This window comes from Streptomyces sp. NPDC033174 (assembly GCF_055577795.1).
In genome coordinates, this window is record NZ_JBVIPQ010000006.1 from 272,419 (window position 1) to 315,731 (window position 43,313).

The window sequence follows — 43,313 nt, forward strand, 5'->3', positions numbered from 1 at the left end:
CGCCCCCATCGCCGAGCACGTCCGCACGACGACCCCGCTGCGCCGCGTCGGCAGGCCCGAAGACGTCGCCGAGGCCGTGCTGAGCCTGGTCGGAGCGATGTACACCACCGGCCAGGTCCTGCTCGCCGACGGCGGCGCCCATCTGATCTGACCCCATCGCTCGCCCAGCCACGCCCCGCTCCACCCCATCCGCTCCCGCCCAAGGAAGTGCACCGTGCGGCTCGCCGCGAATCTCGTCCATCAAGGCGCCGGCGAACTGGCGCGCAGCGCCGAGGCGTTCGGCTACGCGGCGGTCCTCGCACCGGAGGGCTACCGCTCGGACGCCGCCAGCGTCCTCGGCCTCGCCGCCGGTGTCACCGAGCGGATCACCCTGATCTCGGGCGTCATGCAGATCCCGGGCCGTCCCCCGGCGATGACCGCGCTGACCGCCGCGACGCTCGACTCGCTCAGCGGCGGCCGGTTCTCGCTCGGGCTCGGGGTGTCCAACCCCGATGTCTCGGTCGGCTGGTACGGCGTGCCGTTCGACCGTCCCCTGGCCAGGACGCGGGAGTACGTGGAGGTGGTGCGGCGCGCGCTCGACGGCGAGCCCGTCCAGTACGAGGGCAGCCACTTCCAGGTCGGGGGGCCCGCCCCACTCCATCTGCTCACCGAACGGCCGCGCCGTGCGCTGCCGGTGCTGCTCGCCGCCGTCGGCCCGAAGAACCTGCGGCTGGCGGGCGAGATCGCAGACGGCTGGCTCGGGGTCTTCACCTCCCCCGAGGACGTCACCGAGGCGCTCGCCGCGATCGCTCCGGGGCGCGCCGCCGCCGGCCGGGAGCTGCGCGGTTTCGAGGTGCTGCCGAGTCTGCCGACCGCCGTCGCCGACACCGCGGAGGAGGCCGCCGACGCGCTGCGCGGCCAGTACGTCTACCTCATGGGCATCGGTGAACCCGACCGCAACTTCTACTGCGCGATGGCCCGGCGCATGGGCTACGAGCAGGAGGTCGCGCTCTTCCTCGAACGGCTCGGTTCCGGCGACCGGGCGGGGGCCGGCGCGGCCCTGCCGCTCGGCTTCATCGACCGGACGGCCCTGATCGGCCCGGTCGACCGGATCGCCGACCGGATGCGGGCCTACGACGACGCCGGGGTCACCACGCTCGGCGTGATGGTCTCCGCCGCCGCCACGTCGACGGACGGGCGGGTGCGGATCCTGCGGGCGGCGGCCGAAGCCCTGGAGCGGTCCGGCACGGCCCACTGACGACCGCTCCCCCGTCTTCCCGGCGACCCCGTTCTCCCGACCACGCACCGAGCCCCGCAGGAGCCCGAATTGACCGTCCTCTTCCATGACGACTTCGCCGAGGGACTGCGCAGCAGCGGCCCCGGCGCCCCCTGGGCCGTGCGGCCCGCCGGATCGATGCCCGCCGGGGACGGCGTGCCCCGGTCGACGCCCGGCGGTCTCGTGGTGGAGCCCGGCGGCACCGACCCGGCCAGTGGCCTGCCCGCCTTCGTCCAGCTCCCCGCCGGGGAACCGGTCGACCATCTGCGCTGGGCCGCGTTCGCACCGGCCGTCCCCGCCCCCTCCGATGCGCCCCGTGGGCCCGTCGGCGGCCTGCTGACCGTCTCCGCGACGCTGTCGGCCGAGCTGTTCCACACGGACCGCGGCGACGCCCGGTCCGACGCCGAGGCGGACACCGACACGGAATTCAGCCGTGGTTCGGCGGCGCTCATCGCCCTGGACCGCACGGCGGGGCTGATCCTGGACTTCGCGCTCACCAGCACGCGGGTGTGGGCGCTGTACGGACGGGTCCCGGGGCCGGACGGCGCGCGCGGCGGTTTCTCGTACGGCATTCCGGTCGCCGAGCGGAGCCCCGAGCTGTTCCACGACTGCGCTCTCGTCGTGGACACGGACGAGGGCCGGGCCCGCTGGGTGCTCGACGGCGAGGAGGTGTTCGCCGTGGACCGGCTCGGGCTCGCCCTGGCCGACTCCGTACGCCCGGACTGGCTGATTCCCGGCCCCCTCGATGTCGTACGGCCCCAGGCGCTGGCGCCGGGCCTCGCCCTGCTCGCGGACCGGCTCTTCGGACAGGGCGTCCGGCTCACCGTCCGTGAGCTGTCCGTGGTGTCCGCCACCGCGGGGACGCCCGGAGAGGGAAGCTGATGCCGATCACCGATCTCGCGGAATTCCACGCGTGGTTCGCGGACCGGCGCGCGGCCCATCGCTACTCGATCACTCCGGCGCGGCTGGACGCCCTCGACGGCTGGCGCATCGTCCCGGAGACCGGCGACGTCCGGCACAGCACCGGACGCTTCTTCTCGGTGGAGGGGCTCGAGGTCGACCGGGAGGCGCCCGTACCGGAGTCCTGGAGCCAGCCGATCATCCGCCAGCCGGAGACCGGCATCCTCGGGCTCCTCGTCAAGCGGTTCGGCGGTGTACCGCATCTGTTGCTCCAGGCGAAGATGGAGCCCGGCAACATCAACACGATCCAGCTGTCGCCGACGGTCCAGGCCACGTTCAGCAACTACACCCGGGTGCACCGGGGCGGCTCGGTCCCGTACGTCGAGCACTTTCTCGCGCCTCGCCGCGGCCGGGTCCGCCATGACGCGCTCCAGAGCGAGCAGGGGTCGTGGTTCCTCGGCAAACGGAACCGGAACATCATCGTCGAGACCCCGGACGAGATCCCCTTCCACGAGGACTTCTGCTGGATCCCGCAGGATCTGCTCCCGCGGCTGCTGCGCGTCGAGAACCTGATCAACATGGACACACGGACGGTACTGGCCGGTCTGCCGTCCGACCCGCGGCCTCCCCACGGGCGCGCGGAGCGGCCGCTGCACGACACCACCCGGCTGCTGCACTGGTTCACCGAGGCCAAGGTGCGCCACCGGCTGCACCGCCGCCCCATCCCGATGAACGAGGTGAAGGGGTGGCACCTCGATCCGGCGGAGATCGCGCACGAGGACGGCCGGTACTTCCGGATCATCGGGGTCGACGTCGAGGCCGACAACCGTGAGGTCACCTCCTGGTCGCAGCCGATGCTCGCGCCGCGCGGCCGGGGCGTCATCGCCTTCCTCGGCAAGGACATCGGCGGAGTGCGCCATCTCCTGGTGCGGGCGCGCTCCGAGGCCGGCACCCTCGACGCCGTCGAGCTCGGTCCCACCGTCCAGTGCGGGCCGGGGAACCTCCCGCAGGACGGCCCGCGCCCGGCGTTCCTGGACGCCGTCCTGTCCGCACCGCCCGAGCGGGTGCTGTTCGACACCGTGCACTCAGAGGAGGGCGGCCGTTTCTACCACGCGGAGAACCGCTATCTGCTGGTGGACGCGACCGGTACGGCGCCCGACGTCGGGGACGTGCCGGAGGACTTCGTGTGGATGAGCGTGCGGCAGCTGACCCGGGCCGCCCGGCTCGGCGGCGTCGTCAATGTCGAGGCCCGCACCCTGCTCGCCTGCGTACGTTCCCTGGGCGAGGAGGGCGGCGCATGACCGCCACCCCGGCCGCCGGGCCCGTACGCGTGGGGGTCGTCGGCTGCGCGGACATCGCCGTGCGCCGGATGCTGCCCGCGATCGCCGCCGCCCCGGACGCCCGGCTGACGGCGGTCGCCAGCCGCACCCCGGCCAAAGCCCGTACCGTGGCGGCGTCGTTCGGCGGCGAGCCGGTCGTGGGATACGAGCGCCTCCTCGACCGGGACGACGTCGACGCGGTGTACGTGCCGCTGCCCGTCGCCCTGCACGCCGAGTGGACCGAACGCGCCCTCCTCGCCGGCAAGCACGTCCTCGCCGAGAAGCCCCTGACCGGCGGCTACGAGGAAACGCGCCGTCTGCTGGCGCTCGCCCGGTCGCGCGGCCTGGTCCTCGCCGAGAACTACATGTTCGTCAACCACACCGCGTACGGGACCGTACGGGACCTCGTCGCACGCGGCACGATCGGCGAACCCCGGGCACTGACGGCCTCGTTCACCGTCCCGCCCCGCCCGACCGACGACATCCGCTACCGCGCCGACCTGGGCGGCGGCGCCCTGCTCGACATCGGCGTCTATCCGGTGCGGCTCGCCCAACTGCTCCTCGGGCCGGGGCTCGACGTGCTCGGCGCCACGCTCCGGCACGACCGGGCGCGCGGTGTGGATCTGGGTGGTGCCGCCCTGCTGCACCGCCCGGACGACGGCGTCACGGCCCAGCTCGCCTTCGGCATGGAACACGCGTACACGGCCCGCTGGGAGCTGCTCGGCAGTGAGGGAAGTCTGGCACTCGACCGCGCCTACTCACCGCCCGCCGATCACGAGCCGGTCCTGTCCGTCGGGCGGGGCGGCGCCAGGGAAGAACTGCGCCTGCCCGCCTACGACCAGGCGGCGGCCGGGGTCACCGCGTTCGTCCGCGCGGTGCGCGCGACGGGGGTGGCGCAGCCGGGGCCGAGGGCGGGCGAAGAGGAGTCCCGCAGACAGGCCTGGCTGACCGAGGAGATCCGCCGTGCCGCCCGGGTCACGGAGATCTGAACAGTCACCCGGGACAGGTGCGTCGGCCGGGCGGCCGCGAGCCACCGGCCCTCACCTCGCACACCCCCTACTTCTCCCCTACCCACATGTCACCAGCCAAGGAGCTGACCAGGATGCCGAGCCAGACACCGGCCGACGCCGGCCCCGCACCCACCGCCCCCCTCTCCCCCTCCACCTCCTCCTCCCCGGACTCCGGCCTCGTCGCCTCGGCCGCCGATGTCGCCAAGGTCGCCGCCGAACGGGCCGATGCGGCCGAGCGCGAGCGCCGGCTCTCCCCCGAGGGGGTACGGGCGATCCTCGACGCCGGGTTCGCCCGGCACTTCGTACCCCGCCGCTGGGGCGGCGACGCCGGAACGTTCGAGGAGGTCACCCGCGCCGTCGCCGTCGTGGGTGAGGGCTGTACCTCGACCGCGTGGGCGGCCTCGCTGACCGCCGCTCTGGGACGGATGGCCGCGTACCTGCCGGCGGAGGGACAGGCAAGGATCTGGGAGGACGGTCCGGACACCCTCATCGTCGGGGCGCTGATGCCGCTCGGCCGCGCCCGCCGGGAGGAGGGGGGCTGGCGGATCAGCGGCACCTGGCCGTACGTCAGCGTCGTCGACTTCGCCGACTGGGCGCTGGTCTGCGCGATGACGACGGACACCCTGCCTCAGGCGCGCTACTTCGCGCTGCCCCGGGGGAGTTACCGCACCGAGGACACATGGGCGTCGGTCGGGATGCGGGGCACGGGCAGCAACACGCTCGACGTGGCCGATGTCTTCGTTCCCGAGGAGCTGTCGTTCACTCGCGACGCCCTGGCCACCGGCACCCCCGACGCCGCCCAGTCGTCCGGCGGCGGGGAGGACACCGCCGCCTGCCACCGCGTACCGCTGAAGGCCGTGAACGGCCTCTGTTTCGCGGCTCCCGTGCTGGGCGCCGCGCGCGGCGCGCTCGCCGCGTGGAGCGAGGGCATCGCGCCCCGCTTCACCTCCGCCTCCAGCGGGCTGTCCGCCTCGGCGGCGTCCGCCTTCAGCCGGGCCGCGGCCGAGGCGGACACGGCGGCGCTGCTCCTCGACCGGGCCGCGCGGGTCGCCGACCACGGCCAGGTCGGCGCGCTCGACATCGCCCGCAGCGGCAGGGACTGCGCGGTGGCCGCGGAACTCGCCACCTCGGCCGTGGACCGGCTGTTCGCCTCGGCGGGCACCCGAGCCCACCAGGACTCCTCGCCGCTGCAACGGCACTGGCGGGACGCCCACTCGGCGGCCAGCCATGTGGTGCTGGGCTTCGAGAGCGCGGCGGAGGCGTACGCGCGCGAGGTGTTCCCGGTGGGCTGTTGACGCCCGGAGGGACGCGGTACGGGGCGGGCCCCGGCGGCTGGGACCGCCGGGGCCCGCCCCGTGCCGCGTCCGCGCCTACGCCCCGGAAGCGGCTCGCGAGGCGGCTCCGGTCACCGCGCCCGAACTCCCCTCGGGCAGCGTCACCGGCTCGCCTTCCGACGCCGTATCCGACGCCGGCACCAGCCCAGCCGCCGCCTCCGACCCCGGCCCCGGCGTGCCGCACCCCGCGCTCGTCCCACCGCACGGCTCGGCCTCCACCGGGGCGCCGGCCCTCGGGCCGGCGGGGCGGGCCGGGTCGCGCGGGGCCCCGCGCAGCAGACGGCGGGGGCCCGGGCCCTCCTCGCCCAGGACGTCGAAGGGGTTGGTCAGCGGGCAGTCGCTCACCGACAGACAGCCGCAGCCGATGCAATCCGTCAGACCGTCCCGCAGGGCCGCCAGCTGCTCGATGCGGGCGTCCAGGTCGGCGCGCCAGCGCTCCGAGAGCCGGGCCCAGTCGGCACGGTTGGGTGTGCGTCCCTCGGGGAGTTCGGAGAGTGCCTCGCGGACCGCGCCGAGCGGGATGCCCATGCGCTGCGCGACGCGGATCACCGCGACGCGGCGCAGCGTGTCGCGCGAGTAGCGGCGCTGGTTCCCCGGCGTGCGGCGGCTCTGGATCAGCCCCTTGGACTCGTAGAAGTGGAGCGCGGTGACGGCGACTCCACTGCGGGCCGAGAGCTGGCCGACGGTGAGTTCGGTGACGGAGTGCGCGGGGCGGGCGGTCGTCATGTCAGCTGGCCCGGACCAGCGAACCGTAGAACTGCTCCACCGTGGGAACACCGGTGGCCACGCGCTCGCCGTCGACGAAGACGGTCGGCACGCCGCTGACGCCCCGGCGCATGGCCATCTCCTCGTCGGCGCGCACCTCGCGCGCGTAGGCGTCACTGTGCAGCACGGCCTCGGCCGCCACCGGGTCCACGCCGGCGTCCTCGGCGACACGGACGAGTACGGCGGGGTCGGCCACGTTCTCCTGTTCACCGAGGTACGCGCGGAACAGCCGCTCCTTCATCGCGCCCGCCGAGCCGCTCTCGGCGGCGAGGTGGACGAGGCGTTGGGCGTCGAAGGAGTTGACCGGCCGGACGCCGGTGAGCCGGATGTCCAGACCTTCGGCGCGGCCGAGTCCCTCGATCTTCTCGAAGAGTTCGACGGTGGCATCCGCTTCGAGACCCAGCCGCTCCCGCATCATCTCGCCGAGCGTCGCTCCCGGGGTGCGGGGCTGCTCCGGCCTGAGTTCGAAGCTGCGCCAGACGATGTCCACCGAGTCGCGGCTCCCCAGGCGGTCGAGCGCCTTCTCGAGGCGCGCCTTGCCGATGTAGCACCAGGGGCACATGATGTCGGACCAGATCTCGATCTTCACATTCTCTCCGATCATGGATTCGTGTCGTGGATCCGCGTCGTGGTTCGTGGATCTTGTCCGTCCAGCATGAAACCTCGACCGAAGTAGAGGTCAAGGTGGAAATCAAGGCAGAAGTCACCACGACAAAGGCGCCGGCCTGCCCCCGGGGGGAGGGGCAGACCGGCGCGGAATGACGCTGGTTACTTGACGAGCGTCTTGGTCAGCGCGATCGGCTGGTCGGGCCAGCAGGCGAGCGTGCCCTCGGTCGGCCAGTTGACCGGCGTGAAGTTCCAGGTGAAGCCCGGGTCGTCGTGCGAGGTGCCGCCGAAGGCGGTCTCCAGGGTGGTCCGGGTGTACGGCGCCTTCAGCTTGAAGGTGACCTTGGGGAGGTCGAAGGGCGTGTTGGAGGCGTACGGACCCGCGGCGCGCAGCACGGCCTTGGTGCCCTCGACCTGGAGGGTCGGGGCGCCCGCCTCGTCGCCGCCGTCGACCTGGTAGGAGACGACCGTGGCGCCGGCCGGCAGCTTGAACTGCAGCGCGACGTTCTTGACCTCCTTGTTGTAGGCCGGGTTCGGGGTGATCGGCGCCGGGTCGAGCGTGACGTCGAAGGTCGCGCCGGGGCGGACCGTCGCGGGGGCGACGGCGTCCACGTAGGCGCTGTAGGCGAGGCCGGTCGTGGTGCCGACACGGCAGTCGAAGTAGGTCTTCACAGGCGCGGCGTGGGCGCCGGAGGCGCCGGCCATCAGACCGGTGAAGGCCAGCGGCAGGGCGAGGACGGCGGCACGAGTGCGCAGTGCGGGCATGTTCTGTTCCCTTGGTTCGGTGACGCGTGGATCGCGTCGGCGTCGTGATGGAGATGCGTGGATATGGATCAGCAGGGTGTGCTGCGGCGCCGCGTCCCGGTCAGGGAGCGCGCCAGAAGTCGGGGTGGTCGCGGTACCAGTCCACGACCGGCCCCAGCCCGCTCTCGAGCGACCAACGGGGCTCGTAGCCCAGCTCCTCGCGGATCTTGGAGTCGTCGATCGCGTAGCGGAGGTCATGTCCCTTGCGGTCCTCGACATGGCGCACCATGTCCCAGTCCGCGTCCAGGAGTTCGAGCAGTCGTGCGGTCATCTCCCGGTTGCTCAGACCGGTGCCGCCGCCGACGTTGTAGATCTCACCGGCCCGGCCCTTGGTGAGGACCAGGTGCAGGGCCCGGCAGTGGTCGTCGACGTGCAGCCACTCACGGACGTTGCGCCCGTCGCCGTACAGCGGCACCCGCTGCCCGGTCAGCAGCCTGGTGACGAAGTGCGGGATGAGCTTCTCGGGGTGCTGGTGAGGTCCGTAGTTGTTGGAGCAGCGGGTGATACGGACGTCGAGGCCGTAGGTGCGCTGGTAGGCCCTGGCGAGCAGGTCGCTGGACGCCTTCGAGGCGGCGTACGGGGAGTTGGGGAGCAGAGGGCTCTGCTCGGTCCATGTGCCGGCGTCGATGGAGCCGTACACCTCGTCCGTGGACACGTGCACGAACGTCCCCACACCGGCGTGCAGCGCGGCGTCGAGCAGCTGCTGGGTGCCCGCCACATTGGTGCGGATGAACTCGTCCGGTCCGGTGAGCGAGCGGTCCACGTGCGACTCGGCCGCGAAGTGGACGATCGCGTCATGGCCGGGCACGACCCGGTCCAGCAGGGCCCGGTCACAGATGTCCCCGTGGACGAACCGCAGCCGGGGGTGGTCCGCCGGGAGGTTCTCGCGCCGTCCGGCGTAGGTGAGCCGGTCGACGACGGTGACGGTGACGCCCTCGGACTCCGGGTAGCTGCCCTTGAGGACTTCGCGTACGTAGTGCGAGCCGATGAAACCGGCGCCGCCGGTGACGAGGATCCTCATGCGGCCACCTCGGCCTGGGTGTGGTCGCCGATGATCAGCCGCCGGTCGGCCGCCTCGCCGGTGCGGACCGCCGCGGACCTGCCGATGAGCGAGCCGGACAGCCCACGGACGCCGTGGATCGACACCCCGTCCAGGACGATCGAGTCGCGTATCCCGGCGTCCTCCAGCAGGCAGTCGCGGCCCAGCGCGGTGTACGGGCCGAGGGTGCTGTCGCGCACCACGCTGCCCGCCCCGATCACCAGCGGTCCGGTGAGCTGTGAGCGGACGACGACCGCGCCGGGTTCGATGACGACCGGCCCTTCGACGGTGCTCGCCGCGTCCACCTCGCCGGAGGTGCCGGGTGCCAGGTCACCGAGCAGCACCCGGTTGCACTCCAGCAGGTCGTCCGGGCTGCCCGTGTCCTTCCAGTAGCCGGTGTACTCGTCGGCGACGACGTCGTCGCCGCGCTCGACGAGGTACTGGATCGCGTCGGTGATCTCCAATTCGCCGCGGACGCTCGGCACAATGGCCCGGACCGCCTCGTGCACGGCCGAGGTGAAGAAGTAGACACCGATGACCGCGAGATCGCTCCGCGGCTGCTGCGGCTTCTCCACCAGCCGCAGGACCCTGCCCGTGTCGTCGACCTCGGCGACGCCGTACGCACGCGGGTCGGCCACCTTGGTCAGCAGCAGCTGGGCCGCCGGCCGGGTCTCGCGGAAGCGGCGGGCGGCCTCGGTGATGCCCTGGGCCAGCACGTTGTCGCCCAGGTACATCACGAAGTCGTCGTCGCCGAGGAACTCGTGGGCGATGGCGACGCAGTGGGCGAGCCCGAGCGGGGCCTCCTGGCGCAGATAGGTGACGTCGAGGCCGAGGGCCGAACCGTCGCCCACGACGGCCTGGATCTCGGCCGCGCGGTCGCCGACGATGATGCCCACGTCCCGGACGCCGGCGTCCCGGATGTTCTCCAGGCAGTGGATGAGGATCGGTTTGTTGGCGACGGGCACCAACTGTTTGGGCATGGAGTAGGTGAAGGGACGCAACCTGGTCCCCGTCCCTCCAGACAGAATCAGCGCCTTCATGGCAACCCTTCACTCGCCTTCGCCCGGGGGTTCTCCGTTACGGCTCGATTCTGGGAGCGGGCGCTCGAGAGCCGGTCCAATCCGACTGGACCCCCGCCGAGGCCGTATCGCGGCCGGAAAAAGGCGAGTTGGGCCCGGAAACGCCGGCAGGGGGCCGGCTCGGGGCCGGCCCCCTGTCGCGGCGGGGAGCCTCGGGGACGCGTCGTTGGGGAGTGAGTACGAGAGTCGGGTACGGGCGGGACGACGGGCAGGGACGGGGGAGGGATCCCCGCCCGTCAGTCCTTGGCCGTCGCGCTCGTCGTCTCGGGCTGCTTGGCCGCTCCCCCGGGACCCCCGGCGGGCGCCGCGCCGGGCCTCTTCTCCCGGGGGATGACGGCCAGTACGAGCGCGAGCAGCAGCAGCACACCGCTGACCACGAACACGGTCTGCATCGCCTCGGCCATGCCCTCGAGGAACGGCTTGGCCAGGCGCGGGTCGGCGTGCTCGAGGAAGGAGCTGTTGTCCAGCGGGACCGATCCGTCGCGGCCGTCGAGCAGCACCCTGTTGGCAGCCTGGCTCGCCACCGCGGGGTCGGCGGCGGCCGCCGCGAAGGCGGGGTCGGAGGCGGCGGCCCGGTACGCGGCGGCCACCTTCTCGCCCACCGCGCCGAAGAACATCGACAGGAAGACCGCGATGCCCGCCGTGCCGCCGATCTGCCGGAAGAAGGTGAACGACCCCATGCCCGCGCCCATGTACTGCGGCTCGACACCCTTCTGGATGGCGATCAGCATGACCTGCCAGCACAGTCCGATACCGACGCCCATCACACCGGCGGCGATGCCGGTCTGCCACAGCGGGGTACTGGCCGCGAGCGTCCCGAACCAGAAGGTCCCGATCACCATCAGCAGGACGCCGCCGACGAGGATCGCCTTGTAGCGGCCGGTCTTGGTCACGAAGGGGCCGCACAGCCGGCCCGCGGCGACGATGCCGAGCGTCTGCGGCAGCATCATCAGACCCGCCTGGGTGGGCGAGAGGCCCTTGACCATCTGCAAGTACAGCGGCAGGACGGACAGCGCTCCGAAGACGGCCGCGCCGACCAGGACGTTGACGCCGTTGTAGACGGAGAACAGCGGGTTGCGGAACATCGGGGTGGGCAGCAGAGCGGCGCCGCCGGCCCGCCTCTGCGCCAGCAGGAACAGCACGAGGCCCACCGCGCCCAGGGCGAAGAGCCCGAGCGTTCCGCTGTCCGCCCAGCCCCACTTGGGGCCCTGCTCCACCGCGAAGAGCGCCGGCAGCAGGCAGGCCAGGAGCGCCAGCAGGCCGAGGATGTCGAACTTCTGCGGCGTCCGGCTGGGCTGGATGCGGACGAGTGTTCCGATCAGCAGGGCAGCGGCGAGACCGATCGGCACGTTGATGTAGAAGGCCCAGCGCCAGCCCGAGGCGCCCGCGAAGCTGTCGAGCCCGGCGAAGAAACCGCCGGCGACGGGCCCGATGACGGCCGAGACGCCGAAGACGGCACCGAACCAGGCCTGGTAGCGGCTGCGTTCGGTGAGCGGCACCAGGTCGGTGAGGATCGCGAAGGCGAGGCTCATCAGACCACCGGCGCCGAGGCCCTGGATGCCCCGGAACACCGCGAGCGACGTCATCGACTGCGCGAGACCGCAGAGCACCGAGCCGAGGACGAAGACCGCCACGGCCGTGCAGTAGACGGGTCGCCGCCCGTAGATGTCGGAGAGCTTGCCGTACAGCGCGGTGGTGACCACCGACGTGATCATGTACGAGGTGTTGGCCCAGGCCTGTTCCGAGAGGCCGTTGAGGTCGTCCGCGATGGTGCGCAACGCCGCGGAGATGATGGTCTGGTCGAGTGCGGCCATGAAGAGGCCGAGCAGCAGACCCGTCATGATCAACCGGATTCTGCGCCGGTCGTCCGCGGAGAGGCCGGACCCGGGCGCGGACGCGTCCGGCTTGGCTGTGTCAGTCATCGGAGTTCTTCCCTTAAGTACGGCGGTGGAGGCTGTGCCATGACAGGTCCAGGCCACTGGGTCGGTTCAAGGATGAAACCTCGAGTGCGATAGAGGTCAAGCGGGATTGTGGGCGCCCCGCCTAGGGCTCGACTCGCGCTCGACTCGGACTCGCCCGCCGCACCCGCACCCGCACCGCACGTGGACCGCCGCCGCGCCCGCCTCCTCCAGTACCTCTCCAGGACGGCTCGACCCCGCCGCCCTAACGTCCGCGCCCATGAGATTCCTTTTCGTATCCGGAGGAAGCGCGGGAGCGGTCTTCCCGATCACCCCGCTCGCCCTGGCGGCGCGCAACGCCGGCCACGAAGTGATCGTGGGGGCGACCGAGAACGTCATGCCGCTGGTCGCGGCGACCGGACTGCCCGGCGCGCCGATCACCCCGCGGACCATGTTCGACTTCATGCAGCGGGACCGGCAGGGCAATCCGCTGGAGATCCCCAAAGACCCCCACGAGCGGAATCTGTTCAACGGGCGGGGCATGGCCCGGCTCGCCGTCGGCAGCATGGAGGGCCTGGTCCCGCTGGTGGAGCGGTGGCGGCCGGACGTCCTGGTGGCCGGCGCGCTGTCCTACGCGGCCCCGCTGGTGGCGCACCGGTTCGGCATCCCGTGGGTCCGGCAGGCCCTCAACATGGGCGAGCCCGCCATCATCGACCTCTCCGCCGCGGCCGAACTCGCCCCGGAACTGGCCGAGCTGGGCCTGGACGCCCTGCCGGCGCCCGACATGTTCGTGGAGATCTGCCCGCCCGGCGCCCGGCGCCCGGACGCGGGTCCGGCGCAGTTCATGCGGTACATCCCGTTCAACACCCAGCGCGCGCTGGAGCCCTGGATGTACACCAGGGGCGACCGGCCGCGCGTCCTGGTGTCGGCGGGCAGCCGGATCACCGCCGACTACGAGTTCGACGCGCTCAAGGCGCTGGTGCGGAAGGTCGCCGGGCTGGACGTCGAGCTGCTGGTCGCGGCTCCGCAGGAGATGGCCGACGCCCTGGGCGAGCTGCCCGACAACGTGCGCGCCGGCTGGCTGCCGCTGGACGTCGTCCTGCGCACCTGCGATCTGCTGGTCCACCGGGCCGGCGGCAACACCATGCTGCACGCCATCGTGTGCGGGGTCCCGCAGTTGGTCATCCCGGCCATGCCCAAGCAGGTCGGCATGTCGGAGCGGCTGGCGGAGTACGGCGCGGCCATCATGCTCACGCAGAACGTCGACGACTCCCCCGAGAACGTCGTCAAGGCCTGCCAGGAGCTGCTGGAGAACGCGTCCTACCGGACCCGTACCGAGGAGCTGAGCCGGGAGATCGCCGCCCTGCCGAGCCCCCACGATGTGACCTTGGCCATTGAGGAGTTGGTACGGGCCAAGTCCTGACAGGGGACATGAATCCCTCATGCTCAAGTCATGAACAAATCACTGGTCACGGGCCGTCTCGCGTCCTGAGAATCCAGACAAGGCACTGGGTCGAAGAGCCTTGCCCCCCACTCATGGATCGCTCATGGATCACTTCAGGGAAGGAACCGACATGCAGCACGTCCGCACGGCGGACCCGTACACCGCGCTCGCCGAACTGGGCCTGGTGTCTCCCGAGGGCGGTGCCGCGACCGCCGCCCCGGCGGCCACCCTCACGATCGAGGACCTGGACGCGGCGCCCGCCGACGCCACGGCCCTGTTCACCGTCTGCATCCTGGCGCCGGAGCCCAGCGAGCTCTGCGCGGCGTGACCGAGCAGGGGGGCCGGACGCCTGCGCACTCCCCCGGTGACGAAGGCCCCCGCATCGGCTTCAAGAGCCATCTGCGCGGCGTCGTCGTCCCGGGCGAGGCCGTCTATCTGGTCTCCGCCCGGGGGGTGTCCGCCGTACGCGGCGCACCCGCCGAGGCGCTGGCTCCCCTCCTCGACGGCACCCGCACCCTCCCCGCCGTACTGCGGGAGGCCGCCGAGGCACCGGGCTGCGACCCGGACCTGCTCTGGCAGGCGCTGCGCGACCTGTCCGGCGCCCAGCTGATCAGGACGTACGACTCCGGGCCCGAGGGCGCCGACGCCGTCGCCGACCCGGCCGCCGACGCCTTCTGGGACCTGGCCGCTGTGCCCGGCGGCCGGATCGGCGACGGGGGCCCCGCCGCCGTCCACCTCACCGTGCTCGACGACGGCCCCGTCACGCACGAAGAGGCGCGCGCCGCCTGCGCCGCCTCTGGTCTGCACGTCGTGGAGGACGAGGCGGACAGCACGTTCTCGCTGGTCCTCTGCGCGGACTACCTCGATCCCCGGCTGGCCGGGATCGACGCCCGGCAGCGTGCCGCGAAACGCCCGTGGCTGCCGGCGAAGCCCGGCGGCCCCGACATCTGGACCGGGCCCGTCTTCCGGCCCGGTGAGGGACCCTGCTGGTCCTGTCTCGCCGACCGGCTGCGCCACCACCGAGGCGGCGAGGCCCCCCTGCGGCGGGCCCTGGGGCTCGACGGCCCACTGCCGCGCCCCGAGACGTCGCTCCCGGCCGGCCGGGCGATCGGGTTGAGCGCCGCCGTCCTGGAGACCGCCAAGTGGCTGGCCGGGGTGCGCCACCGGTCCCAGGACTCCGTCCACGTCCTGGACACCCTCACGCTGTCCGGAGCGCACCACCCGGTGACCCGCCGGCCCCAGTGCGCCGCCTGCGGCGACCCGGGGCTCGTCGCCGAGCTGGTCCGCTCCCCCTTCGTGCCGGTCTCCCGTCCCAAGGCTGCGGACGCGGGCAACGGCCACCGCGCCCTGACGCCCGCCCAGATGCTCCAGAAGTACGCCCACGTGGTGGGCGGCGTCACCGGTGTCGTCCGCGAGCTGCGGCGTGATCCGCGCAGCCCCGCCTTCACCGAGAGCTATCTCTCCGGCCACAACCTCGCCGTCCGCTCGCACACGCTGGCCGGGCACAGCGCCGGGCTGCGCGCGCTCAGCGGCGGCAAGGGCCTCACCCCGGACGAGGCCAGGGTGAGTGCCGTCTGCGAGGCCGTGGAGCGGTACAGCGGCTCCCGTCACGGCGACGAGCCGGTGGTCCGGGACACCTTCCGGGCGCTCGGCGCCTCCGCCGTGCACCCCGACGCCTGCCGGCTGTACGACCCGCGCCAACTCCGCGACCGGGCCCGCTGGAACGCGTCCGGCTCGCCCTTCCAGTACGTCGGCCGCCCCTTCGACGAGGACCGGGTCGTCGACTGGACTCCGCTCTGGTCGATGACCGAGGGCGTCCACCGGCTCCTGCCGACCTCCCTGCTCTACTACGACGCCGATCCCTCCGCCCCGCTGCGCGCGGACTCCAACGGCAACGCCGCGGGCTCCAGCAAGGAGGACGCGTTCGTCCAGGGCTTCCTGGAGCTGGTGGAGCGCGACGCCGTCGCCCTGTGGTGGTACAACCGCACCCGCGCGCCCGGCATCGACCTCGACTCCTTCGCCGAGGAGTGGATCGAACGCCTCCGCACCGGCTACCGCTCCGTCGGGCGGGAGATCTGGGCGCTGGACCTGACCTCCGACTTCGGCATCCCGGTCGTCGCGGCGCTGTCCCGCCGGACCGACAAACCCGCCGAGGACATCGTCTTCGGCTTCGGCGCCCACCTGGACCCCCGGATCGCCCTGCGCCGCGCGCTCACCGAGATGGGGCAACTGCTCCCGGCGGTCGCCGAGGTCCGGTCCGACGGCTCGGGCTACGCCATCGACGACCCCGAGCCACGGGCCTGGTGGGCCGGGGCCACCCTCGCCGACAATCCGTATCTCCAACCCGACCCGGCCCTTCCTCCGAGCTCGCCCGGCACCTGGTCCTACACACCCCGCCCCGACCTCGCGGACGACGTCGCCGACCTCACGGCCCTCGCGCGCGGGCGCGGTCTCGAGGTGCTCGTACTGGATCAGACCCGGCCCGACATCGGGCTACCGGTGGTGAAGGTCGTCATGCCGGGCATGCGCCACTTCTGGCCGCGGTTCGCCCCCGGCAGGCTCTACGACGTGCCCGTCGAGCTGGGCCGGCTCCCCGGGCCCACGCCGTATGAACAGCTCAATCCCGTACCGCTGTTCATCTGACCCGGGACCGCGCCGACCGTCCCTCGCGGCACCGCGCCGGTAAGGGACGCTCGGCATGAGTGCCGCTGACGTCGGCACCCCTCGCTGAGGTATCGTCCCGGTATGCTCGATCAGTCTCCGCAGAGAGGCCATCACGCCCGATGAACGCAGGTGATCGGTCCGGCGACGAGTCGGATTCACCGGCCCCGCCCGTCGTCCGCGAAGACTCGGACGTACCGGCCCCGCGACTGGCACGCATCGTCCTGCTGGCCGCCCTGGCCGGCTACTCCCTGATCACCGTTCTCAACATCATCAACGAGGACCTGCCTCCGGCCGGTCTCGTCGTGGCGCTCGCCGGCCTGGCCGGTGTCCTCGCCCTCCAGGTCGCCCACTCGGCACCCGGCGCCCGTCATACCCCTGCCCTCCGGCGCGCGTTGACCCTGTCGCTCCAGGCCGCTCTCACCTACGGCCCGCTGGCGCTGTTCCACACGGCGTGGGGAGCGATGGGCGGATTCCTCGCCGGCTCGGTCCTCCTGCTGCTGCCCGGCCGGGTCGCCTGGCCGCTGTACGGGATGATCGGCCTGTCCATGTTCTCGTACAGCCTCCTCGGGGACCGCTCGCTGCTCGACAGCGCCTACCTCGCGGAGTCGACGCTCGTCACCGGTCTCGTCGTGTTCGGTCTGAGCAGCCTCACCGGGCTGGTGAACCGGCTGCACGCCAACCGCGCCGAGCTGGCCCGGCTGGCCGTCGCGGGCGAGCGGCTGCGCTTCTCCCGCGATCTGCACGACCTGCTGGGCTACAACCTCTCCGCGATCACGCTAAGGACCGAACTGATCCGGCGGCTCGCCCCCGACCTGCCCGAGCGGGCACGGGAGGAGGTGGAGTCCGTGCTGTGCCTGTCGCGGCAGTCGCTCGCCGACGTCCGCAAAGTCGCCACCGGCTACCGGGACATGTCGCTGCGCCAGGAGGCGGAGGTCACCCGCTCCATGCTGGAGGCGGCCGAGATAAAGGTCGAGACGCACATAGCGGTCGGGCCGCTGGCACCCGAGGTCGACACGGTGCTCGCCACCGTGCTCCGTGAGGGTGTCACCAACGCCCTGCGGCACAGTCATGTGCGGCAGTGCCACATCCGTGCCACCGAGAAGGACGGGATGGTCACGCTCTCGCTCGGCAACGACGGGGTGACCACGGGGGACGACGCGCCGGGCCCGTACGGCGACGGCGCGAGCGGCAGCGGACTGCACAACCTCGCCCATCGGCTCACCCGCATCGGCGGGAGCCTCACCACGGAGCTGGGCGACGACGGCTGGTTCCGGACAACCGCACGCGTCCCGGCCGGTCCTTGACCCGGACCTGACCCGATTCGGACCACCACCGATCCGGCCACGCGGTCTACGTCACGGCCGGGAACCGCCGGTTCGTGAAAGGATCAATCCGGGTTTGTTGTGATTCCGGGGGGAGCCTGAGAAGTGATACGCATACTGCTGGCCGAGGACATGCACATGGTCCGCGGAGCCCTGGTGGCCCTGCTGACCATGGAGGACGACCTCGAAGTCGTCGCCCAGGTCGAGCGCGGGGACGAAATCGTGCCGGCGGCGCTGGAACACCGCCCCGATGTCGCCATCCTCGACATAGGGCTTCCCGGGCTCGACGGGTTGAGCGCCGCGGAGCGCCTCGCCGACGAACTCCCCAGCTGCCGCACCCTGATCCTCACCAGCCTCAGCCGCCCCGGTGTCCTGCGCCGGGCGCTGGCCTCGAAGGTCGCGGGCTATCTGCCCAAGGACGCCCCGCCGCAGGAACTGGCCGAGGCGGTACGCCGGATCGCGGCCGGCCACCGGGCCATCGACTCGCAGCTGGCGCTGGCTGCCTGGGACAGCCTCGAAAGCCCGCTCACCGAGCGCGAACACGAGGTGCTGCGGCTGACCGCCGAGGGCAACGAGGCGCCGGAGATCGCCGCCCGGCTGCATCTGTCGGTGGGGACCGTGCGCAACTACGTGACCTCGGTGGTCACCAAACTGAACGCCCGCAACCGGGTGGACGCGGTGCGCATCGCCCAGGAGTCCGGCTGGCTGCTGTGAGGGCGGGCAGCCCCACCCGCCCGCCACTCCCCCCACGCCCTCCTTGTCGAGGCCGCCGGCTCACGCGCTCCGGCCGAGGGGCCGCAACCCCCTGGGTTCCGCGTCCAGTTCACCCGCCAGTACCGCCTGGTGCAGCCGCTGCAGACGCTGGGAAGGCTCCACGCCCAGCTCGTCGATGAGCGTTCTGCGCAGCTGCTGGAAGACGTCCAGCGCCCGCCACGCACCGCCCGAGCGGTACAGAGCGGTCATCAGCTGAGCCGTCAGGTTCTCGTTCATCGGATGCTGGGCGACCAGCATCCGCAGCTCGGCGAGGAGCGAGGAGTGCCTGCCCAGGAGCAGATCCGCTTCGATGCGCTGCTCCAGCGCGCGCATCCGCTGCTCGTCCATGCCGAGGATCTCCATCCCCAGTACGCGCCCCACCGGCACGTCCACCAGCGCGGGCCCGCGCCACAGGGCCAGCGCCCGGCCCAGTACGGCGGACGCCGCCCGCGCGTCACCGGCCTCCAGGGCCGCGGACCCCCGCGTGGCGAGGTGCTGGAACTCGCGCAGGTCGCTGGTGTCCGGCCGCAGGGCGAACTGGTAGCCGCCGAAGGAGGTGGTGAGGACGTCCTTCGCGGTTCCCCGCCGGCCCCCGCGCAGCCCGGCGGACATCATCCTGCGCAGATGCAGGATGTACGTCTGCAGCGTCGTCGCCGCGCTCTTCGGTATCGCGTCCCCCCAAATCTCTTCCATGAGCGTGGGAACCGTCACCACGCGCCCCGCGCGGATCGCGAGCAGGGCGAGCAGCTGACGCGGTTTCCCGGCGCTGGGAACTATCGACTCCCCGTGCAACCGGACTTCCAGCGGGCCCAGAATCCCAATGTCCACGACACATCCCCCAGAGACGTCTGACTGACCGTATCGATCTGACCGGTGTGGCCATATCCGACGATCGCATCCCGTCCCTCTGGCACCCAGTGTCACGGTCATGGATTGGGGTGTGAGGATCTCACTCGAGTGGAATTCAAGCCGCCCTCCAGGCCGGTCCGACCCTTCAGCCGGCGGCGGAACGCAGCCCGGCGGGTGAGTCACCGCAGGTCAGACGCATCTGGGCGGCCGCGTGGTGCGCACCGATCCGGGAGGCGTCCCCCCAGTCCCGGCCACGGTCCAGGAGGCGGACGGTGAAGGTGTCCGAGCGGGTGGGGTAGCTGCCCACCGGGACCAGGGTGCCGCGGTGGATTGTCTGCCGAAGGCCGAAAATCGCGTATGGCGAGCCGTCCGACAGGACCTGATAGACCGTGGGATCACCGGCCGCGTCCCGGGCCCGCGGGGGATGCGGAACGTAGATCGCCAGCGCGCACGAGGTGTAGCCGTCGCCGATGCGCCAGGACCAGATGGCAGCGTTGTCACGGTCCGCCGTGGGACTGCCCGACATCGGGATCGCGGAGAAGCGGCCGTCGCATCCGGCGCCCTCGAACCCACCGGACGCGACCGTGTACCAGCCCGCGTCACCGTTCGAGAAGCGCCCCTCTTCCCGGTAGTGGCCGCCCGAGCAGCCCGGGCCCGCCCACACGTCGTAGCGCGCGGGCGGGGACGTGGTCGGCGCACTGGGCGGGGACGGGGACGCGGGCGAGGAGGGAGAGGACGGGGAGGCGGAGGCGGAGTCCGACGGCGTCGGGAACGCCGTCGGCGCGATCCTCGTCGGCGCCCCGCCGCGCCCCGGATCGTCCCGTCCGGCCGCCTGGTCCGACTTCTGCTCCTCGCCGCCCACCAGCGACACCGCCGCCACCAGACAGCCCGCCGCCGCCACGACTCCCGCTATGAGCAAGGTCTTTCGGGCGCGGCGCGGCGGTGGAGGGGGGTCCGGGCTCCAGGGGTCGTCTCCGCACACGGGACAGACCATCCCCGGCAGCGGACCCCTTCGGCCACGTCCGCAGCACCTTTCACATGCCATAACAGGCCACTATGCAGGACGGGGCACAGCCCTGGGGAGTATCAGCGCAGTTCTTCCGGACAGGCAGTGCCGCGCGGGAAGAGCTTGTACGGTGCCGCCAGCCGGTACACACCGGGCCTGGGCGCCAGCAACTCCGTCCACTCGTCGCCCTGCGCGTCCTCCTCCGCCTTCAGCAGGCAGCCGTCCTTGTTCACGAAGGTCTTCGGCACGTCGTCGTCCGTGCGCGCCTTCGACGCCTCGGTCTCCTGCGGCGGCTCGACCTTCTTGCCCTCGTCGTCGAGGAGCGCCAGCCAGGGCGAGTACGGAACGCGGATCAGGACCCGGCCCGGCGACTCCAGCCGGATCGTCACCTCGTTCGCGCCCGCCCGGTCCACCTTGGCGGGCGGTGCGGCCAGCGGCGTCGGGTCGGCGACCGCGAACAGCCGCCAGTTGGCGTCCGACCAGACCTGCTCCAGGTACGGCAGGCCGTCGGCGACGAGCTTCGCCTCCTGTTCGGCTCCCGAGTCCGGCGCGCCCGTCGGCAGCACCACGTAGTGGACGGCCCAGCGGGACAGCCACTCCTGGTACGCGGCGGCGTTGAGCGTGTCGTCGTAGAAGACCGGGTTGCGCTCCATGTCCGCCTGCCGGTTCCAGCCCCGGGCGAGGTTGATGTACGGCGTGAGCGCGGACGCCTCGCGGTGGCTGCGGGCGGGGACGACCTCGACCCGCGCCTTCTCCGCGCCGCGCACCTGCAGCTGGTTGATCAGCGGCGCCGCCTCGCGCGCCCAGGACGCGTCCGGCGCGGTGCGGACGACGTCGTCGACGCCCTTGAACCCGATCCAGAGGTTCAGTCCGGCGAAGGCCAGCACGAGCGCGTACCACCCGCGCGAGCGCGGGGCCGTGTACGGCAGCGCCGCCAGCAGCACCACCCCGGCGAAGAGCATCGGCAGCCGCGAGACGTTCGAGCCGATCTGCGAGTCGATCAGCCAGGTGAGAAGCGTCCCGAGCGCGTACACGGCGGCGGCGGTGCGGACCGTGCGCCACTGCGCCGGTACGAGGACGAGGACGAGGACCCCGAAGAGGAACGGCAGCACCGTCGAGCCGAACGACATGGGCTGCGTACCGGAGAAGGGGAACAGCCAGGCGGAGAGCGCCACGACCGCGACCGGGGCGAGACCGAGGGCATACGCGCCCGGGCGCCGCTTGTTGAGGAACAGCGCGGCGGCGACCACGCCGAGGAACAGCCCGGCGACCGGGCTGGAGGCGGTGGCCAGTCCCGCGAGCGGCGCGGCCGCGGCCGCCTTCGCCCACCGTTTCGTACGCCAGCGGTGCGGCCAGCAGAAGACGGCGGCCACGGCTCCGAGCGCGAACATCATCCCCAGGCCGAAGGTGACCCGGCCCGACAGCGCGTTGCACAGCAGCGCGAAGACCCCGGCCAGGGAGCACGCCAGCGGATTGCGGACGGCCCGGACCCGGACCAGGATCAGCGCGGTGAGTCCGGCGGAGACCGTGCCGACGGCCATCATCGTCGTACGGACCCCGAGCAGGGACATCAGATACGGCGACACGACGCTGTACGAGACGGGGTGCATTCCGCCGTACCAGGCGAGGTTGTAGGCGGAGTCGGGGTGCCGGCCGACGAATTCGGCCCAGGCGTCCTGGGCGGCGAGGTCGCCGCCGCTGTTCGCGAAGACGAACACCCACAGCACGTGCGTCAGCGCGGCGAGGGCCGTCGCGACCAGAACCGGATGCCGGAGCCGTCCCCACCGGCCGGCGGAAGCGGCCGGGGCGGGCACCGGCGGCCGCTGGCCCGGAAGGTGTATTCGCGGGGGGAGGCCGACGTGGGGCGCGGGTGCGGGTACGGCGGCGGAGCCGTGGGAGATGGGTACGGCGCCCGGCCCGGCTTCCGTCCCGTCCCCGGCGCGTGTCGGCTCAGTGGTCGTCACTGCGGCTCACTCCGTCTTGTCCCGGTACTCCTGAAGGGGACGCCGTCCCCGCGTGCGGAGTTGCCCGGGAACGCTAACAGCCGGGCGCCCCGGATTCCGGGGCGCCCGGGAATGTCAGCCGATGCGGGTCAGCTTCGTGTCGAAACCGGGCTCGACCAGCTCGCGCTGGAGGGCGACGGGCGCGGCGACCTTGCCCGTGCCCGTACCGATCGAGATCTCGCCGACGACCGTGCCCTTCTTCGCGGCGTGGGGGATGCCCTTGCCGCCGTCGGTCAGGGTCAGGTCGACCTTGAGGCCCGGCCAGCCGATCGCCCTCAGGTCCTTGGTCGCGACGATGGGGGTCTGCCCGCCGAGGCCGTCGTCGATGTGACCGACGACCTGACCCTTCTTCACGACGGCGTCGGAGGTGACGTCCCGCTGGGCGGTCTGGATCAGCTTGAGGCTGTTGTCGATGGCCAGCTTCAGCTTCAGGCCCAGTTCGGGGGCGTCCTTCGCGCCCATCACCACACCGATGATCCTGCGCTCCTTGCCGTCGACGACCGTGTCGGCCGACCACAGGAGGTTGCCGCCGGCCGGGGTGGACGAACCGGTCTTGATCCCCTTCACGCCGGGCTCCAGCAGGATCGTGTTGTTGTTCTCGATCCGCTTGGGGATACCGGGGATGGTGAGGTTCGGCATGTCGACGATCTCCCGGAAGACGTCGTACTTCATGACGGCCTTGCCGAGCTTGATCTGGTCCTGCGGCGTGGAGACGGTCGTCGACTTGAGGCCACTGGGGTCGGTGTACGTCGAGCCGGTCATGCCGAGGTCCTTGGCGGCGTCGTTCATCTTCTTGACGAACGCGGCTTCCGTGGTGGCGTCCCAGCGGGCGAGCAGCCGTGCCACGTTGTTCCCGGACGGGATCATCAGCAACTGGAGCAGCTGCTTCTCGGTGTACTTCTCGCCCTTGCGGATGGGGGCCGTCGACTCGGCGGCGCGCTTGGCCTCCTCGCCGGCGGTCTTGTCGACGGTGATCTCCGGGCCGGTCCCCTCGCCCTTGATCGGGTGGTCGCGGAGGATCACGTACGCCGTCATGGTCTTGGCGACACTGGCGATCGGCGCGGGCTTCTGGGCGCCGTAGGTGCCCATGCTGCCGACACCTTCGACCTCCACGGCGCCCTGCCCCTCGGCGGGCCACGGCATCTTCAGCTCGCCGCCCTCGAAGGTGTACGAGGGCGCGGCGGTGAGCGAGAGCTTGGGCGCCGGGAGCGGGCGCACGGTCTGTACGACCGCAAAGACGATCAGCAGCAGGACGACGAGCGGCGTCCAGATCTTGAGGCGTCGCACGACCGTCCGCACCGGCGTCTGCGGCGGGGGCGGAGTGTTCGTCAGCTCGGCGAGCAGATCGAGCGGGGGCAGCGGCGGCATCGGCTGCTGCTTGGTCCGCTCGGCCTCGCTGAGGGAGGCGGGCGCGCCGGAGGGCGCGGGGGCGGAGATCCGGACGGGTGCGGGAGCCGGGGCCGGAGCGGTGGGCGGGGTGGCCCGGGTGGTCGGCGTCCGGGGCGTGTCCGGCTTCAGCGCGATGAACTTGCTGGTGCGCTCGGCGTCCGACTCGGGCGTGGGGGCCGGCTTGGGCGTCGGCTTGGGCGTCGGCTGGGGCGCGGCCTTCGGCTCAGGCTTGGCTTCCGGCTTGGCCTCCGGGTGCGGGGCGGGGACCTTGAGGGTGGTGGTGGGCTGGTCCACGGCCGAGGGCCGCACGGCCTTGAAGACGGCGGTGGCCTGGTCCATACCGGCCTTGGGCTTCTCCGCCTCGGGCTTGAGCGTCTCAGCCTTGGGCTTGTCCGCGTCGGGCTTGGGCGTCTCAGCCTTGGGCTTCGGCGTCCCGGCCTTGGGCTTGTCCGCCTCGGGCTTGGGCTCGGCCTTCGGCTCGGGCGTCTCCGGGCGCTTGGCCGGGGCCGGGACGACCGGGGCGGCGTCGGCGGAGGGCGTGGCGGCACGATCCTGCACGGACGTATCGCCGGCTTCCTCACCCTTGCCGGAATCACCCGATGTGCCGGGATCAACCGATTGAGCCGACTGGCGGGACGCGACCGGCTCAGCCGCCCCCTCGCCCTGCCCCTCGCCCTGCCCCTCGGCCTTGGTGTCCGCCTTGGTGTCGGCCACCCCGGCGTCCGTGTCGCTGTCGCCGGCGGACTCGCTGCCGGCCTCGGTGTCGGTGTCGGTGTCCGCCGCGTCGGCGCTCTGCACCCATGCCGCGACCGCCGCCCGCAGGCGCACGTCGCCCTCGGTGCTCCCCGACTCCGTCCCCGGCTCGGGCGTGCGCGGGGCGACTGCCTTGAAGACGGCCGTCGGCTGGTCCGTCTCGCGCTCACGGAAGACGGAGAGCCGCGGGTCGTGTTCGCCCGGAGTCGTCTCCCCCGAGGACTTCTGCTGCTCCGACTTGTCGGGGGACTCGCCCGCCACCGTGCCTCCTTCATGAGTCATACGTTTAGGTTCGGCGCTGTCCGAACCATCTACCAGTGTCCTGTGTGAGCGCTTGGCCCCCGTGCTAGACGAGAACGACATACCTGCCGGTTCCCGTGCAAAGCACCCAGGCGCTCTCGACAGACCAATGTGAGAGGGGTCACCCTGTCATTCATCCACGCGGGGAGGCATGGATGGGCAGGAGCCGCAGAACAATTCCGGAGGAGCTTCTGCTGCTCGCTCTGGACCCGGCCACGGGTACCACAGCGCAGCCGCAGTCGCTCGACCTCGGCCTCGCCGGGGCTCAGCTAGTGGAGCTGGCTCTGGCAGGACGGATAGCCCCTGACGGGGATCGTATCGCCGTGGTGATGCCACGGCCGACCGGAGATCCGACTCTGGACTCCGCACTGGAACTGCTGCGCAGGCGCGGCAGCCCGGTACGGGCCGTCCACTGGATCGGCGGGCCCCGACTGGGGCTGCGCCAGATTTACCTCGCTCATCTGGAGCGGTGCGGCATGGTGCATGCCGTGGCGGGCCAGATGTGCGGAGTGCTGCCGACGACGCGCTACCAGGCGACGGAGACGGCGATCAGCCGGGACATCAGGGCCCGGCTGGACAGTGCGATCCGCACCGGCGTACCGCCGGACCCGCGGACCGCGGCGCTTGCCGCACTGGCCCACGCGGTCGGTCTCGGCAAGCACCTGTATCCCGGCAACGAGGGACGCTCATCGCGTTCCCGGCTCCGGGACCTGATCAGGCACGACCCGATGGGCGGTCTCGTCGCGCACGCCGTGATGGACGTCCAGAACGGTGTGGCGGCACAGCCGCGCCGCAGCCCCGCCCCGGGCGGTGGCCGCCAGGCAGCCGTGCCGATGCAGGAGCGACCGCGCCACGGAACCATGGCACGGGTCGCCGCGCACTGAGCAGGGCAGTACCCGTACACCGGCACCCCTGTGTACGCCAGCACGACGCACACCGCACGATCCGCCGCGCCGACGTCGTCCCCACGACCCGGTCCGGGAGCCGCACAGAGCGCGCGGGGCAGCCGCACAGGCCGCCCCGCGCGCCCGCGCGTGTGGCCATTTCCCAGCGCGCCCCCCGCCTTTGGTGGCAGTCTGCTGAGACGTAGATACGCAGAGCTACGCCAGCAACAGCCAAGCAGCCGGAGGTGCAGTTTCCGTGGCGTCCAATGTCAATCCCACCGTCAGGCGACGCCGATTGGGCCAGGAGTTGCGCCGGCTTCGCGAACTCAAGGGCATGACGGCGGAAGAGGTGGCCGAGCGCCTGCTGGTCTCGCAGTCGAAGATCAGCCGCCTGGAGAACGGCCGCCGCTCCATCAGCCAGCGCGACGTCCGGGACCTGTGCGGGGTGTACGAGGTCGAGGACCACCGCATCGTCGACTCGCTGATGCAGATGGCCAAGGACTCCCGCCAGCAGGGCTGGTGGCACGCCTTCGGCGACATCCCGTACAGCGTCTACATCGGCCTGGAGACGGACGCGGCGTCGCTTCGGGTGTACGAGTCGCTCATCGTTCCCGGTCTTCTCCAGACCCGGGAGTACGCGCAGGCGGTGATCGAGGGCATGTGGCCCGAGGCCACGCCGAGCGAGATGGACAAGCGCATCCAGATCCGGCTGAAGCGCCAGGACCGGCTCTCGGACCCGGTCAACCCCCTCCGGTTCTGGGCGGTCATCGACGAAGCGCTCCTGCGCCGTGTGGTCGGCAACCCGCACGTCATGGCCGATCAGCTTCGACACCTCGCCCAGTTGAGCGAGAAGCCGCACGTCACCCTCCAGGTTCTGCCGTACGAAGTGGGTGCCCACCCCGGGATGTACGGGAAGTTCGCCATCTTGGAGTTCCATGAGGCGATGGACGCCAGCGTCGTCTACCTGGAGGGGGTCACCAGTGACCTGTATCTGGAGAAGGCCAACGACGTCCAAAGCTACGCCGTGATGTACGAGCACCTGCGCGCGAAGGCCCTGAGTGCGGAGCAATCAAGAGAGTTCATTCTCAGCGTGGCCGCCGAGCTGCAGGCGGAGTAACGGAATCCGAGGAGCGGGCAGAGTACACCCCCATAACCAGCGAGCACAGACATCAATGGAATATGCCATCCGGATGGGTGAACGCGCCGCGTCAGCAGTGATGTTGCAGCGTAGCGTCCACAGCAGAGCCGCTGCCGAAGCGGCTGGATCTCGCTACACCCCACCCCACTGGCACAACCATCGGAGTCACGATGCTGTTTCGGCACGAAGCGCTCACGGAATGGACCAAGTCCTCGTACTCGGCCGTCAACGGAGACTGCGTAGAGGTAAAGGCGCAGGGACACCACCTGGTCGCCGTTCGGGACTCGAAGGACATCACGCGCTCAGGTCTCGGCTTCACCGCGGCGACCTGGTCGGCGTTCATCCTCGATGTCAGCGAGCGCGACCGTCCCGGCGCCTGACACAGGCCGCCTACCCGCACCCTGAGAAGCCCTCTCGACTGGATCGCCGTCCTGGCCGAGGGGGCTCGGCCGTGCCCGGGCGGCCGCCCCGGCCACAGTGACCCCGGCCCGGTCACCGCGACAGGTCATCGCAACCGGTCGACGTACCGGTCGGTCCCCGGCACCGTCGGGATGAACGGCGCCACCAGTTCCACCCTCCCCAGCCCCGACGCGTCGACCTCCGCCCCCAAGTCCGTGAAGTGGTCCTGCCAGCAGGTGTGCGGATCCTGTTCCATGAACCAGAGGAGGGTCAGCCGGGTGTCGACGCCCTCGACCTGTTTCACATAGGTCATCCGGTCGCCCGGCAGCGGTGTGGGGCGGAAGACGGTGACCATCGCCGCCGGGGAGCCGGCCAGACGCCGCGGCAGATGGCGGGTGCGCAGCCATTCGAGGAGTTCGGCCCGTCGTTCGGCGTTCTCGGCGTCGATGACCTCGAGGATCAGGCCCGCGTAGGGGTGGTCCAGGGCGTGGTGGTCGCGAGGGCCGGCGGCGCCGTCGCGGTAGACGGTCACCGCGTGGTCCTGGAAGGCGGTGAAGACGTGCGTACGGTCCTGGTAGACCCGGGCGTCGCGGTTCAGGCGCTTGTTGATGGCGACGGTCCACTTCATGTGGTCGTCGTAGCGGCCGTCGGTGATCCAGTACGTGGAGAGGTAGCAGCCGGCGGTCACCGGCTGGGCGACGGCCGACTTCTCGGGAAGGCGGAGTTCCTGGAGTGAGCGCGGCGCGACCCAGCGCCGCCCCGCGTAGATCCAGGGCATGGCCATGGCGCCCGCGTAGTAGTGGTCGTCCTCGTACCAGCGGTTGTACGCGTACTCATGACCCGGGTGGGGTTCGACCATGGTGATCAGGGAGTGGCCCGGGCGCACTCCGTACGGGCCCACCGACGCCAGCTCCGCGTACACCTCGCTGCGGGTCTCCTCGCTCATACCGAACCCCTTCCCAAGTCGTCTGGAGCCACCTAGCCTGACGGGCCGTCAGGTAATTCGCCAGAGTCGGGAGGCGACCGGATGGTGCTCCAGGGGAAGACGGTCATCGTGTCGGGCGTCGGGGCCGGGCTCGGTCACCAGATCGCGGCGACGGTCGTACGGGACGGGGGCAACGCGGTCCTCGGCGCGCGGACGACGGCGAATCTGGTGAAGTCGGCCGCCGAGATCGACCCGGAGGGGCGGCGCACCACCCATCTCGCCACCGACATCACCGACGCGGCGCAGTGCGAGGCCCTCGCCGCGCTGGCGGTCGAGCGGTTCGGGGGGATCGACGCGGTCGTCCATGTCGCCGCGTGGGACAGCTACTTCGGCGGCATCGAGGACGCCGACTTCACCACCTGGCAGGGGGTTCTCGACGTCAATCTGCTCGGGACGCTGCGGATGACGCGGGCCTGCCTGCCTGCACTCAAGGAGCGCGGCGGCTCGGTCGTCATCATCGGTACGCAGTCCTCGGTGGCCGCGCCCTCGCAGGTGCGGCAGGCGGCGTACGCGGCCTCGAAGGGTGCGCTGACCTCCGCGATGTACTCGATGGCGCGGGAGTTCGGCCCGCACCGGATCCGGGTCAACACGGTGCTTCCGGGCTGGATGTGGGGCCCGCCGGTCCAGGCGTACGTGCGGTTCACCGCGGACACCGAGGGCGTTCCGGAGGCGGAGGTGCTGGAGCGGCTCACGGAGCGGATGGCGCTGCCCGAGCTGGCGACCGACGGCGACGTGGCGGAGGCCGCGGTCTTCCTCGCCTCGGACCGGGCGCGGGCGATCACGGGGCAGTCCCTCCTCGTCAACGCCGGTGAGCTGATGCGCTAGGGAGCCGTACCTGACCCTCGGGCCGCACGGGCGGACATCGCCGTGCGGCCCTTTTCCACCCATTTGAGTTCAAGAATATGAACACAGGTCAACAACTGGAACGATTTTACTCGCTCTTGACCCCTCCACGCGTTGTCGAGGCCGTTCAAATGCCCACACCATGAACGGCGTTCACAAGACAGACCCCTGGAGGGGGCAGGCATGAACAGTCTCGACTGGGCCGTGCTCATCGGCTACTTCGGTGTGATGGTCGCGATCGGCGTCTGGTCCCACAAGCGCGTGGACGACGTCTCCGACTTCTTCACCGCAGGCGGCAAGATGCCGTGGTGGCTCTCGGGCATCTCCCACCACATGTCCGGGTACAGCGCGGTGATGTTCACCGGGTACGCGGGCATCGCGTACACCTACGGGGTCACCTCCTACGTCACCTGGTCCTTCCCGATCGCCGTGGGCATCGCCGTCGGCGCGCATCTCTTCGCCCCACGGCTCAACCGGCTGCGCTCCCGGCTCCATGTGGCCTCCCCGCTCGAGTACCTCAAAAACCGCTACAACCTGCCCACCCAGCAGGCCCTCGCCTGGTCCGGCGTCCTGCTGAAGATCGTGGACGTCGGCGCCAAGTGGGCCGCCATCGCCACCCTGCTCTCCGTCTTCACCGGCATCTCGCTCAACCAGGGCATCCTGATCACCGGGATCATCACCGGCATCTACTGCACCGTCGGAGGCCTCTGGGCCGACGCGCTCACCGAACTGGGCCAGTTCGTCATCCAGTTCTTCGCCGGCATCGCGATGCTCGTCGCCGTCCTGTCCAGGCTCGGCGGCTTCAGCGCCCTGTGGACCGTCTGGGACCGGCCGGAACTCCAGGGGCACACCGCGCCCACAGCCGGCCCGTACACCCTGACCTTCCTGCTCGCGTATCTCTTCATCAAGACCTTCGAGTACAGCGGCGGCATGTGGAACCAGGCCCAGCGCTACATGGCGACGCCCAGCGCCCGGGAGGCCACCCGCTCCGGGCGGCTCTCCGCGCTGCTCTGGCTCGTGTGGCCGCTGGTCCTCTTCTTCCCGATGTGGGTCGCCCCGCTGCTCATCGAGCCGCACAAGGCGGACGCGTCCGACGCGTACGCCCTGATGACCGAACAGCTGCTGCCACACGGCCTGCTCGGGCTGGTCGTCGTCGGCTTCTTCTCGCACACCATGGCCATGTGCTCCTCGGACGCCAACGCCATCGCCGCCGTCTTCACCCGGGACATCGCGCCGGTGCTCTCCAGGGCGGCGAGGAGCTGGACCCACCGGGCCGGGCTGCCGGCCGCGCGGTGGTCGACGATCGCGTTCCTGGGTCTGTCGATGGCCGTCGCCACCCAGGTCAACTCCCCCACCTTCAAGGACATCATCACCGTCGTCATCAAGTGGGTCGCCGGACTGATGGGGCCGATCGCGATCCCGTTCATGCTCGGGCTGCTGCGTACGTTCCGCAAGTCCGGTCCGACGGCGGCGCTGACGTCGTGGGCGGCGGGGCTCTTCGTCTTCTGGCTCACCAACTACGGCCTGGACGGCATCGAGCTGCAGATCCAGATCGTCTCGCCCCTCGCCACCTCGCTGGTGCTCTACGTCCTGATCGGTCTGGTCAAGCCGGAGGACACCCCCGAGCGGGACGCGGTCCTGGACGTGCTCCACTCCGACGGCGGGGGCGCGGCGGCGACCGTGCCCGGTCCGGCGGAGCCGGGCGACAGCAAGGTACGGGAAGGCGCCGGCGGCTGACGTACGGGAAGCGCGCTACGCGCGCGGGTAGCGCGCCAGCCAGCCCGGGGCCGAGACCGCCGGGCCGTGCAGCGCGGGCCCCTGGGTCATCTCCATGGCGAAGTCGTCGGCGAGTTCGAGGACGGTCGAGCGCCCCTCCAGATCGGCCAGCCACGCGGGGGGCAGCGCGGTCTCCCCGTGCAGGGCGCCGAGCAGTGCTCCCGTGAGGGCACCGGTCGTCGAGGACGGTCCGTCGTGGTTGACCGCGAGGCGCAGACCGTGGCGTACGTCCTCGCCGACGAGCGCGCAGTAGACGGCGACGGCCAGGGCATGTTCGGCGTGGCCGTCGCCGCCGGCGAGGGCGGCGATCCTGGCGGGTCCCGGAATGCCCTGGCGTACGGCTCCGAGGGCGTGCTGGAGGGCCTCGGTGACGGGCTGGTGGCCGGGGCGCGGGGCCAGCTGGCCGAGGGCGCGCTGGACGGAGCCGTCGACCGTCTCGCCCCGGGCGAGCCCGTGCACGACGACCGCGAAGGCCCCGGCGGAGAGGTACGCGGCGGGGTGGCCGTGGGTCTGCGCGGCGCACTCGACGGCGAGCTGGCAGACCAACTGCGGCTCCCACCCCACGAGCAGTCCGAACGGCGCCGAGCGCACCAGCGCGCCGGCGTCGCGGGCGGTCGGGTTCTTGGGCGCGTCGAGGGTCCCGAGGACCTCGTCCCCGAGCCCGGTCAGACAGGCCCGGGCGGGGTCGCGCCGGGCGTAGAGCCACTCTTCCCGGGCGAGCCAGCCGTTGTCCTTGCGCCGCTCGTCGGGCCCCCAGTCGCGCTGGGTGGCGGCCCACCGCAGATGGGCGCGGTGCACATCGGTGGGCGGATGCCAGGCGCCGGTGTCCCGGCGGACCTGGGCGCGTATCAGCCCGTCGACGGTGAACAGCGTCAGCTGCGTGGCGGCGGTCACGGCCCCGCGCCGCCCGTAGGCGAGCGCGGGGTCGGCCACGCCCTGGGGCCCGTGGGCGGCTCTGATCTCCTCCAGGGAGAGCGTGTCGACAGCGGCCCCGAGGGCGTCACCGAGAGCCCCGCCGAGGAGACAGCCGCGCACCCGTGCGCGGAAGTCCTGCTGCTCGACACGGCCCCAGACGGCTGTGGATGCTGTGGTCACCGCATGCCTCCCTCCGCGCGACGCGGGTCTGCCGCAGCACTGTAATCGACCGCGAAGGGTCGGTTGAGGATGCCTTTTCGGTCGGCAGGGGTATGGGACGGGACGCCCTCCAGATCGCCGTACGACCGCTTTTGACCGATCTGGCACCGGTGCCGCGGGCCGGTCGTGTCGTCACAGGCCCGCCGGCAGATGCGGCCCGCCTCAGTCCGGCAGCAGCGGCAGCAACTCCGGCAGGTGCCCGTCCGACGCCCGCGCCACCGCCACCCGCTCCTCGGGAACCTCGCCGTACAGCGTCGTACGCGGCCGGGAGGGCCGGCCCGCCGCCTCGGCGATGCCGATCAGGTCCTTGACCGAGCGGTACGAGCCGTAACCGCTGCCCGCCATCCGGGAGATGGTCTCCTCCATCAGGGTGCCGCCGAGGTCGTCGGCGCCCGAGCGGAGCATCTCCGCCGCGCCCTCCGCGCCCAGCTTCACCCAGCTGGTCTGGATGTGGGGGATGTGGGGGTGGAGGAGCAGCCGGGCCATGGCGGTGACGGCGCGGTTGTCGCGCGTGGTCGGGCCCGGGCGGGAGATGCCCGCCAGGTAGACCGGGGCATTGGTGTGGATGAAGGGCAGGGTCACGAACTCGGTGAACCCGCCGGTCTCCTGCTGGATGGCGGCCAGCGTGCGGAAGTGGCCGAGCCAGTGGCGCGGCTGGTCCACATGCCCGTACATCATCGTCGAGGAGGACCGGATGCCCAGGTCGTGCGCGGTCTTGATGACCTCGATCCAGGTGGCGGCCGGCAGCTTGCCCTTGGTGAGGACCCAGCGGACCTCGTCGTCCAGGATCTCGGCGGCCGTGCCGGGGATGGAGTCGAGGCCGGCCTCCTTGGCGGCCGTCAGCCACTCGCGGATGGACAGGCCGGTGCGGGTCGCGCCGTTGACGACCTCCATCGGGGAGAAGGCGTGGACGTGCATCCCGGGGACGCGTTCCTTCACGGCCCGGGCGATGTCGAAGTACGCCGTGCCCGGCAGGTCGGGGTGGATGCCGCCCTGCATGCACACCTCGACCGCGCCGACGTCCCACGCCTGCTGGGCCCGGTCGGCGACCTGGTCCAGGGAGAGGGTGTAGGCGTCGGCGTCCGTGCGGCGCTGGGCGAAGGCGCAGAAACGGCAGCCGGTGTAGCAGACGTTGGTGAAGTTGATGTTGCGCGTGACGATGTAGGTGACGTCGTCACCGACGGCGGACCGGCGCACGTCGTCCGCGATCCGTGTCAGCGCGTCCAGCGCCGGGCCGTCGGCGTGCAGCAGGGCGAGGGCCTCGTCGTCGGTCAGCCGTGTCGGGTCGTCCGCGGCGGTGGCGAGGGCGGCCCGCACGTCCGTGTCGATGCGCGAGGGCACCATTCCGGGTGCGGCCTGCTCGCGCAGCGCCTCCCAGTCGCCGTACACCTCGTCGAAGTCGTCGCGCCGGTCGTGCGTACGGCCGGTGGTGTCGATGGTGCGGTGCAGGTCCGTGCGCCCGGAGGCGGCGACGTACCCCTCGTCCGGCTCCTGCCAGGGCAGCCCCCGGACGGGGGCGTCGGGGCGGGCGAGGCCGGTGTCCGGGTCGGCGAGGGCGCGCACGTGCGGCAGCAGCCGGGGGTCGAGCCAGGGCTCGCCGCGCCGGACGAATTCCGGGTAGACGCAGAGCCGTTCCTGGAGACGGAAGCCCGCGGCCGCCGACCGTTCGGCCAGGAGCTCGATCCGCGGCCAGGGCCGCTCGGGGTTCACATGGTCGATGGTGAGCGGCGAGACGCCGCCCCAGTCGTCGATACCGGCGCCGATGAGGCGTCCGTACTCCGCGTCTACGAGGTTCGGCGGGGCCTGGAGACAGGCCGAGGGGCCCATGATGTGCCGGGCCACGGCGACCGTGGCGACCAGGTCGTCGAGGTCCGCGTCGGGCATCCCGCGCATCGCCGTGTCCGGCTTGGCGCGGAAGTTCTGGATGATCAGCTCCTGGATGGAGTGGTACGAGCGGGCGACGCGCCGCAGCGCGAAAAGGGAGTCGGCCCGCTCCTCGTACGTCTCCCCGATCCCGATGAGCAGCCCACTGGTGAACGGGACGGAGGACCGCCCGGCGTCCTCCAGGACCCGCAGCCGCACGGCGGGGTCCTTGTCCGGCGATCCGTAGTGCGGGCCGCCGGGCTCGGACCAGAGCCGGGTGGCGGTCGTCTCCAGCATCATCCCCATCGACGGGGCGACCGGCTTGAGCCGCTGGAAGTCGGTCCACGACAGCACACCGGGGTTGAGATGGGGCAGCAGCCCGGTCTCCTCCAGGATGCGGATCGACATGGCCCGCACATAGGCGAGCGTGTCGTCGTAGCCGTGCGCGTCCAGCCACTCGCGCGCCTCCGGCCAGCGGTCCTCCGGCTTGTCCCCGAGGGTGATCAGGGCTTCCTTGCAGCCCAGTTCGGCGCCCTTGCGGGCGATGTCGAGGACCTCGTCCGGCGACATGAACATCCCGTGCCCCGCGCGGCGCAGCTTGCCGGGGACGGTCACGAAGGTGCAGTAGTGACACGTGTCCCGGCACAGCCTTGTGAGCGGAATGAAGACACTCTTCGAGTACGTGATGACACCGGGGCGGCCCGCCGCCGCCAGGCCCGCGTCCCGCACCCGCGCCGCCGAGGCCGTCAGGTCCTCCAGGTCCGCGCCGCGCGCCTGGAGCAGTACCGCCGCCTCGGTGACATCGAGGGCGACACCGTCACGCGCGCGCTTGAGCGCGCGGCGCATCGCGTTCGCGGTCGGTCCGGTCTGGCCGGTTGCGGGAGTCGTCATCCTGCGAGCATACGATCGCGCGCCGACAGTCGATCCGCGGAGTCGGAGTCTGCCTCCGCACATGCGTGGGCCGCCCTCCGCACACGCCGGCGCCCGGGGCAAGATTCCGGCCAATCACCACAATGCCCCCTTGGTGACCGTCTGTTGCTGCGCCGATACTGACCGCGCTCAGGTCCGCACCACTCGACGATGAGGATGGGAACTGACGTGACTTCAGAGCGAATCCGGCCGGTGAGCCTCTACCCGGAGCTGGACGAGGCGGCGCTGAGGCAGATCGTCGCGGCGCTGGAGACGGGGGACACCGGCGCCCTGGCGCCCGCGCGGGCCGAAGAGGTGGCCGAGGTTCTGCTGTTGGCGCCGCCCCGGCGGGAGCGGATCGCCGGCGAGGGCGGTGTCGAGCTGGACGCGATGCTGTGGACGCACATGGACGGCCGGCCCCGTCCGGCGATCGTGATGCCGTCGCCGTGGAGCGGCCTCGGCTGGCTCGTGTACGCGGTGCAGGCCACCCGGTTCGCGCTGAAGGGCTACCACGTCCTCGCCTACACCGCCCGGGGGTTCGGCGCGTCGGGCGGCGAGGTCGAGGTCGGCGGCCCGCTCGACGTCGCGGACGGCTCCCGCGCGCTGGACCATCTCGTCCAGCGGGCGCCCGGCCAGATCACGAAGGTCGGCTTCCTCGGCGACTCGTACGGCTCCGGCATCAGTCAGCTCGTCGCCGCCCACGACCCGCGCGTGGACGCTGTCGTGGCGCTGAGCTCCTGGGGTGATCTGGGCGAGGCGTTCTACGAGAACACCACCCGCCATGTCGCCTCGGTCCAGGCGTTGGTGAAGGCCGCCGAGCGGGCGAGGCTGAGTGAGCGCACGCGGCAGACCTTCGACGACGTCCTCGCCAACCGGAACGTCTCGGACACTCTGAAGTGGGCGGAGGTCCGCTCCCCGTTCGCCTACTGCGAGGCGCTCAACAACCGCCAGGTCCCGGTGTTCTTCGCGCACGCCTGGCACGAGACGCTGTTCCCGTCCAACCAGACCCTGCGGATGTACCACGCGCTCACCGGCCCCAAGCGGATCGATCTGTCCATCGGCGACCACTCCTCCCCCGAGATGTCCGGCGTCTTCGGCCTGCCGAACCGGATCTGGGAGGACGCCCACCGCTGGTTCGACCACCACCTCCTGGGCGCCGACAACGGCGTCGACACCGAGGGCGAGGTCGTCAGCGAGATCATGTGGAACCAGGCCCTGGAGTCCCGGCCCACCTGGGACACCGTCACCGGCCGCACCGAGCGGCTCTATCTGGCCGGGGCGGGCGAGCCCGGCGGCGACGGCACCCTGACCGACAAGCCGGCCGCCGACTGGCACCTCACCTTCCAGACGGGCGCCGACACCCCGGCCACCGTCGCCGGGGCCATCATCAGGACCGGGTACGCGGAGATGGCGGGCCGGCCCCTGATCTACCCCACGGACGACATCAGCCGCGCCGACGCGGGCATCTGGGTCAGCACGCCGATGGCCGTCGTCACGAAGCTGCGCGGGATCCCCAGGCTGCGACTGACGTACACGCCGAGCGCGGGCCGCTCGACGCTCGTCGCGCACCTCTTCGACGTCGACCCACAGGGCGACGCGCACATCGTCACCCACGCCCCGTACACCGCGCTCGACGGCCTCCCCGGGCGCCCGGTCACCGCCGACTTCGAGCTGCAGGCCACCGGCTACGACCTGCGGGCCGGGCACCGCCTGATGCTCGTCCTGGACACCAAGGACCCGTTCTACGGCGACGCGAACGAGCCGGGCGCCACGATCTCGGTGTTCGGGTCCGAGGACGACCCGTCCCATCTGGATCTGCCCATGGGCTGACACCCACGCGCCGGCAGGGGCGTTCCGGCGCGGGCGGGGCGGTGGTCCGGCGCGGGCGGGACGGTGGTCCGGCGCGGGCGGGACGGTGGTCCGGCGCGGGCGGGGCAGGGGTTCTAGAGGTACTGGGCGTAGTCGTCGAGGACCCGCAGGATCTCCGCCTCCCCGGCCGGCGGAAGCTGGAGCACGACCTCCTCCAGGCCCAGCTCCGCGTAGTGGGCGAGCTTCCCGGGGCTCGGCCGGACCGCGTACGGCACCACTTGGAGCGCCCCCGGGTCGCGCCCGGCCTTCTCCCACTCCGCCCGCAGCACGGGGACGGTCTCGCTCAGCCCGCGTCCGCCGATCGGCATCCAGCCGTCCCCGAACTCCGCGACCATCGCGAAGAGCTTCGGCCCGGCGGCTCCGCCGATCAGGGTGCGCGGGGCGCCTCCGGCCGGCTTCGGGTAGGCGTGCGAAGCCCGGACGGAGCCGAACTTGCCGTCGTACGCGGTCGGTTCGGGCGCCCACAGCGCCCGCATCAACCCCATGCGGTCCCGGCCGAGCTCGCGCCGGGTCGACCAGGTGACGCCGTGGTCGGCGGCCTCCTCCTGGTTCCAGCCGAAGCCGACGCCGAGGGTGAACCGCCCGCCCGAGACGTGGTCGAGAGTGGCGATCTGCTTCGCCAGGGCGATCGGATCGTGCTGGGTGACGAGCGTGATCCCGGTGCCCAGCGTGAGGCGTTCGGTGACGGCGGCGGCCTGGCCGAGGGCGACGAAGGGGTCGAGGGTCCGACCGTACTCGCGCGGCAGCTCACCGCCCGCCGGGTTGGGCGTGGTGCGCTCCAGGGGGATGTGCGTGTGCTCGGGAAGGTAGAGACCGGCGAATCCGCGCGACTCCAGTTCGCGGGCGAGCCGCACGGGCGTGATCGTTTCGTCGGTGAGGAAGATCGTCGTGGCGATGCGCATCCGGGCCCCTCCGTCGTATGGCTGTCGGCGGGCCCAAGGTATGCGGTACGGCTTCCGATGTCCCCCTTCCGTTGCCACGTCATTGGCCGGGCGAGCCGGGCGGGCTCGCGGCCGTGGACGCCCGGGGCCGCGCGGTCGGCATGGGGCAGCGGCCGCTCTGACCTGCGGTTCTTCGTCGCGCCAAAAAGAATTCCGCTGATCGGTCACATCCACCTCTCCCGAAGAGTCAATGAGTCGGAAGCAGCGAAGAGCGCGACGAGACTCCAGGAGAAGCAACCATGCAGGCACGTATGAGCAACCCCGTGACCGTCCTCCCCGAGGCCATGCCCCCCATCCTGAACCTGCTGAAGGCGGCGAAGAAGGGCGGCGTCCCCGAGGAGACGCTGGAGCTGGTCCACCTGCGGGCGAGCCAGATCAACGGGTGCGCGCCCTGCGTCGACGGAGGCGTGAAGTCCGCCAAGAAGGCGGGCATGAGCGACGAGCGGCTGCACGCGGTCGCCGCCTGGCGGGACGCTCCGTACTTCACGGACGCCGAGCGCGCCGCCCTGGCTCTCGCCGAGGCATCCACCCGGCTCGCCGACAGCGCGGACGCCGTACCGGACGCGATCTGGGACGAGGCTGCGAAGCACTACGACGAGAAGGGGCTCGCCTCGCTCGTCCTGATGATCGGCGTGACGAACCTCTTCAACCGTCTCAACGCCACCACCAGGCAGGTCGCCGGCGCCACGTGGTAGCCGCCGGGGTTCTCGCCGGGCCCCACGGAGAAGTGACCCGCGCCGGATCCCGGCGCGGGTCACTTCATGAGGACTCAGGGCGTGGTGCGGAAGGTCAGTCGGCGACGACCAGCGAGGGGGTCTCCTTGGTGAGGATCTCGCCCCGGAAGAACGCCGGGCTGCGGCGCTGCATCACGAGCATGATCACCACGCCGAGCAGCAGCAGTCCGACACCGATCACGAAGACCGAGCCGACACCGAAGACGGCGGAGCCGCTGCCGTAGGCCGGGTCCCACATGTCGTAGAGGGTCTTGCCGAAGACGGCGGTGAGCATGAGACCGCCGAGCGCCGGCAGGACGCCCTTGAAGAACGCGTCCCGGGCGGAGTTCGTCAGCTCGCGGCGGAAGTACCAGACGCAGGCGAAGGCGGTCAGCGCGTAGTAGAAGCAGATCATCAGGCCGAGGGCGTAGATCGTGTCGACCAGGACGTTCTCGCTGAGCAGGGTCATCGCGGTGTAGAAGACGCCGGTGGCGACACCCGCGATGACGGTGGCCTTGCCCGGGGTCTTGAACCGCGGGTGGACCTTGGTGAAGGAGTGCGGCAGGGCCTCGTACGTCGCCATGGACAGGACCGTGCGGGCGACCGGGATGAAGGTGGTCTGCAGGCTGGCGGCGGCGGAGGCGAGGACCGCGATGAAGAGGGTGATGCCGAGGACGCTGCCCATGACCGGGCCGGCGAGGGCGGCGAAGACGTTGTCGGACGTGTCGGGGTTGGCGAGGCCCAGGCCGGTGTCGCCGGAGCCGACGACCATCTGGGCGGCGATGCCGGTGGCCAGGTACGAGCCGACCAGGACGACCATGGTGATCAGAGCGGCGCGGCCGGGGGTCTTGGCGCTGCCGGTGGTCTCCTCGTTGGTCGCCATGCAGGCGTCCCAGCCCCAGTAGATGAAGATCGCGAGGGAGAGGCCGGCGGTGAAGGCCGAGAAGGACTCGACGGCGAACGGGTTCATCCAGGACCAGGAGAAGTCGACCCCGGTGGAGAACTCCGGCGTGCCCGCCTTCATGAAGGCCAGGACCACGAAGACGGCCAGGACGGCGAGCTGGAGGCCGACCAGGGCGTACTGGACGCCCTTGGTGGCCGTCATGCCGCGGTAGCTGATGGCGGTCGCGATGGCGATCAGGGTGAGGCAGGTGAGGATGTGGACGGCCTTGTTGTCGTCCAGGGCCGCGATCGACGGGTTACTGGTGATCTCGCCGGCCAGCAGCCAGAAGTAGGAGGTCGCGACGCCCGCCAGGTTGGACAGGACGATGATCGTCGCGATGACGAGGCCCCATCCGCACATCCAGCCGAGGCGGGGGCCGAAGGCCTTCACCGTCCAGGTGAAGGAGGTGCCGCAGTCCGGCATCACCTTGTTGAGCTCGCGGTACGCGAAGGCGACCAGGAGCATCGGCAGGAAGCCGGCCAGGAAGACGGCGGGCATCTGCAGTCCGACCTCGCCGGCGGTGGCGCCGAGGGTCGAGGTCAGACAGTAGACGGGGGCGACGGTCGAGACGCCGATGACGGCACTGCCGACCAGCCCGACGGAGTTTCCGCCGAGGCCCTTCTTGCGGACGCCGTGGGTGTCACCGGGGGCGTCGACGCCCCTTACCTTGTCTCCGGCCTGGGGCCGCATGTCCACCTGAGTCATGAACAGGACGTTAAATGCTGCGGTTTCCTTATCCGGAGCCCTTGACTCCGGGATCTTTGCCTTGCATTACGAGGACAGATCGCCCATCGATCAGTGATTGAAAGATCGACCATCGGCATCACTGCTCGATTGAGAGGCGAAACCAGGGACCGTTCGATATGCGGGAATCGCAGCTCTGTCTGTTTTGCCCCGTTTCAAATTTTCCAGTGGCCTTCATCTCCTCACCCAAAGTCACCCACCGTCACCGCTGGGAAAGCACTCAGCCGGGCCACACCACGGCCTGCGTCTCGCTGTACGCGCGCAGGGCGTACGAGCCCACGTCCCGGCCCACTCCGCTCTTCTTGAAGCCGCCGAAGGGGGCCTCCATATTGCGCCCGACGGTGTTCACCCCGACCCCTCCGGCCCTCAGCCGGCCCGCCACCCGGAAGGCACGCGCCACATCGCCCGACCAGACGTAGTCGAGCAATCCGTAGTCGCTGTCGTTGGCCAGCGCGATCCCCTCCTCCTCGTCGTCGAAGGGGACGACCACCACGACCGGTCCGAAGATCTCCTCCCGGACCACCCGCATGTCGTTCGTGCAGTCCGCGAAGAGGGTCGGGGCCACATAGAAGCCACGGTCCATCGCCGGCCGCTCACCGCCCGCCACCAGCCGCGCGCCCTCCTTCTTCCCCAGCTCGACGTACGACTCCACCCGGTCGCGGTGCGCCGCCGAGATCACCGGCCCCACCACCGTGCCCCGCTCCGCCGGGTCGCCGACCTTCAGGTGGGCCACATAGCCGGACAGCTTCTCGACCAGCGCCTCATAGATCCCGCGCTGGGCGATCACGCGCGTCGGGGCCGTACAGATCTGTCCGCTGTAGAAGGAGAACGTCGTCCCGATCCCCATCACCGCCGACACCAGGCCGGCGTCGCCGACGTCGTCGAAGACGACCGCCGCGCCCTTGCCGCCCAGCTCCATCAGCTGCCGCTTCATCCCGCGCCCGCAGACCTCGCCGATGCGCTGCCCCACGGCGGTGGAGCCGGTGAAGCTGACCATGTCGACGTCCGGGGAGTCCACGGCGGCCTCCCCCGCCTCCGCGCGCGAGCCCGACACCACGTTGACGACCCCCGGCGGGGCGCCCGCCTCCTGAAGGGCCCGCGCCATCGCGTACACGGACAGCGGGTCCTGCGGCGCCGGCTTCACGACGACCGTGTTGCCCATGGCCAGGGCCGGGGCGACCTTGCCCGCCGGATTCGCCCAGGGGTTGTTGTACGAGGTGATGCAGGTGACGACGCCCACCGGGCGGCGTACGGCCACGGCTCCGAAGACACCCGCCGCCCCCATCGGGCCCGCCTCGTTGATCTGCGGGGGCAGCGCCTGCTCGACCGGCTCCAGCGCGCCGCGCGCGTACCGCCGGAAGCGGGACACCCCGACCGCCACCTGCATTCCGCGCGCCGTGCCGGTGGTGGCCCCCGTCTCTGCCTGCGCGAGGCGGGCGTACGGCTCAGCCTCCCGCTGGATGATGTCGGCGGCCCGGTCGAGGATCGCCGCCCGCTCCTCGGGCCGGGTCCGGGACCAGGCGCCGAAGGCCTCCCGCGCCGCCGCCGCGGCCGCGTGGACCTGCGCGCGGCTCGCCTCGGGAGCGAGGCCGACGACCTCCTCGGTCGCCGGATTGATCACTTCGTAGTGTCCGCCGTCCGGCTCGGTCCACTCGCCGCCGATGAACAGCCGCTCCGTCGTCCCGCTCACCTGGTCGACACCGTCCTCGTGTCACGGCCCGAGCGCAGGACCTTTCCCGGGACGGCGCCCGTCACCCGGTCCTCCCGGATCGTCTCCACGCCGTTGACCCGTACCGACACGATGCCGATGGCCCGTGAGTCCAGCCGCGGGCTGTCGCCCGGCAGGTCGTGCACGAGGGTCGCCGGACCCGCGTCGATCCGCTCGGGGTCGAAGAGGACGAGGTCCGCGTGGAAGCCCTCGGCGACCCTGCCGCGTTCGCGCAGCCCGAACAGCCGGGCCGGATCGTCGGTGAGCATCCGCACCGCCTGCTCCAGGCCGACGAGCTTGCGGCCGCGCAGACAGTCGCCGAGGAAGCGGGTGGTGTACGGGGCGCCGCACATGCGGTCCAGGTGCGCGCCCGCGTCGGAGCCGCCGAGCATCACGTCCTCGTGTTCCCAGGTCTCCCGGCGCAGGGCCCACGAGGCGGGGTCGTTGTCGGTGGGCATGGGCCACAGCACCGTACGGAGATCGTCGTTGGCGCAGATCTCCACGAGGCAGTGGAAGGGGTCCTGGCCGCGCTCCGCGGCGATGTCCCGGACAACCCGTCCGGTCAGGCCCTCGTTCTGCCGGCTGTAGGTGTCACCGATGACGTACCGGCCGAAGTGGGCGAGACGGCGGAAGACCCCCGCCTCCTTGGAGTCGGCGCGGCGCAGCATCTCCTCCCGTACGGCCGCATCGCGCAGCTTCGCGATCCGCTCGGGAACGGGCAGACCGAGGATCTCGCCCCAGCCGGGGATGAGGTTGAGTGCGCAGAAGGTGCCCAGCGACATGTTCATCGGCGTGAGGATCGGCATGGTGAGCGCGACGATCCGGCCGCCGGACTTGCGGGCCCGCTCGCTCGCGGTGAGCTGGCGTGGGACCCGTTCGGGGACGGAGGCGTCGATGGTGAGGACGTTCCAGTTCAGGGGACGCCCGGCGGCCGCGCTCATCTCGACGAAGAGGTCGATCTCCTCGTCGGCGAACTGGTCGAGGCAGCCGGCGACGATCGCCTCCAGCTGGGTGCCCTCGTGGTCGGCGACGGCCTTCGCCAGGGCGAGCAGCTCCGCGGGCCGGGCGTGCCGGGAGGCGACGGGCCGGCCGTCGCCGTCGGAGTGGGTGGAGGACTGGGTGGTGGAGAGCCCCCAGGCGCCGGCCTCCATGGCGTCGTGGAAGAGCGCCAGCATCCGGTCCATCTGCTCCTCGGTGGGCTGCCCGCCGACCGCCTCCGCGCCCATGACGTGGCGGCGCAGGGCGCAGTGGCCCACCATGAAGCCGGCGTTGACGGCGATACGGCCCTCGAGGGCGTCGAGGTACTCGCCGAAGGTGTGCCAGTTCCAGGGCGCGCCCTCTTCGAGCGCGACCAGCGACATGCCCTCCACCTTGGACATCATGCGGCGCGTGTAGTCCGCGTCCTCGGGGCGGTCGGGGTTCAGCGGGGCGAGGGTGAAGCCGCAGTTGCCGCCCGCGACGGTCGTCACGCCGTGGTTCATGGAGGGCGTGGCGAAGGGGTCCCAGAAGAGCTGGGCGTCGTAGTGCGTGTGCGGGTCGACGAAGCCGGGGGTGAGCACCAGGCCGGTGGCGTCCTCGGTGGTACGGGCGGACTCGGTGACGGTGCCGGGCTCGGCGATGACGGCGATCCGTCCGTCGCGTATGCCCACGTCGGCGGTGTAGGCGGGCGCGCCGGTGCCGTCCACGACGGTGGCGCGCCTGATGAGGTGGTCGAGCATGGCGTCCCCTTCTTCTTACTGGGCGCTCGGTTCGCCTCCGAGGCCCTGAAGCGGGTGCCGACGGTCGATCGTGCTCGGTCCCTCGTTCCTCGGGACCTCCGCGCGTTCTCCCTCTCGGCACCCGCGGGTCTCTTCGGCTCACTCGCGCTACTGGCTCCGGCCGGGGGGGGGGGGGGGGGGGGGGGGGGGGGGAAGGAGGGGGGGGGGGGGGGGGTTTCCCCCTCTCCCTCCGCCTCCGCGCGCACCGTATTCTT

Annotated in this window: 35 protein-coding genes (1 of these 35 running past the window's edge); 18 read left to right on the forward strand and 17 right to left on the reverse strand. The window is 71.5% G+C overall.

Features of this window, described 5'->3' with window-relative positions:
* The 6 genes from ACZ5VC_RS20990 to ACZ5VC_RS21015 all read left to right on the forward strand — a co-directional run.
* Positions 1 to 151 carry the 3' portion of an SDR family NAD(P)-dependent oxidoreductase gene (locus ACZ5VC_RS20990; protein ID WP_469121529.1) on the forward strand. 668 nt of this gene lie to the left of the window's left edge, so the window shows 151 of its 819 coding nt (coding positions 669–819); its start codon lies off the left edge, out of view; its stop codon occupies positions 149 to 151.
* A 63-nt stretch (positions 152 to 214) separates the two neighbouring features.
* A complete protein-coding gene (locus ACZ5VC_RS20995; RefSeq protein ID WP_469121530.1) occupies positions 215 to 1,237 on the forward strand; it encodes an LLM class flavin-dependent oxidoreductase in 1,023 nt (340 codons plus the stop codon).
* Positions 1,238 to 1,306: 69 nt separating this feature from the next.
* Positions 1,307 to 2,137 carry a DUF6081 family protein gene (locus ACZ5VC_RS21000; RefSeq protein WP_469121531.1) on the forward strand — a complete coding sequence of 277 codons (831 nt, stop codon included), beginning with the start codon at positions 1,307 to 1,309 and terminating at the stop codon, positions 2,135 to 2,137.
* Positions 2,137 to 3,456, forward strand: a complete 1,320-nt coding sequence (locus ACZ5VC_RS21005) for an NDP-hexose 2,3-dehydratase family protein (RefSeq protein WP_469121532.1) — start codon at positions 2,137 to 2,139, stop codon at positions 3,454 to 3,456. The genes ACZ5VC_RS21000 and ACZ5VC_RS21005 overlap by 1 nt, the downstream gene beginning before the upstream one ends.
* Positions 3,453 to 4,463 carry a Gfo/Idh/MocA family protein gene (locus ACZ5VC_RS21010; protein ID WP_469121533.1) on the forward strand — a complete coding sequence of 337 codons (1,011 nt, stop codon included), beginning with the start codon at positions 3,453 to 3,455 and terminating at the stop codon, positions 4,461 to 4,463. Before ACZ5VC_RS21005 ends, ACZ5VC_RS21010 begins: the two co-directional genes overlap by 4 nt.
* Positions 4,464 to 4,549: 86 nt before the next feature.
* Entirely contained in the window at positions 4,550 to 5,779 is a 1,230-nt protein-coding gene (locus tag ACZ5VC_RS21015; RefSeq protein WP_469121534.1) for an acyl-CoA dehydrogenase family protein, read from the forward strand.
* A 75-nt stretch (positions 5,780 to 5,854) separates the two neighbouring features.
* Here ACZ5VC_RS21015 and soxR read toward each other — a convergent pair whose 3' ends face one another.
* The 6 genes from soxR to ACZ5VC_RS21045 form a co-directional block, all read right to left on the reverse strand.
* Positions 5,855 to 6,544 carry a redox-sensitive transcriptional activator SoxR gene (soxR, locus tag ACZ5VC_RS21020; protein ID WP_469121535.1) on the reverse strand — a complete coding sequence of 230 codons (690 nt, stop codon included), beginning with the start codon at positions 6,542 to 6,544 and terminating at the stop codon, positions 5,855 to 5,857.
* Position 6,545: 1 nt separating this feature from the next.
* Positions 6,546 to 7,187: a DsbA family oxidoreductase gene (locus ACZ5VC_RS21025; RefSeq protein WP_469121536.1), complete on the reverse strand. Its 642-nt coding sequence runs from the start codon at positions 7,185 to 7,187 to the stop codon at positions 6,546 to 6,548.
* Between the two features lie 164 nt (positions 7,188 to 7,351).
* Entirely contained in the window at positions 7,352 to 7,954 is a 603-nt protein-coding gene (locus ACZ5VC_RS21030; RefSeq protein WP_469121537.1) for a hypothetical protein, read from the reverse strand.
* Positions 7,955 to 8,054: 100 nt separating this feature from the next.
* Entirely contained in the window at positions 8,055 to 9,014 is a 960-nt protein-coding gene (rfbB, locus tag ACZ5VC_RS21035) for a dTDP-glucose 4,6-dehydratase (protein WP_469121538.1), read from the reverse strand.
* Positions 9,011 to 10,072, reverse strand: a complete 1,062-nt coding sequence (locus ACZ5VC_RS21040; RefSeq protein ID WP_469121539.1) for a glucose-1-phosphate thymidylyltransferase — start codon at positions 10,070 to 10,072, stop codon at positions 9,011 to 9,013. The genes rfbB and ACZ5VC_RS21040 overlap by 4 nt, the downstream gene beginning before the upstream one ends.
* Before the next feature lie 275 nt (positions 10,073 to 10,347).
* Positions 10,348 to 12,033, reverse strand: coding sequence for an MDR family MFS transporter (locus ACZ5VC_RS21045; RefSeq protein ID WP_469121540.1), 1,686 nt, complete (start codon positions 12,031 to 12,033; stop codon positions 10,348 to 10,350).
* A gap of 256 nt (positions 12,034 to 12,289) precedes the next feature.
* Between ACZ5VC_RS21045 and ACZ5VC_RS21050 the strand changes: the two genes are divergently transcribed.
* The 5 genes from ACZ5VC_RS21050 (at position 12,290) to ACZ5VC_RS21070 (ending at position 18,153) form a co-directional block, all read left to right on the forward strand.
* The gene (locus ACZ5VC_RS21050) at positions 12,290 to 13,432 is read left to right on the forward strand and encodes a glycosyltransferase (protein ID WP_468710502.1); all 1,143 of its coding nucleotides are present in this window, start codon (positions 12,290 to 12,292) and stop codon (positions 13,430 to 13,432) included.
* Positions 13,433 to 13,583: 151 nt separating this feature from the next.
* Complete coding sequence (locus tag ACZ5VC_RS21055; RefSeq protein ID WP_469121541.1) at positions 13,584 to 13,781, forward strand: hypothetical protein; 198 nt, start codon at positions 13,584 to 13,586, stop codon at positions 13,779 to 13,781.
* On the forward strand, positions 13,778 to 16,096 hold the full coding sequence (locus tag ACZ5VC_RS21060) for a TOMM precursor leader peptide-binding protein (RefSeq protein ID WP_469121542.1): 2,319 nt from the start codon (positions 13,778 to 13,780) through the stop codon (positions 16,094 to 16,096). Before ACZ5VC_RS21055 ends, ACZ5VC_RS21060 begins: the two co-directional genes overlap by 4 nt.
* Before the next feature lie 140 nt (positions 16,097 to 16,236).
* The gene (locus tag ACZ5VC_RS21065; RefSeq protein ID WP_469121543.1) at positions 16,237 to 17,421 is read left to right on the forward strand and encodes a sensor histidine kinase; all 1,185 of its coding nucleotides are present in this window, start codon (positions 16,237 to 16,239) and stop codon (positions 17,419 to 17,421) included.
* Positions 17,422 to 17,544: 123 nt separating this feature from the next.
* Positions 17,545 to 18,153 (forward strand): response regulator transcription factor, encoded by a 609-nt coding sequence (locus ACZ5VC_RS21070; protein WP_468710508.1) that lies wholly within the window; start codon positions 17,545 to 17,547, stop codon positions 18,151 to 18,153.
* Positions 18,154 to 18,213: 60 nt separating this feature from the next.
* Here ACZ5VC_RS21070 and ACZ5VC_RS21075 read toward each other — a convergent pair whose 3' ends face one another.
* From ACZ5VC_RS21075 to ACZ5VC_RS21090, 4 genes are all read right to left on the reverse strand, one after another.
* Entirely contained in the window at positions 18,214 to 19,020 is an 807-nt protein-coding gene (locus tag ACZ5VC_RS21075; RefSeq protein WP_469121544.1) for an AfsR/SARP family transcriptional regulator, read from the reverse strand.
* 166 nt (positions 19,021 to 19,186) lie between these two features.
* On the reverse strand, positions 19,187 to 19,960 hold the full coding sequence (locus ACZ5VC_RS21080) for an adhesin (RefSeq protein ID WP_469121545.1): 774 nt from the start codon (positions 19,958 to 19,960) through the stop codon (positions 19,187 to 19,189).
* A 167-nt stretch (positions 19,961 to 20,127) separates the two neighbouring features.
* Positions 20,128 to 22,011 (reverse strand): MFS transporter, encoded by a 1,884-nt coding sequence (locus ACZ5VC_RS21085; RefSeq protein ID WP_469121546.1) that lies wholly within the window; start codon positions 22,009 to 22,011, stop codon positions 20,128 to 20,130.
* A 114-nt stretch (positions 22,012 to 22,125) separates the two neighbouring features.
* The gene (locus tag ACZ5VC_RS21090; protein WP_469121547.1) at positions 22,126 to 24,474 is read right to left on the reverse strand and encodes a D-alanyl-D-alanine carboxypeptidase family protein; all 2,349 of its coding nucleotides are present in this window, start codon (positions 24,472 to 24,474) and stop codon (positions 22,126 to 22,128) included.
* A 173-nt stretch (positions 24,475 to 24,647) separates the two neighbouring features.
* Between ACZ5VC_RS21090 and ACZ5VC_RS21095 the strand changes: the two genes are divergently transcribed.
* The 3 genes from ACZ5VC_RS21095 to ACZ5VC_RS21105 all read left to right on the forward strand — a co-directional run bounded on the left by ACZ5VC_RS21095 (position 24,648) and on the right by ACZ5VC_RS21105 (position 26,894).
* Entirely contained in the window at positions 24,648 to 25,376 is a 729-nt protein-coding gene (locus ACZ5VC_RS21095) for a GOLPH3/VPS74 family protein (protein ID WP_468710513.1), read from the forward strand.
* A 256-nt stretch (positions 25,377 to 25,632) separates the two neighbouring features.
* Positions 25,633 to 26,493 (forward strand): helix-turn-helix domain-containing protein, encoded by an 861-nt coding sequence (locus ACZ5VC_RS21100; RefSeq protein WP_469121548.1) that lies wholly within the window; start codon positions 25,633 to 25,635, stop codon positions 26,491 to 26,493.
* A gap of 191 nt (positions 26,494 to 26,684) precedes the next feature.
* Positions 26,685 to 26,894 carry a DUF397 domain-containing protein gene (locus ACZ5VC_RS21105; RefSeq protein WP_469121549.1) on the forward strand — a complete coding sequence of 70 codons (210 nt, stop codon included), beginning with the start codon at positions 26,685 to 26,687 and terminating at the stop codon, positions 26,892 to 26,894.
* A 125-nt stretch (positions 26,895 to 27,019) separates the two neighbouring features.
* Here the strand turns inward: ACZ5VC_RS21105 and ACZ5VC_RS21110 are convergent, their stop codons facing one another.
* Positions 27,020 to 27,859 carry a hypothetical protein gene (locus tag ACZ5VC_RS21110; RefSeq protein ID WP_469121550.1) on the reverse strand — a complete coding sequence of 280 codons (840 nt, stop codon included), beginning with the start codon at positions 27,857 to 27,859 and terminating at the stop codon, positions 27,020 to 27,022.
* Between the two features lie 81 nt (positions 27,860 to 27,940).
* On the opposite strand from ACZ5VC_RS21110, the gene ACZ5VC_RS21115 reads away from it, so the two are divergent.
* The gene (locus ACZ5VC_RS21115; RefSeq protein ID WP_469121551.1) at positions 27,941 to 28,723 is read left to right on the forward strand and encodes an SDR family oxidoreductase; all 783 of its coding nucleotides are present in this window, start codon (positions 27,941 to 27,943) and stop codon (positions 28,721 to 28,723) included.
* 201 nt (positions 28,724 to 28,924) lie between these two features.
* Positions 28,925 to 30,478, forward strand: a complete 1,554-nt coding sequence (locus ACZ5VC_RS21120; RefSeq protein ID WP_469121552.1) for a sodium:solute symporter family protein — start codon at positions 28,925 to 28,927, stop codon at positions 30,476 to 30,478.
* Positions 30,479 to 30,493: 15 nt separating this feature from the next.
* On the opposite strand, the gene ACZ5VC_RS21125 is transcribed toward ACZ5VC_RS21120, so the two are convergent.
* Positions 30,494 to 31,612, reverse strand: a complete 1,119-nt coding sequence (locus tag ACZ5VC_RS21125; protein WP_469121553.1) for an ADP-ribosylglycohydrolase family protein — start codon at positions 31,610 to 31,612, stop codon at positions 30,494 to 30,496.
* 201 nt (positions 31,613 to 31,813) lie between these two features.
* Positions 31,814 to 34,405, reverse strand: coding sequence for a bifunctional FO biosynthesis protein CofGH (locus ACZ5VC_RS21130; protein WP_469121554.1), 2,592 nt, complete (start codon positions 34,403 to 34,405; stop codon positions 31,814 to 31,816).
* Between the two features lie 207 nt (positions 34,406 to 34,612).
* Between ACZ5VC_RS21130 and ACZ5VC_RS21135 the strand changes: the two genes are divergently transcribed.
* Entirely contained in the window at positions 34,613 to 36,253 is a 1,641-nt protein-coding gene (locus tag ACZ5VC_RS21135) for a CocE/NonD family hydrolase (protein ID WP_469121555.1), read from the forward strand.
* 113 nt (positions 36,254 to 36,366) lie between these two features.
* Here ACZ5VC_RS21135 and ACZ5VC_RS21140 read toward each other — a convergent pair whose 3' ends face one another.
* Positions 36,367 to 37,194, reverse strand: a complete 828-nt coding sequence (locus tag ACZ5VC_RS21140) for an LLM class F420-dependent oxidoreductase (RefSeq protein WP_469121556.1) — start codon at positions 37,192 to 37,194, stop codon at positions 36,367 to 36,369.
* 278 nt (positions 37,195 to 37,472) lie between these two features.
* Between ACZ5VC_RS21140 and ACZ5VC_RS21145 the strand changes: the two genes are divergently transcribed.
* On the forward strand, positions 37,473 to 37,928 hold the full coding sequence (locus ACZ5VC_RS21145; protein WP_469121557.1) for a carboxymuconolactone decarboxylase family protein: 456 nt from the start codon (positions 37,473 to 37,475) through the stop codon (positions 37,926 to 37,928).
* Between the two features lie 94 nt (positions 37,929 to 38,022).
* Here ACZ5VC_RS21145 and ACZ5VC_RS21150 read toward each other — a convergent pair whose 3' ends face one another.
* The 3 genes from ACZ5VC_RS21150 to ACZ5VC_RS21160 form a co-directional block, all read right to left on the reverse strand.
* A complete protein-coding gene (locus ACZ5VC_RS21150; protein ID WP_469121558.1) occupies positions 38,023 to 39,594 on the reverse strand; it encodes an APC family permease in 1,572 nt (523 codons plus the stop codon).
* A 259-nt stretch (positions 39,595 to 39,853) separates the two neighbouring features.
* On the reverse strand, positions 39,854 to 41,323 hold the full coding sequence (locus tag ACZ5VC_RS21155) for an aldehyde dehydrogenase family protein (RefSeq protein WP_469121559.1): 1,470 nt from the start codon (positions 41,321 to 41,323) through the stop codon (positions 39,854 to 39,856).
* Positions 41,320 to 43,059: an N-acyl-D-amino-acid deacylase family protein gene (locus ACZ5VC_RS21160; RefSeq protein ID WP_469121560.1), complete on the reverse strand. Its 1,740-nt coding sequence runs from the start codon at positions 43,057 to 43,059 to the stop codon at positions 41,320 to 41,322. Before ACZ5VC_RS21160 ends, ACZ5VC_RS21155 begins: the two co-directional genes overlap by 4 nt.
* Positions 43,060 to 43,313: the final 254 nt, after the last annotated feature.

Coding starts and splice junctions, on each gene's coding strand:
- ACZ5VC_RS21030 (WP_469121537.1), bottom strand. CDS start 7,954: ATGCCCGCACTGCGCACTCGTGCCGCCGTCCTCGCCCTGCCGCTGGCC.
- ACZ5VC_RS21015 (WP_469121534.1), top strand. CDS start 4,550: ATGTCACCAGCCAAGGAGCTGACCAGGATGCCGAGCCAGACACCGGCC.
- ACZ5VC_RS21105 (WP_469121549.1), top strand. CDS start 26,685: ATGCTGTTTCGGCACGAAGCGCTCACGGAATGGACCAAGTCCTCGTAC.
- ACZ5VC_RS21130 (WP_469121554.1), bottom strand. CDS start 34,405: ATGACGACTCCCGCAACCGGCCAGACCGGACCGACCGCGAACGCGATG.
- ACZ5VC_RS21095 (WP_468710513.1), top strand. CDS start 24,648: ATGGGCAGGAGCCGCAGAACAATTCCGGAGGAGCTTCTGCTGCTCGCT.
- ACZ5VC_RS21065 (WP_469121543.1), top strand. CDS start 16,237: ATGAACGCAGGTGATCGGTCCGGCGACGAGTCGGATTCACCGGCCCCG.
- ACZ5VC_RS21110 (WP_469121550.1), bottom strand. CDS start 27,859: ATGAGCGAGGAGACCCGCAGCGAGGTGTACGCGGAGCTGGCGTCGGTG.
- ACZ5VC_RS21150 (WP_469121558.1), bottom strand. CDS start 39,594: ATGACTCAGGTGGACATGCGGCCCCAGGCCGGAGACAAGGTAAGGGGC.
- ACZ5VC_RS21090 (WP_469121547.1), bottom strand. CDS start 24,474: ATGACTCATGAAGGAGGCACGGTGGCGGGCGAGTCCCCCGACAAGTCG.
- ACZ5VC_RS21005 (WP_469121532.1), top strand. CDS start 2,137: ATGCCGATCACCGATCTCGCGGAATTCCACGCGTGGTTCGCGGACCGG.
- rfbB (WP_469121538.1), bottom strand. CDS start 9,014: ATGAGGATCCTCGTCACCGGCGGCGCCGGTTTCATCGGCTCGCACTAC.
- ACZ5VC_RS21025 (WP_469121536.1), bottom strand. CDS start 7,187: ATGATCGGAGAGAATGTGAAGATCGAGATCTGGTCCGACATCATGTGC.
- ACZ5VC_RS21160 (WP_469121560.1), bottom strand. CDS start 43,059: ATGCTCGACCACCTCATCAGGCGCGCCACCGTCGTGGACGGCACCGGC.
- ACZ5VC_RS21050 (WP_468710502.1), top strand. CDS start 12,290: ATGAGATTCCTTTTCGTATCCGGAGGAAGCGCGGGAGCGGTCTTCCCG.
- ACZ5VC_RS21140 (WP_469121556.1), bottom strand. CDS start 37,194: ATGCGCATCGCCACGACGATCTTCCTCACCGACGAAACGATCACGCCC.
- ACZ5VC_RS21120 (WP_469121552.1), top strand. CDS start 28,925: ATGAACAGTCTCGACTGGGCCGTGCTCATCGGCTACTTCGGTGTGATG.
- soxR (WP_469121535.1), bottom strand. CDS start 6,544: ATGACGACCGCCCGCCCCGCGCACTCCGTCACCGAACTCACCGTCGGC.
- ACZ5VC_RS21045 (WP_469121540.1), bottom strand. CDS start 12,033: ATGACTGACACAGCCAAGCCGGACGCGTCCGCGCCCGGGTCCGGCCTC.
- ACZ5VC_RS21145 (WP_469121557.1), top strand. CDS start 37,473: ATGCAGGCACGTATGAGCAACCCCGTGACCGTCCTCCCCGAGGCCATG.
- ACZ5VC_RS21055 (WP_469121541.1), top strand. CDS start 13,584: ATGCAGCACGTCCGCACGGCGGACCCGTACACCGCGCTCGCCGAACTG.
- ACZ5VC_RS21040 (WP_469121539.1), bottom strand. CDS start 10,072: ATGAAGGCGCTGATTCTGTCTGGAGGGACGGGGACCAGGTTGCGTCCC.
- ACZ5VC_RS21115 (WP_469121551.1), top strand. CDS start 27,941: ATGGTGCTCCAGGGGAAGACGGTCATCGTGTCGGGCGTCGGGGCCGGG.
- ACZ5VC_RS21010 (WP_469121533.1), top strand. CDS start 3,453: ATGACCGCCACCCCGGCCGCCGGGCCCGTACGCGTGGGGGTCGTCGGC.